This is a genomic window from Thermopolyspora sp. NPDC052614 (genome assembly GCF_040678635.1).
GTDB lineage: Bacteria > Actinomycetota > Actinomycetes > Streptosporangiales > Streptosporangiaceae > Thermopolyspora.
This window is the reverse complement of record NZ_JBFATZ010000005.1, coordinates 1-57,671: the sequence shown is the minus strand read 5'-3', so window position 1 is coordinate 57,671 and position 57,671 is coordinate 1. Positions and strand designations below refer to the sequence as shown.

Here is a 57,671-nt window from a genome sequence, read left to right as displayed (position 1 = left end):
GCGCTGCGGGCCGGCTGGAACTACGGCGAGACCACCGAGACGTTCGCCGTCACCTACCAGGTCAAACCGGCCATGCTGCCGCCGGGGACGTACCGCAACATCCACGGCAACCTCGCCACCGCGTACGGGCTGCTCGCCGCCTCCCGCCGCGCCGGAACGAACCTTTTCCTCGGCGCGTACCCGATCACCCCGGCGAGCGACGTGATGCACGAGCTGTCGAAGCTGAAGTCGTTCGGCGTGCACTCCTTCCAGGCCGAGGACGAGATCGCCGCCATCGGGGCCGCCCTCGGCGCGTCGTACGCGGGCATGCTCGGCGTCACCGTCACCTCCAGCCCCGGCATGGCGCTGAAGACCGAGACGATCGGCCTGGCGGTGGCGCTCGAACTGCCGCTGGTCATCGTGAACGTGCAGCGCGGCGGCCCGTCCACCGGCCTGCCCACCCGCACCGAGCAGGCCGACCTGTTCCAGGCCATGTACGGCCGCAACGGCGAGGCCCCGGTGCCGGTGCTCGCGCCGCGCTCGCCGTCGGACTGCTTCGACACGGCGATCGAGGCGTGCCGCATCGCGTTCACCCACCGCACCCCGGTCATCCTGCTGTCGGACGCCGCCGTCGCCAACGGCTCCGAGCCGTGGCGGGTGCCCGCCCTGGACGAGCTGCCGGACCTGCGGATCGAGTACGCCACCACCCCCAACGGCCTGGACGCCGACGGCAACGAGGTCTTCCTGCCGTACGCCCGCGACCCGGAGACGCTGGCCCGCCCGCTCGCGCTGCCCGGCACCCCCGGCCTGGCGCACCGCATCGGCGGCCTGGAGAAGGCCGACCTCACCGGCGAGATCAGCTACGACCCCGACAACCACGACCTGATGGTGCGCAACCGCCAGGACAAGATCGACCGGGTGGCGGTGCCGGACCTGGAGGTGCACGACCCGGCCGGGCCGCCCGGCTACGGGGCGCGGGTGCTCGTCATCGGGTGGGGCTCGACGTACGGGCCGATCGGGGCGGCCTGCCGCCGCGTCCGCCGCCGCGGCCTGGCGATCGCCCAGGCGCACCTGCGCCACCTCAACCCGCTCCCGGCGAACCTGCCGGAGGTGCTGTCGGCGTACGACACGGTGCTGGTGCCGGAGATGAACCTCGGCCAGCTCGCCACGCTGCTGCGCGCCACCTGCCTGGTCGACACCGTCGGCTACACCCAGACCCGCGGCATGCCGTTCCAGGTGGCCGAGCTGGAGAACGTGTTCGTCAACGTGATCATGGGAGGCGATCCCCGGTGACCTCGCACGACGCCCCGGCGCTCACCGCCGCCGACTTCAAGTCCGGCCAGGAGGTCCGCTGGTGCCCGGGCTGCGGCGACCACGCCATCCTCGCCGCGGTGCAGGGCTTCTTCCCCACGCTCGGCATCCCGCGCGAGAACGTGGTGCTGGTGTCCGGAATCGGATGCTCCTCCCGGTTCCCGTACTACATGGACACCTACGGCATGCACTCGATCCACGGCCGCGCCCCGGCGATCGCCACCGGGGTCGCGATCAGCCGCCCGGACCTTTCGGTGTGGGTGGTGACCGGGGACGGCGACGCGCTGTCGATCGGCGGCAACCACCTCATCCACGCCCTGCGCCGCAACATCAACATCAAGATCCTGCTGTTCAACAACGGCATCTACGGCCTGACCAAGGGCCAGTGCTCGCCCACGTCCGAGCCCGGCAAGGTCACCAAGTCCACGCCGCACGGCTCGGTCGACACCCCGTTCAACCCGATCTCCCTCGCGCTCGGCGCCGAGGCCGCCTTCGTCGCCCGCACCCTGGACTCCGACCGCAGGCACCTGACCGCGACCCTCGCCGCCGCCGCGGCCCACAAGGGCGCCGCCCTCGTCGAGATCTACCAGAACTGCCCCATCTTCAACGACGCCGCGTACGCCCCCCTGAAGGACCCGGCGAGCCGCGACGACTGGACGATCCGGCTGGAACACGGGCAGCCCATCATCTTCGGCGCGAACCGCGACCAGGCCGTCGTCCGCGACCCCGCGACCGGCGAGCTGCGCATCGGCCCCGCCACCGGCGACGACGTCGTCATCCACGACGCCGCCACCCCCAACCCCGCCTACGCCTTCGCCCTGTCCCGCCTGGCCGGACCCGGCCTGCGCCACACCCCGATCGGCGTCTTCCGGGATGTCCGCCGCCCCACCTACGACGACCTGTTCCGCGAGCAGATCGAGGCCTCGCGATCCGCCGGCCCCGGCCGCCTGCAGGCCCTGCTGCTGGGGCACGACCACTGGACGGTCGGCAACTGACGGGGCGAACCGGCCGGGGCTTGTTCGGGGGACGCACGGCGGGCGGCGGGCGGCCACGGCCGGGGCGTGACCGCCCGCATCCCGTCCGGTACGGCTCAGCGGCGTCGTGGGACGACCTCGAACTCCGCCTCGCTGAAGACGGTCTCGCCCGCCGGAAGGCAGTTGACGACGCGATCGGTGCCGAGGCCGTCACAGTGCTTCGCGCGGAGCCTGTAGTAGACGGTGGAGGTGTGGGTGCCGACGCTCAGCGGCCGGAACGAGGGCGACACGGTGGTGGAGTACGGGAGCCCGTCCTCGGTGAAGAAGCCGGTGCGCAGGACCGCCTTGCGGCCGAAGGTGAACGACCGCTCCCGGGGAGTGCCGATGTCCTGGACATAGCGGACCGCGACCAGCTTGGCGTTGAAGTCGTCGATCGGGTTGGGCTTCTCCGGAACGTACCCCTTGGGATAGACGGCCGTGTCCGCGTCGGCCGCCGTGACCCATTCGGGAGTGACCCGGACCCAGCGTTCCCCGGCCAGCGCGGTACGGCACGCGGGAGGGCCGATGATGCGTTCCTTGACGCGATAGAGCTGGTTGAGGTTGATTCCTTCCGGCGAAAGGCACGCGCGCTCGGGCGCGTTGTCGCCGGGGCACTCGGCGTCCCGCTTGCCATGGGTGCGGATGCACGACGCGGTGTCCGAGCCGGCCTTCCGCTGCTCATGGCCGGCGGTCTCGGCGCCCGCGCCGCCGGACAGGCTGATGACGATGCCGGAGGTGAGCGCGGCGGCAAGTGCCAGGATTCCGGCACGGTTGTAGGGCGTGAGCAAGTTCGTCCCCCTGAAACGAATGAAAGTCCCGACGCGTTGAGATCACCCGCATCGGCCGATATCGCTTTCGGCACCCTGCTGTTGATCGTCCCGCATCGCATGTGGTGTCCCCCGGCGCGGGACGGCAAACGGCGATAATTGACCTTTACCTTCGCGCTTGCCGTTTTATTAGCAAATGCCATGTGCATTGTCCGGCATGCCCGATAAGTGTCGTACGCGATGGAGTGTAATTAGACGTGCGTTTGCGGCGTGCCGTCGATTTCCGTCGTCGCAAAGGTCGCAAAAGACGGGGTGCCGCCGCCGGCGCGTGGAGCCGCGCCACCCGAGCGCGACGGATCCGGCGGGGCCGTGGTCAGCGGTGGTGGCGGGTGAGGGCGAGATAGCCGAGGCCGAGTACCGCCAGCGCCGAACAGGCCGCCAGCGCGACCGGCACGCTGGCGTGCAGCAGGAGCCCGCCGAGCCCGGTGCCCAGCGCGATGCCGAGGTACAGCGCCGAGGAGTTCAGTCCGATCGCCACGGACGCCTCCTGCGGGACCGCGGACATCAGCCGGACCTGCTGAGCGGAGGTCATGGACCAGCCACCCGCCCCCCAGGCCACCATCAGCAGGCCGGTCAACGGCAGCCACCGTACGCCCACACCGGCCACAAACGCGGCCGCCGCCATCGCCACCGCGATCCCGGTGAACGCCGCGGCCAGCACCCGGATCGGGCCATACCGATCAACCGCCGTACCGGAAATCAGATTGCCGAGCACCGCCCCCGTCCCATACAGGGCCAGCAGCCACATCTCGGCGTCGGCGTCGGCGCCGAGCGTATGCATGACCGGGATCGCGTACGCGTACAGCCCGTAGCCGGCGGTCAGGGCGAGCACCGTCAGCGGCAGCACCGCCACCACGCCCGGATGACGCAGCGCCTGCAGTCGCCGACGCAGCGGGACCCGCGGCTGACCGGGAAGCGCCGGCATGACGGCGAACACCCCCGCCGCACACAGCGCGGCCAGCAGCGCGACCAGCCCGACCGCGGCCCGCCAGTCCATGAGCCGGTCGGCGAGGTTGCCCAGCGGCACGCCCAGCGCCGTCGCGACCGTCAGCCCGCCGATCACCACGGCGAACGCGCGCCCCCGCTGAGCGGGCGGAACCAACTCGGCGGCGACGGCGCCGGCGGCCGGGGTAAAGGTGGCGGCCCCGGCGGCGGCCACCACGCGCGCCGCCATCAGCGCCGCATAGCTCGGGGCGAGCGCCGCGGCCGTGTCGGCGAGGGTGAGCAGCAGCAGCGAGCCCACCAGCAGCGCCCGGCGCGGTATCCGCGCGGTGACCGTGGCCAGCACCGGCGCGAACACCGCATAGGAGATCGCGAAGACGGCCGTGACCTGACCGGCGGCGGCTTGTGACACCCGCAGCGTGCTCGCCACCGACGGCAGGAACCCGGCCATGGCGGTGGCGTCGGTGCCGACCGCGAACGTCCCCAGCGCCAGGACGAGGGTGGATCCGAGCCCGCGGGTCGCGGCACCGGTGGCCGCGGCCGTCCGCGACCTGGTGGGGAGCCTGGACAAAGACGCTCTTCCCTTCTCGGGGAGCCGGTGGGGTGCGGGGGCCGCCTGCCTCGGCCTGGCAGGAGGCGGCGCACGGCCGCCCTCCGCCGAAAACCGGAGTGGGCGCTCAATACATGAACGAGATTCTAGATAACCCTCTTGTTTCTCAAATGGTGAGGTCACCCCGTCACGCGCTGAGCCGGGTAGCGCACGGTGGACGGACCGGAGCAGTATCGTCATGATCAGGGATCGATCTTCGGCAACCTCCGCGACACACCCCCTGGGAAGCACGTATGAACATGGCTCAACGGGAACGTCATGCCTTGGTGGGCACGATGGCCGATGTCGGCCCGGACGCGCCGACCCTGTGCGGGGATTGGACGGTGCGCGACCTGGCTGCGCATCTGATCGTCCGCGAACGCAGGCCCGACGCCGCCCTCGGCCTTGTGCTGAAGCCCTTGGCCGCGCGACTGGAGCGAGTGCAGCGCGAGATGGCCCGGCGGCCCTTCCCGGAACTGCTCGCGAAGGTCCGCACTGGCCCGCCCATCCTTCTGCGCCCGGTCGACTCGCCCATGAACGCGGGCGAGATGTTCATCCACCACGAGGACGTACGGCGTTGCACCCCCGGCTGGCGACCCCGCGACCTGCCCCCCGCCGACGAGGAGCGGCTCTGGAAGATCGTCACGTCCTTTGTGGGCCGGAGGGCCTACCGCGCCTCACCGGTCACCGTCGAGCTCGTCACGCCGGAGGGCCGCCGGTACGTCGCGCGCCAGGCCGGCGAGCGGACCGTGGTGCTGACCGGCCCGCCCTCGGAACTGCTGCTGCACGCCTTCGGCCGCGATGAGGTCCGGCTCGACGCCTCCGGCACGCCCGAGGACGTCGAGACCGTGCACGCGCTGGACCGCAGCGTTTGAGCGGGGTCACCGGTACCAGAGAACCTAACCGGCGGATTTCCGGCACGGGACGCTAGCGGGCCACGGCCGCTTCCGGGGATTGGTGGATTTTGCCCGCCAGGCGGAGCTGCCGCAGGGTCCAGCCTCGGCCGTCCGGGTCGAGGGCGCGGGTGGCGGCGGTGAACAACTCGGCGGCCCGGCGGTAGGACAGCCGTCCCCGGCCGGTCACCGGGCAGATGTCCGCGGCCGGGGCCGAGCGCGCGGCACGGCGCTCGGTGGTCAGCAGCGGTCCCGCCGAACGGCCGACCAGGAGCAGGGGGAGCAGCCTGGCCGTACCGGTTCGCCACCGGATCGGCGCGGCGTCCCGCGTGCCGCGGGGCCGTACCCGGCGGCGGGGCAGATCCAGGTCGCCGACGTCGAGCGCGAGGATCCGCTCCACCGGCGCGGCGCTCTCGTAGAGCAGATGCCAGAAGGTCTGTTCGCGCAGGCCGGCACGGAGCGCGAAGACGGCCGCGACCTGCTCCCCGGTCAGAGGCTTCGCGTCGCTGTACGCCGGGGCCGGAGGCCGCAGCCCGCCGACCGGGTCGCCGAGGATCCAGGCACGCGCCCGCCACCAGGTGACCGCGCCGCGCAGGATGGACAACTCCCGCCCCAGCGTGCGGGCGTCCACCCGCGCGGCGCGCTCCCGCAGCGCGGCCTCCAGCCTGGCGGCGGCGTCGTCCGCGTCGAGCACGGCGAGCGGCACGATCGGCGGGGCCGCGCCGCGCCGCTCCCTCCCCGGCGGCGGCGTCCTGCCCACCAGCGACCAGGCCCAGGTCGCGAGCGCGATGCGGTAAACGCGCCGGGACTGCGGGCCGAGCCGCAGCGTGTCCAGGTAGCGATCGACGGCCACGGCGTACTCGACCGGAGGCGGCGTCATACGGCCACTACCGCAGTAAAAAACACGTTCATCTCACCCTTTCCTGCTCCGAATCACCAGGATAGGAGGCATTTTCGTAGCTGCAGTATAGAGACTCAACTTAGCTGAGCCTTTCCATTGCATCCGCTGCCGCCGCCCCTCAATCTGAGGAGTCATGAAGGCACGCGAACGACACCCCTCGGCGGACCGGCCGCGCCACGGCCGGCTGGCCGCACTCGCCGACCGGAACCTCCGGTTGTTCTTCGCCGGGCAACTCACCTCGATGACCGGATCGTCGATGTCGGCGCTCGCGGTCACCTTCGCGGTGCTGGAATCCGGCGGCGACCAGAGCGACCTCGGCTACGTCCTGGCCGTCCGGATCGTGCCGCTCGTCGCCCTCATGCTGGTCGGCGGCGTCGTCGCGGACCGGTTCGGCCCGCGCAGGGTGATGGTCGCCGCCGACCTGCTGCAGTGCCTCGTCCAGGCCCTGTTCGCCGCGGCGCTGCTGCTCGGACGCCCGCCGATCGTGCTGTTCGCCGCGCTGGTCACGCTCTGGGGCGTCGGCGAGGCGTTCGCGCTCCCGGCCAGGGGAGCGCTCATTCCCCGGGTCGCGGCCTGCGGCGAGCAGTACGACGGCAAGCTGCGCGACGCCAACGCCCTGTCCGGCCTGGCCCAGTCCGTCTCCGCCGTGGCCGGGCCCGCGCTGGGCGGCCTCGCCGTCGCCGCCGTCGGCTCGGGCATGGTGCTCCTGCTGGACGCCGCGACCTACCTGGTCAGCGCCGCCGCCCTGCTCCTGCTCCGGCTCCCCGCCGGACCGGCCGCGCGTACGGCCGAGCGGGAGAAGGGCATGATCCGCACCGGCTGGCGGCACTTCGCGTCCCGGACCTGGCTGTGGGTCACCACGCTCCACTACACCCTGTTCAACCTGCTGGTGTGGGCGCCGTTCCTCGTGCTCGGCCCGGTCGTCGCCCACCAGGGGATGGGCGGCGCGCGCGACTGGGGCCTGATCATGGGGTGCTACGGCGCCGGCGCGATCGCGGGCGGCCTGCTGCTGGTGGGCGGCCGCGTCCTGCGGCGTCCCCTCGTCGTCGCCACGGCGGCCACCTTCGGCTACGCCCTCCCGCCGGCCGCCCTCGCGATCGCCGCGCCGCTCGCGGTGACGGCGGCGGCGGCCCTCGCCGCGGGCGCGGGCTCGGCCGTCTCCCAGGCGCTCTACGCGACCGCCAACCAGCAGCACATCCCGGCCGAGGCGCTGGCCAGGGTCACCTCGCTGGCCGCCGTGGGCGCGTTCACGCTCGGGCCGCTCGGCCTGGCCGCCGCGGGCCCGGTCGCCGACGTCGTCGGCATCGCCGCCGTGCTGGGCGTGGGCGCGGCCTGCCAGCTCGCCATGGTGGCGTCGGTGCTCGCCGTGCCCGCCGTACGGGGTCTCAGGTCCCCGTCGCCGCGGACCGCGGACGGGCTCGTGGAAAGCCCGCGCTGAGGCCCGCTACCCCTCGCGCGGACCCGCCCCCGGCCACGGGCCGGGGGTGCCGCCCTCGTCCTCGTCGCCCGGCACATTGATCCTCGTGTCGTAGATCCGGAAACCTCTGGCCTTGTAGTTCGCGAGGGCGGCCGGGCCGTCGAGGGAGCAGGTGTGCAGCCACACGCGCCTGGTCGGCGTCAGGCCGGGCCAGCGCTCGGCGAGATCCCACGCGCGGGCCGCGCCCACGGTGAGCAGGTGCCCGCCGAGGCCCTGCCCGATCGCGTACGGCAGCAGCCCGAAGTAGGCGATCTCCACCTCGCCGGCCGACCCGTCGCCCGGATCGAGTTCGACGTAGCCGGCGGGCGTGCCGCGTACCCACGCCACCCAGGTCTCCACGCCGGGACGGTCGAGCCACTGTTTCCACTGCCGCCACGTCCAGGGCAGCCGGTCGGTCCACTGCCAGTCGCCGCCGACGGCGGTGTAGAGGAAGCGGCTGAACTCCGGGCTGGGGACCTCCGCCCGCACGATCTCCACGGCCCGGGACGTCGGTCGCCCCGCCCGCAACTCGCCGGGGCTCGTCTGCTCGAGATACCACGTGGTCACGTCCATAGCGCGATTCATCCAATCACGCCGTTGAGCGACCCGGGTCAACCCGAGATCAGGCGGCGAAAGACCGGGGCCGGCCGGCCGAGGGCGTAGGCGAGCGTGCGGACCGTATGCAGCGAGCCGTCGCACGGACGCCTTCGGCGAACCAGGAGCAGATCACTCGACTCGCCGGGGACGTTCTCGACCGGATGCCGGACCACTACCGCAAGGCGTCGGCCTGGCTGCGCTCCAGGCTGCTCAGGAAAGTCTCTGCGGCCCTGTCCGCAGCGGCGGCCTGATCGGCGCGTCAGACGCGCGTCACCTGCGATGATCGAGACCTTGTGAGCTCTCTCACACCATTGCTCCGTCAACTGTTGACGCGCTGCATGATGCATTCTATGTTGGTGGCACTTCAGATGGACGTGCAAGATGTCCACCTGAGCACGCGAGGTGACGCGTATGGCGTTCGAAGGTGTGACCACCGCATTCCCGGGATCCGCGACGACCGGTGCCGGGGGGTCTCGGATGAGACGGCGTCCGAGCGAGCGCACCGTTCGACTATGACGCGGAGACACCCGCAGGATATTCATCCGCGCGTCGGCGAGGGTGCCCGCCCCCACGTAACCAACGATTTCTCCTTACCTTCCAGGCTTCTCCTTTTCCCTGACGGTCGGCGTCGGCCGACCTATGCCGGACGTTTCACGATTCCCGCATTCTCGCGATAACGCGGGCGTCGTCGCCTTATTCAAGCAAGCGACCATTCGTCGCCTGTTCGCAGCGCATATCCCATCCGCATCCGCCACTCCACATCGACAGCCACAACCCCAGATGAGCGTGCGGCCAGGGGAAACCCGTCACTCCCGCAAGGCCGCCGGGCGATGACGCACGCCCTCATCCGGACGCCGTCCGACACCACGGCGCCCGCGATGCGCTCCTCCGTTCACCGCGTCAAGCACCACCGGGAGGGCCCATGTCCGTCTCCAGCAACAACCAGCCGTCCGACCCGCGCACCCCGCCCGCCTCCGCCGACGTCGTCGTGGTCGGCGCCGGCTTCTCCGGCATGTACCTGCTGCACCGCCTCCGCGCGATGAACCTGTCGGCCATCGTGTTCGAGGCCGGCACCGACGTGGGCGGCACCTGGTACTGGAACCGCTACCCCGGCGCACGCGTGGACGTGGAGAGCCTGGCGTACTCGTACTCCTTCTCCGAGGAACTGGAGCAGGAGTACGAGTGGGAGGAGCGTTACCCCACCCAGCCGGAGATCCTCCGGTACGCCCAGCACGTCGCCGACCGGTTCGACCTGCGCCGCGACATCTACTTCCGCACCCGCGTGACCGCCGCCGTGTACGACGAGAACCACGCGACGTGGACAATCCGCACCGACCACGGCGACGCCGTCACCGCCCGGTTCTTCGTCATGGCCACCGGCTGCCTGTCGGCGTCGAAGCTGCCGGAGATCCCCGGCCTGAGCCGTTTCCAGGGCGCCACCTACCACACCGCGCACTGGCCGCACGAAGGCGTGGACTTCACCGGCATGCGCGTGGGGATCATCGGCACCGGCTCCTCCGGCGTACAGTCGATCCCCGTCATCGCCGAGCAGGCCGCCGACCTCACCGTCTTCCAGCGCACCCCCGCCTACAGCCTCCCGGCCCGCAATCGCCGCCTGCGCCCGGAGGAGATCGCCGAGATGAAGGCGAACTACCGGGCCTTCCGCCAGGCCCAGCGGGAGTCCGGCTTCGGCCTGCCCACCCCGATCCCCACCCAGTCCGCCCTCGAGGTCTCCGAAGAGGAACGCAACGCCGTCTACGAGAAGGCGTGGGAGGTGGGCAGCCTGGTCGCGATCCTCACCTCGTACACGGACCTCACCACCAGCCAGGAGGCGAACGACACCGCCAAGGCGTTCGTCCACCGCAAGATCCGCGAGATCGTGAAGGACCCGCAGACCGCCGAGGACCTGTGCCCCGACTATCCCCTCGGGACCAAGCGGCCCTGCCTGGACACCAACTATTACGAGACGTACAACCGGGACAACGTGCACTTGGTCAACCTGCGGCGCACGCCCATCGTGAAGATCACCGAGCGGGGCATCCGCTGCTCGGACCGGGAGTACGAGTTCGACGCGATCGTGTACGCCACCGGCTTCGACGCGATGACCGGCGCGCTCACCAACGTCGACATCCGCGGCAGAGACGGCCTCTCGATCAAGGAGGCGTGGCGCGCCGGGCCCCGCACCTACCTGGGCATCGCCTCGGCCGGTTTCCCGAATCTGTTCATGATCACCGGACCGGGCAGCCCCTCGGTGCTCTCCAACATGATCGTCTCGATCGAGCAGCACGTCGACTGGGTGCTCGACGCGATCGGCCACCTGGACCGCAACGGCCTCAAGGCGATCGAACCGACCGTCGAGGCCCAGGACGCCTGGGTCGACCACGTCAACGAGATCGCCTCTTACACCCTCTACCCCAAGGCGAACTCCTGGTACATGGGCGCCAACGTGCCCGGCAAGCCGCGGGTCTTCATGCCGTACGCCGGCGGCGTCGGCGAGTACCGCAAGAAGTGCGACGAGGTCGCCGCACGCGGCTATGAGGGCTTCGTCCTCTCCTGACCCATCCCCACGTACGCGCGCCGGTCGAGCGCCGGCGCGCGCACCCGACTCCATCCCCCTCGGATCCAACACCCAATGGAGGGTTCATGTCTCGTCGTGACCTGATCGACCCGGAAAGCCGCGTCCCGCTGGACGCCCTGCTCGAAGTGATGCCGGGAGGCTTCAACGCCATCCCCGACATCGTGCAGCGCCGGGCCACCGTCACGAACATGCTCGCCGGCATCGAGGTGCCGGAGAATCCCAACGTCGCCAAGGAGGACCGCACCGTCCCCGGCCCCGAGGGCGAACCCGACATCACCGTACGGATCTACCGCCCCGTCAACGCGTCCGGCACGCTGCCCGGCATCTACTTCATCCACGGCGGCGGCATGATCCTCGGCAACGTCGAAGGTGAGGACCCCACCGCGACGATGATCTGCGACCAGGTCGGCGCGGTCGTCGTCTCCGTCGAGTACCGCCTCGCCCCCGAGCACCCCCACCCGGCCCCCGTCGAGGACTGCTACGCGGGCCTGGTGTGGATGGTGAAGAACGCCACCGAACTCGGCTTCGACCCGGCCCGCCTGGCGATCTACGGCGGCAGCGCCGGCGGCGGCCTCACCATCGCCACCGCCCTGCTCGCCCGCGACCGCGGCGGCCCGGCCCTGGCGTTCATGATGCCGATCTACCCGATGATCGACGACCGCAACGAGACGCCGTCCAGCCACGAGATCACCGACGTCGGGATCTGGGACCGCGCGGCCAACATCGAGGCCTGGGCCTGGTACCTGGGCGGCAAGGAGCCCGACCGGTACGCGGCCCCGGCGCGCGCCGAGGACCTGACCGGCCTCCCGCCCGCCTTCATCGACGTCGGCACCGTCGACATGTTCCGCGACGAGGACATCGCGTTCGCGCAGCGGCTCATGCAGGCCGGCGTCCCGACCGAGTTGCACATCCACCCGGGCAGCTACCACGCCTCGGAGACGTTCGCGGCCGAGGCACCGCTGTCCAAGCGCATCTGGGCCTTGCGGATCGACGCCCTCAGGAGGGCACTCACCTGACCGGCCGCGCCCCGGCCCCGCGGGCGGCGGCACTCCCGCCGCCCGCGCCGCCGCCCCACCCACACACCGCTTCCACCGACCAGTTCGAGCACCCCGGGCACCCCCGAGCACCCCGAGCAACCCAGAGCACCCCGGGCACCCAGAGCCGCCGGACCACCGCCCGACGGCCACGCGACGGAGGCCGCCTGGCCGGGGCGGCGGGCCGCACGGCATGATGGGCGTGCCCACGTGACGACCTCCGCGCACGGGTGGAAGACCGAGTATGGCGGTGACGCACTTTTCATGAGCGAAAGCAGGGAGAACTCCTTCGCGCTACCCCCGACACGCAAGGAAGCGGTCCTCCGCCGACTCCGCGACGAAATCATCAGCGGCGAGCTGAAGCCGGGTGCGCTGATCAAGGACGCGGAGATCGCGGCCCGCTTCGGTGTGAGCATCACCCCCGTACGTGAGGCGATCGCTCAACTCGCCGCGGAAGGTCTGATCGACATTTCACCCAACCGGACACGACAGGTCACCCAGGTGACCCAGAAAAGCGCCCTCGAACTCATCGACGTGATGATGGTGCTGGCCACCGCCGGTTTCGAGTGGGGCGTGGACAACCTCACGGACCGGCACCTCGCCGCGCTACGCCAGAAGCTCAACGAGTTCGCCGAGTACCTGCGCCGCGGCGACATCACCGCCGCCGGCGCCGCCGGCGCGGACTTCAGCACGATCGTCATCCTGGCGAGCGGCAACCGCGAACTGCAGACCCACGTCGACCTGGTCGTCACCCGCACCCTGCGCCTGCTCGCCCTCACCGCCGAAAGCGAGGTGTGGAAGGTGTGGCTCGACGGCTACCGGGAAACCCTTGAGCTCCTCGAACAGGGCGACCGCACCGGCGCCGTCGAACGCTACCGGCAGATCTACCGGGACTACCGCTCGCACGTGGAAAACATGCTGTTCCACAACGACTCCTGATCCCCGGCCCAGGCCACCGGGAACACCAGGTCGTACGACATGTGGAGCGCCATCGCCGGCGGCACCCCGCAGGCATACGGCGGCGAGGGGGTGTATCCGTCGCGACCACGACGCCGATCCCGTGCGGCGGCGCCCAGCACGTGCAGGCGGGGGAGGAAATCGGTGTCCGGTTTCCGCAGGACGTGCATCCCCCTCAGGGCGCTCGCCCAGTCCAGGTGCCGCCCGGCCGCGATGACACAGGCGGCACCCGGTCGGCGTGTTCGCCCCCGTGACCCCGGCCGGGACCTGGCTTTCACTCCCTCACGTCGGCGACGATCCGGTCGGTGCCGTGCTTCTTGGCGGTCGTACCCTCCGGCCCGTCATGAGGTGATTCCGTATAGAGGTCGCGCGAGCGCACGATCAAGGCGCCCGCCAGGCTCACCACGGCGAGAGCGGCGATGTACCAGGGGACGAACGTTTGACGACCGGCCGCCGTCAGCGCCTGGACGACCAGCGGAAGAGTGCCACCGGCCAGGATGACCGCGAGCGTCCCGGCGATGCCGACGCCGGTGACCCGGATGGAAACGGGCACCAACTGCGTCACCAGCGTCCCGGTCGGACTGAACCCGATGGCGAAGAACGCCACGAACAGCAGGATGCCCGGCAGGAACGGCAGCCGCCCCGCCACCATCGCCATCGTGATCGGCACGACCGCCACAGCCACGCAGATCGCGCCGAGCCGTGCCATCCAGAGCCCGCCCACGCGATCCGCCACCATGCCCGCCACGATCGTCAAGCCGATGAAGGCGCCGAGGACGACCGGCATCATCGCCGACGAGGTCTCTCTCGGAACCGCTCCCACGTCGTCGAGGTAGACCGGCAGCGACACCGTGAAGAAATAGTTCGCCGCGACGACGCCGGTCGTCATGAGGAATATCGCCACCAGCGGGCGGACATGCGCGCGCAGCAGCGGCCACTGCTTGCGCCCGGCCCCGGATGAGTCGCGCCGGAAGGCGTCGCTCTCCTCGGCCCCGGACCGGATCCACAGGGCGACGAGGCCGAAGAACCCGGCCACGACGAAACCGAGTCGCCAGCCGCCCGCCGTCGTCCCCTCCGAGGTGAAGACGAGGAGCAGGACGGCGAGGGTCGCATAGACGAGGAGGTTGCCCACGAAGAGGCCCGACGCGACGACCGCGCCGGAGAGGTACCGCCTGCGGGGCAGCGCGGTCTCCACCGCATAGGTGATCGCCGCGTTCTGCTCGACGCTGAGGGATATGCCCTGCACGCACCGCAGGACGACCACGAGAAGCGCCGCCCCCCACCCGATGTGCTCGGCGGTGGGAACCGCCGCCATGAGCAGAGAACACGCCGCGATCATTCCGACGCTGAGAATGAGCGCGAACTTGCGCCCGCGCAGGTCGGCCACGCGGCCCATGATGACCACGCCCAGCGGGCGCGCGAGGAATCCGACGGCGAAGACGAGATAGGCGGCCAGCAGTTGGGCGACCTCGTTCCCAACCGGAAATATCGCGGGGGCGAAATAGGGCGCCAGCACGGCGTAGATGGACCAGTCGAAAGCCTCGACGACGGTGCCGACCGACGCCGCGGCCAGCTCGCGGCGCGAGCCGGTGGCGTGCCGTCCCGTCGGCGATGCGCCTGCAGCCGATTCCGTCATTACGCACTCCTGTGAAAAGCGGCCGGTCCAGGCTCGAACTTCGCGGCCACGGCAGGAATTCGGTGAATACGGATGAGCGGGATCCGGCCGTGCCGCAGGTACGAGGCACACCCTAGTTGAGCGATTTCGCTTCAGGCCTGACGGCATTTTCAGATGGTGCGAATGACGGCTGTGGACGGGTGAGTGAAATCGTCGAGTGGCCGTCATCACCGGCGAGTTCTTAAGCGGCTTGTCGAACCGGGTGGGAACGACAGCCGCAGGCGGTACCGGCAGCCCGCCCGCCGGCGGGAACAGCAGCGCACAGACGACGCCCACGAGGGGACGCCCACGAGGGGTGCCCCCGCGAGGAACTGCGGACCGGTCACGGCCAGGCCGCCTGATCGCGAGCCGTCCGCCGGGCGGTCCTGGGCCGCATCATCGCCGCCAGGGGCGGCGGGCCTGCGTCAGTCGGTTCGGTTCGCCCGGTTGTACGCCTCGATGACTTCCTCAGGCAGCCGACCGCGGCTGCGAACCGTCCAGCCGTTCTGGCGTGCCCACTGGCGTATCTCGGCGCTCTGCGAGGCGGCCGCCGCAGGTCGGGCCGGCGTCATGACGGTTCGAGCCGACGCCATGCCGTCGCCCCCCGACCAAGCCGGGGTGCTGTACGGGAAGCGCTCCTCTTCCTCGCTGACGTCATCGTCGATACCGTCCCAATTCTCCTGCGAGGAGAGAGGAACGGCACTCCACATGGTCTCGGTACGGCCCGCCCGTCCGTGAACACCTCGCCGGCCGCCTTGTCCAGGTACGGCTCTGCCGTCCGCTGCGCGGCCGGACGCAACAGGCCCCGCTTGAGCCGGTTCCCTGCGGCCAGGTGATCGCGCAGCGTGCGCGGGATGATCAGGTCGAAACCTTCGTTAGCCTCATCGAGGTCAACGGCCGCCGCCTGGGGCCGACCTTGGTCGGACGGGCTGTCGGGCAAGGAAAATCCAAACCCCGCCGGGGTTTTCGGCACCGAGCACCCGTCTGGGATCCCGCAGCCAGGGAAATTCCCCCTGAAGTTCCTTGTAGTTGTCGTTGGTTACGACGATGGCGTGTTTGCGGGCGGCCAGTTCGACCACCATGCGGTCGGCCTTGCCTATGGTTCCTGCGGGGGTGGCGGAGATCAGTTCGGAGCGGATGTGTTTCTTGAGTTCCGCACGTTCTGACGGGGCGAGTTGGTGGGCGAGTTTCGCGTCCACGATGACATTGACCTCCGCCCCCGGGTGCTGTTGCTTCAGTGCGGCGACGGCATCGAGCAACTGAGCGAGGCTCGGAATATCGCCGGCCTTGACGTCTCGCCCGTTCCAGGCGATGTTCGAGCCGTCTACCACGAAGCATGGGGCGGCGGGAGCGCTCGCTGGTTCCGGGCGGGACGAGAAGGTGACGTTGAAAGGCGTTGTCGGCGGGGGCGGCGCAGAGCGTGGTGGGGCAGATCGCTGACCCTTCGCAGGCGAAGCGGGAGCGGCTTGCGGCAAACCTTCCAACGCTCTCATCTGCCGACGAATCTCGGCGGCGGTGGAAGTACCTCCCTGCGTGAAGTCGCTGATCTCCTGGTCGACCAGGACCTGGCCGTCACGGTCGAGTGTCGCGCGCACATGCAAAAGACCGTCCTCTTGGTAGGTGTACTGGAGGGTGAACGAGGCCTGGTCTCGCAGCAGGGGCTCTGGGTAGACGACGTTCAGGGTGGTCAAGTGAAAGTTTTCCGGGTCGGAGAGTGGCTTCTCCGGGTCTGCCTCCCAGATTTCGATGCTGAGCTTGGACTGATGGTCCTTCTTGGGGGTGTAGTTCTTTTTCTCGCGGGCGGGTAGCGGTGAACGGGGTTTGATGATCTGGCTGAAGACCAGTCGGCTGGCACCCGTGTCGTCGGTAGAACTCACCGTCGTGCCAAGGGCGTACATCGATGACACCTGCAGATAGCTGTCGACCTCGTTGTCGAGGATCGCGGCGGCGATGGCGGCGCCCCGGGCGACTGCCGTGAGTGGATGACAGATCTCGGCGGGCACGGTTTCGGTGTCCATCAAACGTTCCACGGCCTGGCGGACACACGGCATCTGGCTCGTTCCGCCGATGAGCAGCACATCGGATATGGCGTCAGGGGTGAGGCCGAGATCGTTGAGGCAGGCGCGGGCGGGCTGTAGGGCCTCTTCGACGAGGTCGCCGATGACGGACTCCAGCTCCTGCCGCGAGATCTCGATCAGGCGGCTCACGCCTGGAACCCGGGTCAGCACGGTCTCCTCGGCGGAAAGACGGATCTTTGTCCGTTCCACGGCCAGGGCGAACTGCCGCTCCTCGTCGGCGGACAGCTCGGGTTGGCGGCCGATCTTCCGGATCAGAAGCTCGCGCAGCCTCTTGTCGATCTCCAGGCCGCCGAGCTGAGTGATTCCGCGCGAGGCCCGCTCCTCGAAAAGGCCGTCCCTGTGCTCCAGAATGGTCACGTCGATGGTGCCGCCGCCCCAGTCGAACACCATGATCGTGCCGTCGTCCTGGATGTCATGCATATAGGAGAGGGCTGCAGCGGTCGGCTCGTTCAGCAATGCCTTGACCTGCAAGCCGACAGCGCGGGCGGCGGCCCGCGTACGGTAACGGGCGCTTCCCTTGGCGTTCGCCGGGACGGTGACGACCGCGCTGTCAATCGTGGTCAGGTTCTTCTCGGCACCTTCGCGCATCGCCTTGAAGACGCCGGCAGCGGCGGCCGTGGCGGAGATCCGGCCGTCACGCAACGCGATGGGGCTGTCGTCGCGCAGCATGCGCTTACATGCTTCGACCACCTTGTTCGACCGTAGCTTCGCTTCCCAGCCGAACAATGTGCCCAGCCGATGGGTGCTTTCGCCGATGACGGTGGGGAACAAACATTCGAATGAGGGGTAGAACCATTCGTCTTCGAGATGCTCGCCGTCGAGGGCAAGCACCTCGACGTCCTCACCGTTCCACTGGGCGATCACAGAATTGGTGGTGCCAAAGTCAATGCCGGTCGTCATCGTCATTCACTCGTTCGAGAGGTCGTCTGCGATCTCTGGCTCGTCAGCGTGCCGGAGGCGGCCGGCGCGGATCACCTGCCCGGTCGCCTCATCGATGTAGGCAGGCTCTATAACCTGCAGATAGATGCCTTCCTCCGGCCCGTTCACCACAGTGAAGTATTCCGGGTGGCCGACGGCGTCACGGGATTGGGTGAGGCCCGCACGTGTGAACCATTCGCGCAACAGGAGCGGAAGATCGTTGAGTTCGCCGCTCGCGATCAGACGGTCGATCTCGGCAAGTTGCGCCAGATGCATGCGCCTGCTGCGCAGCGCATCCAGGACACCTTGCTTGATCGTGACGGCGATCTGCTGGCTTGTGGGCACCTGTGCCTTACCGGCGACCTCGCGGTGCAGGAGTTCGATGGTTCGATCGGAGAACGCGGTCGCGAGTCTCGTCGGGTCGAGCCGCGTCCGCTCCCTTCTCACTTCGTCGAGGCGCTTCTCGTACTCCGCGCGAAGTTCCGCTTTGATCTCATGCCGGACTTGATCCTCGATCTCGCGTCGGACCTCCTGCCGCAGACAGCCGCGAACCCGGGCCTCGACCTCGTCGCCGATCTCCTTTCGTAGCCGTTCGGGTAGCTCCTCAGTGAGTGCCGCGAGTTGCGCGTCCGTCTCCTCGCCGCGCCGATGCGAGGGGTAAGCCGATCCGGCACGCCGGTCCTCTTCCGGACGACGTGACGTCTTCCAGGGCTGAGCCCCGTTGGAGGACCCTCGAGCCGGTTCTTGCCGTGGTCCGTTCCCTTTATTGCGTTTCACTTTGGCCGTCTCGTTTCGCGGGGGTGAGATCGTCGAGCACGGAGAGAATGGCACGGTCTCGCAGTGTGCGCACGTCGGAGGGCGTGCTCGGGGACGTTCGGCGATCGAGCGGGCGGATCTCGGGAAGTAGTGCGGCGGACCGATTCCTGGGAAGGACGATGGAGTTCGGATCAAGGGGGAGCTGGAAGAACGATGTTCCGTGCAGCTCCGCCCGCTCGATACGGGCCTTGGCCCCGTTGATGAGGACCCGCCGATCGGTGTCTGCGTTGTGCTCCTTGCGTAGGTTGCGCCACTGCTCCTTCCAGTTGGGGTCGCCGTGCGGCACACCCAGCATGAGATAGGGATTCTCCCAATGGTCGCGGTCGTTGACCACAGTGGCCTGGCGCTCCCTGAGTATCCGCAGGTTCTCGGCGACCGCCGGATGCGCTTCGCGCACCGCCTTAAGCAGCCGAATGCCACGACCGAGATCATTCGTGCCCTGGGCGAGGTAGGCGGCCATATTGTGGATCTCCGCGCGGAGCATCTCCGGGAGCAGGTGATCACCGTCAGGGCCTGGCCCCCTGGCGGCAACCAGCAGCAGGTCCAATTGCGGCCGGATCTTGTCCGGCTCGCCGAACAAGATCATGCGATAACAGCGGAACAGCGCCAGATGGCTGTGAAACTCGCTGATCTTCGCATTGATCGGCTTGCTCGGCCTCCAGTTGGCGGCCAGCAGTGCCCACAGTCCCTTGTCGGAAACGATGTGATCGGGCCAGCGGCCTGTTTGCACGCCGAACAAGAGCTCGTCGAACAGCGGCCGCTTGTTCGCGGGCAGCGCGGATCGCAGCCCGATGTCGTGCTCGCCGCGCCACCATGCGGCAAGAAGCGCGTAGAGATCGTCTCCCACGAGGTCGTCGCCTTGGAGGAAGGCATAGCGGCGCTCCAGCTCCGTCCATCCCAGTGCCTCGGCCTCGGTCGCCTCAATGGACTGAGGATGGAGCCGAGCCGCCAGGTAGAGGCGCTCCTGCGCGTCCGGCCGAAGCCGCCATGGCCGATCGTGCCTTCCCAGAAGGCCGAAATCAATCAAGTCGTCGATGACCGGGAGGGGAACCTCGGGGATCACCTCCAGGAGTTCCTCGGGCCGGACCCTGGCGGGATGCCCGAGGGCCGCCAGATAGAGCCGCCACTCAGCGGTACCGTCCAGCACGTCGTCGCCGGGGAGGCGAACCTCCCCCGCACGTGGATGCTCGAATGCGAGAAACTGGACCCGACGTGCGCCGATCTCGCTGATCCACGGCATACCAGCCTGGAGCAAGCTGTGGAGATGCCTGATGGTCTGTTCCGGAGGGATACGGGCAAGGGCGGTCGTGACGGCGTCGGGAACCGACGGCTCGGGCGGCCCTTCGATGGCCACCTGAATCACCTGCGCGTCCTCACCTCGCTCGTCGAGATCGTCCAGCAGCGCCCGCAGCGCCTCGCGAAGCCGGCTGATCGAGTCCTGGCCGTAGATTCCCAGCTCTGCCCACGCTTCGGCGACACGATCCGTCTCCTCTGAGCCGCCTCGGCGTGCCGCGAGTCTCGCCTCCCGCTTCCGACGCCAGGCCGCGACCATCTCGGCTCGGGAAGTCGACGCGTTCAGGGCAATACCTCACTCGAAATGACGCCAATATCAGCTCGAAATGGTGGGAGAGTATCACGACCATATGATCATAAGACGAGCGCACGTGCTGATCAGGGACGATGCAGGTGGCACAGGACCGGGTCGTCCTCGCCGATCACCCGGACGCGCCCCGGCCCGGTATCGGGTCGCGGGTACGGGAAGCCACGCTCATATGGAGATCCTCCTTGACGGGGGTAAGGGGGCGAGGCCGGACGGCAACCTCTTACGACGCGATCGCGGACATGCGCCGCCGCGGGAGGCAGCGTATGGCACGGTCCACATGCCATATCACGATTCAAGGTTGAATGGCTGCTTATGTAGATCTGTTCGTTATTGCCCAGTGACTGTCGGCTTCCGTTGATTGCCGACCTGGGGGTGGGATGACATCTCCCTTGCCGCCTACGGCAGGGTCGGGTCGGCGGTCCGCAGCGGGAACGGACCACAGCAAGTATGACATACTGTGAACTCGGGACACAACTTCACCAGGCCGACCTGTGGCCCGACCTGGACGATCCGCCCACGTCCCGCAGAATCGTCGAAGGGGTGCCCAGTCTCCTGCTGCCGCGAAGTCATCCTCGCGTCTGTCGAGGAGCGCTGCACGCGAACGAGTCGACCGTGTCTCGCCGACGAAACGCGGGTAGTCTTTTCGTGGCACCCCGTGGACATGCCCCTCCAAGAACAACCGCAGTCGTGACAGAGACCCTAATAAGGCTTGGGGTCCGGACATATTGTCGCTCGAGCATCGGGCGACTTCGCCTGGCTTCTCCTTGACTGCGAGAGGGCGCTACAAGTGATCGATCCCTTTTCTCTGCTGCCGGAACACGCAAGGGTGAGGATCACGGATTCCGCCCTCGAGATGATGGCGCGAGGCGCTGAAAAGCTGAGGGGCGGCAAGGCGGCCAGGAGAATCCGCAGGCTGAAGAGCGACGGCCGATTCCGGGCGAGCTTCGAAAACGCGGTGCGCGCCGGAATCGCGAGATTCCAACGTGAATATGCGCACATCGATGCGGAGATTACGGAGAGGTTGTCGCTGGAAGACGGCGTATGGTCCCACGAGACGGTCCTGGCGTCGCTGCAGGCCATCGTCAATCGAGTGGGGGACATGGCGGCCGGAGGCGAGCACCTGTGGTTCCGTGAGCACTTCCTTGCGATGATCGGCGACGGCGTTCCCCGGAACCGAGCGGAGGACGCGTTCGCGCATTTCCTGCGCTGTATCGCCGACGAGGTCTGGAGCCTCCCCGAGTTTCGAGACGTGTACCTAGGGCATCTGCAGCGGATCACCGCCGAGAGCGCCGCCGCCATGGTGGCCGAGCTCCGTGAGCTACGCCACGACGTCGTACGGAAGGCCAGGGCGTCGCTGCCGGCGGCCGAACGAGGGTCCCGGCCCCCATCCGATCACGTGGTCGCGGCGATCGGCGGCGGTGCCGCCTCCTCGTCCGCCACGCCGGGTCCGGCCGCGAACAGCCTGCCCCGTGACGTCGCCATCGTGGGCCGGCGGCAAGAGGTCAGCGAGATCCTCGCCCAGGGCAGAGGTCCGGGGCGGCAGGACATTCTGGTCATCAACGCCGTCAACGGGATGGCGGGCATCGGGAAGACGGCCTTGGCCGTACATGTGGCGCACAGGATCAAGGCGGATTATCCGGATGGCTGCCTTTTCATCGACCTCCACGGCTACACCGCCGGGCAGCCACCCCTGGAACCGGGTGAGGCATTGGGCACGCTGCTGCGCCTGGCGGAGGTTCCGGACCAGGCCATCCCGCAGGATGTGGACGGACGCGTCGCGCTCTGGCGGTCGGTGATGTCCACCAGACGCGCGCTGATCGTGCTGGACAACGCCTCTGGCCACGAGCAGGTGCATCCCCTCCTCCCCGGCTCGGCCACGTGCCGGGTGCTCATCACCAGCCGCAAGCAGCTGACCGGCCTGGGACACGCCAGGTCCCTGTCGCTTCCGTGCCTGAGCATGGACGACGCCGTGGCGCTTCTCGCCGACATCATCGGCGGGGACCGTGCCCGGCGGGAGCCCGACGCGATGCGGTGGGTCGCCGACCTGTGCGGCCGGCTGCCGCTCGCGATCCAGTTGGCGGGAAACCGGCTCCGGCACCGACCCGGATGGACGGTCGCCTCCTTCGCCAGGAAGCTGAGCACGGCGAGATCGCGATCCGCCCTGCTGCGCAACGAGGACATCGCGCTGGACGCGGCCTTCGAACTGTCCTACCGGGGGCTCACCGCCCGGCAGCGGTCGATGTTCGCCATGCTGGGCCTGCACGAGGGGCCGTCGTTCTCGGCGGACGCGGCGGCGGCCCTGCTGGACGTCGATCGCGACCTCGCGGAGGAGGTGCTGGAACTCCTCCACGACCACAACCTCCTGGAGCAACCCAGTCCCGAACGCCACCAATTCCATGACCTGCTGAAGGATTTCGCCCGGAGCATCGCGGCCGAATCCGACCCGGCGGCCTGCCGGGCCGCGACGAGCAGACTGATCTCCTACTACCTCGGCGGGACGTGTGCGGCCGACGCCCACATCGGCGAGCGGCTTTCCCGCATTCCTGACGGCGTCGTACCGCCGTCCGCGATGACCTTCGAGAGCAGAGAGTCCGCGCTGAAATGGCTGGAGACCGAGCGCCTCAACATCTTCGCGGCCGCGCGCCAGGCCGAAGAGGTGATCCCGCCGGCCGTCTGCCAGATCGCCACCGCGATCGCGGGATTCCTGATCCTCAGGGGCTATATCAAGGAGGCCGCCGACCTGCACATGAGGGCGCTGCGGATCGCGCACGACGCGGGCGACCCCGCGACGCGGGCGGTCGTCGGCGAGCACCTCGGCGAGGCGAAATGGCACTTGGGCTCCTTCGCGGAGGCGCTCGAGGACTTCGAGGGGGCGCTGCGACTGTACAGATCCATCGAGGACGCCTCCGGGGAGGCCCGAGCACTCGACTGGATCGGTTTCACCTATGAACGCACCGGCGAGTACGCCAAGTCGCTACAGGTGCTTCAGGACGCGCTGGACATCCGGCACGAGCTCGGTGACCTCGCGGGACAGGCGAAGACCCTCCACAGCCTGGGCGCCGTGTACTGGCGTAAGGCCGACTACAAGGAGGCGCTGCGGTGTTTCGGGCCCGCGCTCCGCATCCGCACCGACCTGATGGACCTGCACGGTCAGGCCAGGACCATGAACAACATCGGCTTCACCTTCGAAAGAATGAACGTGCTCGATGAGGCCGAGGCCTATCTGACGCACGCCCTCCAGCTTGCGATCAGAGTGGGGGACAGGCAGCTCGAAAACATCGTCTACAACAATTTCGGCTATCTCTACGTCAGGATGGGCAGGCACGAAAGCGCCGAGAAGCACTCGACTCGCGGGCGTATTCTGGCGCGACAGACGGGGTCCGTCTATGAGGAGGCCCGGGCCCTTGACGGGCTCGGTCGGGCGCACCTGGGGAGGGGAAGAACGGGTGGAGGCCCGGGAGACCCTCGCCCAGGCCCTCAAACTATTTCAGCGCCTCGGGGTGCCCGAGGCGCTGGAGGTACGTCAGATACTTTCCGGTATCGGCACGGGATAGACCGGCCGACGTCTTTCGACCATCGGTGACGAGTGGTGAGCCGTGTCGGCCGCCTGTGGCCGTCCCAGTCCCACGAGAACCGCGGCGCCGGTCATGTCGAGAAGGGCATTCGCGGGAAGTTTCAGCTTTGACCGCAGCCGTCCACTGCCGATGATGAGGTCGGGCAGATCACTGAGTGAGGCGTCGACCAGCACCGGCCATTCCGACGGCAACCCGATCACGGTGATGCTGCCATACTCCATCCCGCTGTCCGTGATGGCCCGTTCTCGGTCGAGCATTGTCACCTGACGGGCGTTCAGATGCCTGCGTACCAGTCCATTCAGGTCGGCCTTGGTGCCCGGTGGGACGAGGCACGCGGCCGGTCGCGATTGCTTTCCGCGCCGGGCCTCGACTATCAGGCAATTTCCTCCGGATGCGGGGTCGAGACCGTACCGCCTGCACAGGTCCAAGCCGCTCGCCGCCGCGGGATCTATCTCCGCCACCTGGACCCGGTCGAACCAGGAAGCGCCGCTCCAGCGCTCAAGGGCGAGTCGTACGGGGGTGGCGAGCAGGTCAGGCCGGCTGAGGGCCTGAACGAAGCTAAGTGACTCGTTCATGACGGGATGCTATACCGCGCCCCATGGGCGAACGAGTAACTGCCTGAATGGTCCTGGAAGCGATCGACTTATCGCCTAAGACCACAAGATCAACTCCTTGTCCGTTAAACCGATAAAGGTGGAGAAACATATCCGGCGTCCTCCGAGTCCGGGTTGGACCGTATGATAGTTTTTAGAGTTGAAGACGATGGCGTCACCGACCGAAGCGTTTATGCTGCACTTATCCGTGACGGTGATGACCTCCGGCCGGTATCCGAAACTCAACCGGTGGCGCTCGTCGGATGGAGTCCATTTCTGCGGCCAGACGATCGCCTCGCCGTCGATCGCCGGAACCGAGAGGAACACGTTCAACGCCAACTGGTAGCGGGGTGCGGGCTCCACGCCGGAACCTCCCAGCTCCCTGGTGACGTCGTCCCAATGGATCAAGGTCCCCTTGCTGATCTCCCGAATGATTCCCCAGAATAGATTTCTGCCGGAGCACGAGGCCGGAATCACGGGCCCGTCCCACGCCTCCGCCAAACCCTTGTGACATTCGGTACGCATATCCGCTAGATAAGGCTCGGCGTCCCACAGGCGTCTGGCGCGCTCGGCCTCCGTCCAGTACCGGTCCGCGATGCCGCCGCCGGGCGCGCGGTACTCGTTGAGTGCGGGACCGACTTTGTAGGCGAAGACGGGATAATTCTTGGGGTCGTACCGGGTGAGGTGCCGCTGGGCGACCGTCAGGGACCGCATGCAGAACTCGTCGCCGAAGAAGTTCGGGACGCGAAGGGCTCCGACCTCGTCATGGGCGAGGGCGACGAGACCATCGCGGCTCAGCCGGTCCAACGTGTCAATATTCATCGACCGAAAACGCGTCATCGTTCTCCTATCGACTGAAGGAGGGGCGACGGCCGACCTGAGTTTAAGTGAATGTCGTATGATAATCCAGAGTCGTTCCGGTCCCCTTTTATGCTGATAACTGATCGCCTATATCGGTGGCTCCGCAGGTGTCCAATGGACTCCGGGAGCACTTCGCGGGGTGTTGGCGATTTGTTGCAATATGAGAGCTTTGTGCCGCTTGTGGTCAGGGTCGCCGGGCAGAGTCGCGGGATGTCTTACGGTCTGCCCAATGTCGCAGTAGCCTTGCCACATGGGCCGCCGTGCCGACCACACTCATCCGAGCGGCGCCATTGTCGATGTGGAAAGATCGCCACATGATGATTTCACTGGCAGACGTTCTATCCGCGGCGGAGCGCATCCACGGCCGAGTCCGAAAGACGCCGGTCATCGAACTGGGACGCGAAAAACCGACGTCGCGGGGATCGGTGTGGCTGAAGCTTGAGCAGATGCAGCACACGGGCTCGTTCAAACCACGCGGCGCCTTCAACAGAATCCTGAAGGCGATGGAGGAGAACCGGCTGCCCGAGACGGGGGTCATCGCCGCCTCCGGAGGAAACGCGGGTCTCGGAGTGGCCTATGCGGCGGCGCGAATCGGAGTCCAGGCCCGGGTCTTCGTTCCCGAGACCGCCCCGCCGGTGAAGGTCGCGAAACTGCGTAAACTCGGCGCAGATGTCGTGCAGGTCGGGCGCATTTACGACGACGCGTACCGGGCGGCGGCCCGCGAATGCGAGAAGACCGGGGCGCTCTTCTGCCACGCCTACGACCAGCCCGAAATTTGCGCCGGACAGGGCACGCTGGGACTCGAACTCCTGGAACAGATCGAGGGCGTCGAAACGATTCTTCTCGCCGTGGGCGGCGGCGGCCTGTTCGCGGGCGTCGCGACCGCCGTGCAGGGCCACGCCCGCGTCGTCGCCGTCGAACCGGAGTGCGCTCCGACGCTCAACACCGCCCTCGCCAAGGGAGGCCCCGTGGACGTCGCGGTATCCGGCGTGGCCGCCGACTCACTGGGCGCCACCCTGATCGGCGACCTCGGCTACCAGGTCGCCGTCGAAACCCGCTCGGAGTCGCTCCTCGTCAGCGAGGACGCGATCCGCGAAGCCCGCAGATTCCTGTGGGACGACTGCCGGATCGCCGTGGAGCACGGCGCCGCGTCGGCCATGGCGGCCCTGCTCAGCGGCGCGTACAAGCCGGAGCGGGACGAACGCGTCGCCGTCGTCATCTGCGGCGCCAACACCGACCCCTCCGACCTGGCCGGTTGAGCGACCGGCACACGCGACCGCCGCGTACCGCTCGCGGACACATGAGCGCCCCGCGCGGTCAGTCCTCCTCTTCGGGCGGTGTTGCGAGGCCGGGCGCGGCGGACATGTCCGGGTCGACGTCGGCGGCATCGTCGACGTCATCGGGGAACGCCGGGTAACGGTCCTCGCCGTCAACGTCCGCCTCGGCCTCGTCCCTGGGGATCGGCAGGACGTACTCCTGGCACAGGCCGGCCAGGTGGAGCGGGAGGGGAAGGCTGAGCGCCTCGGCATAGTCGGGCGGCTGGCGGAACTGGTGGACGGCCATCGCCAGGGACTCGGGGTCGTCGCCGGTGTCCCCTTCGCGGTGGCATCCGAGCACGGCGATCTCGACGAGCCCCGGATTCCAGCCCGGCTTGTCGATGTCGATCGTCGGCTCGCCTTCGCGGTCGCCCTTCTTCCGCGGGCGAGGGGCCAGCTTGTCGGCCTCCACGGCGGAGGACTTGAACAGCGCGGGCTTGGGCGTGGTGCTGTAGAAGACGCGGGCGTCGGTACGGCCTTCGGCGACCCACAGATGAGCCGCGAGCCCATTCGTGCCGTCCTTCGGGTGGAGTCCCCACCACTGGGCGGTCTCCCGGCCGCGCTGGGTGCGGACGCGGATCAGCCGGAGGGTGGCGTCGAGCCTGCGGGCCGGTGCCTGGCCGTCGCGGATGCGGTCGGCCTCGACGCGGCCGTCCTGCAGCCAGGTCCAGTGGGAACGGGCGTTCTGCGCGTGGGCGAGGAGCAGCGTGGGGGCGTCGCGCAGCGAGCGGCGGATCTTCTGCACCCACTCCTCGGTGGCGCGCCGCTGCTCCTCCATGTCCCGCTGCCAGCTCACCCTCCTTGTCGCGGGGGCGTCCGCGGCCGCGGACGCGGGAGGTCCGGCCGGAACCTCCGCGAGGCGGGTCAGGCGCAGGAGCAGGGCCGGGTACGGAATCCACGCTCCCGCGCCGCCGTCCGCCTCGGGGTCCCAGCCCTGGACGCGGGCGAGACCGCCGCCGCCGCTCTCCGGGGTGACCAGCACGGCGACCGGAACATGGGCGGCCCAGCGGTTGCGTGCCGTACGGCTCTTGCGGATCAGCCACACGGCGGCGTACCTGAGCCCCGCGGGCAGCCGGTCGCCCAGGCCGTGCTCGGGATGCACCCGCGCCCCGAGCTGGCGCAGGCCGTCGTCCCACGCCTTGGACGCCCGGTGGGGCATGTTCTTCACCGAGTCGTAGCGCCCCACGTGCTTGGGCACGGTGATGAACTGGGTGACCAGCCCGGCGTCCGCGAAGCCCAGCCGGAGGGCGAACTTGGGGTCGTGGTCGCCGCTCGCGAAATCGGCCCGCCTGTCGATCTCCACCAGCGTGAGGCCGGGGACGTTGTCGGTGACGTCGTCGGCGATCCACGATCGCACCTCGGCCCGGCGGGCGCGGACCGCGTCGGTCACGCACGACCGGGTGCGCCGGCCGTCCCCGAGCGGCAGGCCGTCGGCGAGGCCGCCGGTCAGCTTGAGACAGCGCACCCGCACGGTGAGCTCGGCGGCCTGCCATTCCAGCACGACGGGCGCGCCGGGCCGGGCGGCCTCGTACCGCCGCTCGGTGAAGGAGCCGCCGTCGCCCTTCAGACCCAGGTGCTCGACCAGTGCCGCCACCGCGGCGTCGCGCATCCCGGCGGTCTGCCACAGCAACCGGACCTCCAGCACGGGCAGCGTTCCGGGCGCCGATGCGGGCCGCAGGCAGGAGACCGCGAAGGCGACGCCGCGCCGGCGTTCCGCCGCCCGGCGCAGCTTCTCCTGCGGCTTGTTCCCCTTCGGGACGCTGGACGGAGGGGCGTTGAGCGGCTTGGAGGCCGCCCTGCGGCTGCGCACGAGCACGGGGGCGGGCCGCAACTCCGGCGGCATGGCCTGCTCGGCCCATTCGGTCAGCTGTGAACGCTGGTGGGACATGAGGCCGGCCTTGACCTCGTGAGAACCCATGGCGGTGCTGAACACGACGCCCGCCCGGAACTCGCCGTCCAGCCAGGCCGAGGGGTCCGCGAGGATCTCGTCGGCCTCGGGGAAACGCTCGGCCAGGGAGATCCCTCGCAGGATGCGCGCCGGGCCGCCGGCGACCCAGTCCGCCGTCGCCGTCCGCTCGTCCGGATCCCAGCGGCGCTCGACGCGGGCCAGGGCGTACCGCTCGCTGCGCGGAGCGCCGGGAAGGTACGGCACGCGAGGCCGGAGCAGCACCGTGGATCTGCGGCCGCGGGGAAGATACAGCCGTCCGGTTTTCGCGCTCACCCTGGTGGCCCAGCGGCGGATGCCGAAGTGGAGGTGGAAGCGGGGGAGGGGATCGAACGGAACGGTGTGCAGGGTGATGTTGAGCACCACCGAGTACCACCAGGTCTCTTTCGCCGTATGGTGCGGCAGCGGCTGAGAGATCAGCTCGGCGCCCTGGTCGCGCCGCCCGCGGGGAACGGCCCGGAAACGCAGCCGGCCACCGGCGTACTCGTACGGGTCGAGGGCGAGGACGCGCCTGGCCAGCCAGTCGGTGCTCAGCGTGAACTGGCGCCCGAGCGGCGCGGCGGTGCCGCCGGGCGTGCACGGGCAGGTGAGCAGCTCCGCCTCCACCGGCTCCCAGCCGAGCGGAGCCGCCGCGAGCTGCGCCCGGACGTCCCTGAGCAGGCTCCGATGCTCCGGCTCGGGCCGCAGGTCCCCCAGCCACCGGTCGACCAGGGGGCGGAACACCGCAGGAGGCAGCGGATCCGGGACGTCCTCCGGCACGTACAGCCAGTGGGCCGGGCCGCCGTCGTACTGCCTGGGCGGGCGGGGCATGACCAGGACGTCGGGCGCGAAGGCCTGCAGGACCTGCTCGAAGCGATGGGTGGGCACCGTGCGGTACGGCTCGGCCCCTTCGGCCCGGCCCGCGTTGCACAAGGTGAGGATCGCCTCGCGCCACTCCTCGGGGAAGGGCAGAGCCCGGTAGCGGGCGGCGTGACCGGCCTCGGGGGAGACGGGCAGCCAGGACGCGGTACGGATCTTGGTGTAGACGGCCACGATTGTCCTTATCGATGTTCCAGCGTTGCCATGGCGTTGTAGAAGGGCTCGTACAGCAGCCGGGCGAGGGCCGGATCCGCCGGATCGGGAAAGCGGACCGGGTCGACCGTCTCGGCGAAGTAGGGCATGAGGATGGAGCGCAGCGCGAGCAGCAGCCCGTCCGTTTCCGGCGCCGGCCCGGTGTGACCGGGTGCGAGGGCCCGCGCCAGGCGCGGGGAGAACGCGGCGTCGACAAAGACGACGCGTGCCGGCACCCCGCCGCGGACAAGCCGGCCGATGACCTGCCACATGGTGACCAACTGGTCCCAGGCGAAGGCCCGCTTCTCCCACCGGGTCAGCCGCGAGTAGACGTAACGTCGGGACAGCAGACGCCGCCACTCCTGCCGGGCCTCGTGGCGGAAGTCGAGCCCGGCCCGGTCGAGCCCGCCGGCTTCGGCGACCAGTCGCCCGAAGGTGGCGGGCCCCCGCCGGTCGTCGGCGCGCCGCTGATCCGGGACGAAGCGGCAGGCCCAGTCGTTGATCGCGAATATCGCCAGGGCCAGGTCGTCGGGACGGGGGTGGGGCCGGGCGAGGAACAGGGCGGTGCCGAAGGCGGCGTTCCGTTCCGCGTTGAGGATGTTGTGCCCGCGTTCGACGGCCATCAGCGGGGCGACCAGCACCGAGGCCGCCCAGTCCTCGGCGAACATGGACAGGTCGCCGCGGCGCAGCGCGGTGGCGTGGTCGCCGCCGGGGGGATCGCCGCCGCGTACCGCCCGGTCGAGGTCGGCGTCGTCGGAGGCCAGTACGCGTACCCGCCCCCGCCAGCGGTCCAGCCCGTGCAGGGCGTCCGCGACGATGTTCGCCTCGCGGTAACTGCCGACGAGCAGGATCGCGCGGCGGCGCCCGTCGTCCTCGACGAGGGCGAGTTCCTGTTCGAGCGGGCTGGAGGCGCCGCCGCGCTCGGGGCTGCCGAGGCGGATCGCGAGGGCCCGCGCCGCCGCGGGCCGTACCTTGGGGTCGAGCCCGGACAGGCTCATGGGCCGCCGCTCCTCGTCGTACAGGAAACGGGTGGCGAACCTGGACCGCTTCACCGCCTGCACGGAACGCGGGGAGGGTTTGAGCACGGCGGCGACCGGCGCCATCACATGAGCGCGCGTTGACTCGCCCGCCCAACTGGTTCCGGACATCAGCACCACGTGCGGGCCGGGTCGGCCGGCGGCGGCGTCCGCGCCGATCTCGTGCAGGGAGAGCAGCAGCTCCCGGCCCACTCCGGCGCAGCGGAAGAAGCGCAGGGTGCCGCTGTTGCGCCCGTCCTCGTCGCGTTCGCGCTCGTCGGGCAGGTACTGGAAACCGAGCACGTTGCCCATCGGCGCCTCGGGGATGAGCGGCGCGTAGTCCAGCGGGGGCCTGCGGGCCAGCTCGTTGCCGGTGGCGTCGAGCCGCAGTGCGGCCTCCACCTGCGGCCACAGGAACGTCAGGCGCTCCAGCCGGTGGTGCAGCACCGACAGCAGCAGCAGGAACTCCAGCCGACGGCAGGCGACGTCGCGGCGTTCGTCGTCCCATTCCTGCGCGGGGGTGCCGTCGAGCAGGAGCTTCAGCAGGTCGGCGACGCGTGCGCGGGTGCGCGGCGGGGACAGGGTGTGCAGCAGGTCGCGGGTGGTGTGGATCAGTTCGTCGGTGAGCGTGTTGTAGGGGGCGTCGCCGCCGAGCGGGTCGTCGCGGAAGGCGTCCAGGACCTTGGTGAGGCCGGCGCGCAGGGTGTCGAGGTGCGCGGGGGTGTCCGGCTCCGGGACATCGTCCTCGTACGCCTCGTACAGGTGCCGCTCGTCCTGCACCCCGTCGACGGGTCCGGGGGAGAGGCGGGACCATTCGTCGAACCATTCGGCGAGCAGCTTCTCCTGCAGGGTCCACGGGCTGAAGTACTCGATGTCCGCCCACTCCCGCAGGCCCTCGTCGGAGATGAGCAGCCGGTACAGCCGGTCGGTCGCCGCGGACACCACGTTCAGGGCCGAGTTCCACCGCTCGATCTCCCGGTCGGTGAGCGGCAGCCTTCCCTGCCGGGACAACTCTTCGATCTTGTGGGTGTGGAGCTGGTCGAGCCACGACTCCGGCCCGGGTCTGACGAGCGTCGCGGAGGGGGCGAAGACGTCGTCCAGCTTCATCTGCACCGAGTCGGCCTCGTCCACGAAGACGATGTCGCTGAGCAGGCAGGCGAGTTCCAGGTAACGCAGCCGCTCCTCGTTGAGGTGCCGCGGAACCGCGGTCTGCACCAGACTGGCCGGGTTGGCGACCCAGATCAGGGCGTTCACGAGGTTGCGGGCCGCGCGGTGCCGGGGGCATTTGGCCCAGATCGGGCAGCCGTGCTCGGCGCCCCGCAGCTCGTCCTGATCGAACGTGCGCTTGTCGTCCTCCCCGCCCGGCCGGTAACGCTCGGGCAGGGCGACGTCCGTCTTGGTACGTTCCCGTTCGGCACGCTCCCGCTCCCTGCCTTTCTCCGGGTACAGCCGGTCGCAGGGCGCGTCGGCGTAGCGCAGCGGCCGGCTCGCCTCGGTCCCGCGCAGGGCGTCCACCACGCAGGCCGTGCTGAGGTCGTCGAAGCCGGGCGCGTCCTGGTCGAGGATGTTGTCCACACCGCGTGCGGCGAGGCGCCGGTGCAGGCGCTGGACGTGGGTCTCCCGGGTGGTGGGCCCGAGGATCGGCACCGCGGGCAGGCCCAGATCGCCCAGCAGCGCGCACAGCCGGAGCTGCTCGGCCACGTCGCCCACGACCAGGGTGGTGCGCAGGCGACGGCGGGCCGCCCACACGGCCACCAGCGTCATCAGCGTGCTCTTGCCCGCGCCGACCATGCCCACCAGATGCAGCAGGCCGTTCAGCCGCAGCGTGTCGCTCTCGCGGAAGTCCCGGCCGGTGGCGTCGCGCGGGGCGAAGCGGAGTTCCCTGAGCCGTGCCTCCCAGCCGCCGGGCCGTTCGACGCCGGCCTCGCGCTCCTTCTGGTCCATCCACCGCGCGGTGCGTGCCAGTTCCTCACGATGCAGGATGATCGGCTCGCCGGTGCCGGGGCGACCGTGGGCGAGGTCGTGGCCGGGGGCCCGGTCGAAGATCAGTTCCGGCGGGATGGTCACGGACGTCGCCCGGCGGCTCTCGGCGAAGCCGCTGCGGCCGGCGGGGGCGAGCGGCAGCGGCTTGCGCAGATGGCCGGGGAGGCGGGACAGCGCCGCGTCGTAGACCGCGAGGCGGTCGACGGCGATCGTCGGTTCGATCCGGCGGAACGGGGACTGGTCCACCGGCACGTCGTACGCCCGCAGCCGCGCCGGCACCAGGCGATACGAGTCAAGGAACTGCTGCCAGGCGCGCCGCCGTCGCAGCGTCCAGAGCAGGTGCCGAGCGGCGATGATCATGGTTTCCCGCTCGCCGCCGCTGACCAGCCCGGCGGCGCGGGCGAAGGGATAGCCGCCGAGCAGGGTGTAGGCGCCCTGGGCGGGTTCGTCCGCGGACAGCCGCTCCAGCAGCCGCAGGGCGAGCTCGACCTGGCAGAGGTGCGACGGTTTGAAGCCCGACAGCTCCTGCGGCAGGCCCCTCCAGGCCTGGGCGAGCGCCCGGCTGACCTGCCGGTGCCAGCTCTCGTGTTCACGCATGGCGTGCTCCCTGAGCAGAGCGGAGCCGGGCCTTCGCCCGGCGGACGAGTTCGGCGTCGGTGAGCAGCGGAAGGTCGCCCGCCTGCGCCGGGCGGCTGCGCTCGTACGCCGAGATGTAACCGGGCCGGGCCTCGACCCGGTGCGCGGGCACCACCCAGAACGCCTCGTCGTACGGCGGCTCGGCGGGCACGGGACGGGCGGAGCGGCCAAGCAGCACGGGACTCGCCCAGTCCTTCACGTCGACGGCCCAGCGCCGGCCGTCGGGAAAGGTGACCAGCAGATCGTAGGCGTCGTACCCGGGCCACATCCGCACGTCGAGCCCCAGCTCCGACAGCGCCTGCTCCAGGTCGGCCTCGGCCCGCCCCGGCCCGGTGACGAACTGGCGCAGCGGACGCTCCACCTGAACGACCTCGCCGACCTCCTCGCGCCGCAGGCGGCGGCCCGGAGGCGGCGGCCCCTGGCGGCGGCAGCGATCACGTTCGCACCACCATTCGCCATCCCGCATGGGGGTGAGCAGGGTCAGGCAGCGCCCGCAGCAGACGTACTCGCCGTCACGCAGGTAGCTGTCGGGCACCTCCAGGTAGACGCGGCGGATCAGCTCGTGCACCGGCTCGAGGACCGTGTCGTTGAGCACCTGGAAGCTCTCCTCCGCGGTGAGGACGGGCTGGTGGACCAGCAGCCGCCGGAAGGCGGTGTAGGCCACGTCGTCGGCGTGCTCCCGGCAGAGCCGCAGCGCGGTGTGGATGATCTGCCGGTCGCGGAAGCCGGCGGCCGAGTCGGAGGTGCGTTCCGCCCATTCGTGGCACAGCTCGGTGGGCCGCCAGGACTCCGGGTCCAGCAGCCGATCCTCGTGGTCGGCCGCGTCGGGGGGCAGGTCGATCGGCCAGTCCGTCAGCGGCCAGTCCCGGCACCAGGTGATGAGCTCGATGAGGCTCGCCGGCGGCGTCGCGCCCTTGAGCAGGCAGGCGAGGACGGTGCGGTCCAGCGCGCGTTGCGCCTCCGGCGGGTAGGGCAGCGTGAAGGAGTCGAGATCGCGTTCGGCCTCCAGCTTGAGCAGCGCGGTGGCCAGGGTGCGGATCAGCGGCACCCCGGCGTGCGCGGCCCACTCGCCGCTCGACGGGGGCAGCGTGTCGTCGGCGGTGGTCATCGTGTGGCCTCCCCTCCGGCCGTCGTGTCCGGACCCGACGGGCACCAGCGACGCGCCTCGCAGTCGGCGCAGTGCCTGCCGGGAACCGGGTCGTACGTCTCGTCGGCGGCCCAGCCCGCGGCGAGGGCGGAGACGACGCGGCGGGCCTCGGCGATGAGCGCGGGATCGGACGGGTCGAACTCTTCGAGCGCCGAGCCGTCCTCCCGGAGCAGTTCCAGCTCGATCCGGGAGCGACCCGGGTCGCCGCCGGGCACGCCGGAGGCCATCAGCAGCACGGCCAGCGCGATCTGCGGATGGCTGCTCAGCAGCGACTCGCCCTCCCAGGTGCGTTTCCCGGCGGTTTTCGTCTCGCGCCAGACCCAGCCGCCCCGATCGGTGTAGAGCAGGTCGGGGTCCGCGATGACGACGACGTCGGCGATCGGGTCGTACGCGGCCAGGCGCCGCTGCGGCTGGACGAGCTCGGCGGACCCGAGCCCGTCCAGGGGGCACAGCGGCCGGTGCCACCCGAGCATCCGGATGGCCGCCTCCTGCTCGGCCGCGGGGAGCCCGGGGATCGCGTCGGGCAGCGGCAGGCGGCGGCAGGGGACGCGGTCCGCCCCGTTGTGCCGATCGTTGAGGCAGGCGTCGACGGCCCGGCCCCGCCGGATGGCCGCGGACTCCTCCCCGCGGTCGGTGATGTTCAGGGTTCGGGTCATGTGGAACCGCGCGGGACACTTCTGATAGGTGCGCAGGTCGCTCACCGAGACACTGCGCCGTTTGCGGGGGCGGCGCGGGGCGGGGACGCCGAGCAGGCCCGGGATCTCGCGTACGGCGGTGCAGTCGGCCAGCCCCACGCAGCCGACGCAGTCGGAGCCCGGGTTGGCGCCGGTGCCGTCGGTGATCTCCGCGTACCGCCGTCTGGCCTGCCGCCGGAAACGGTCCAGCGCCTCGTCGGCCGTCCAGTCGGCCAGGACGGACACGCCGCCGTCGCCGAGGCCGACTCCGATGACGCGCACCCGCCGGGGGAGGACCACGTCCTTCTCGATCGCGTTGTACGGCCCGCGGAACTCGGCGCGGGCCGCGGGAACGCCGCGCGCCGCGATCGCGGCGGCGGCGGAGATCTCCGAGTCCGCGCGATCCTTGACCGTGCTGATGAACGGAATCCAGATTTCCCGGACGGAGCCGTCATCGGTGGCATACCGTCGGCCCCAGACGGTTCGTTCGTACTGCATGACGCCCCGCGCGTCCGGGTGCCGCAGCTGATCGATCACCACCCATTCCTCCGCCTTCGGGACCGTGGCCGCGTGCCCCGCCGCGACGCGCTCCGCCTCGTGCCGTCGGCGGGCGGCCAGGTAGACGGCCGCGGCCTCGGCCGCCCAGGCGCGGTGCATGGGGTGGCAGCGGTCGGCGTGCCGGGGGCCGGCGAGGGCGCTGTCCAGACGCGCGCCGTTGTGCTCCACCGCGTCGAGGAGTTCCGCCACCGGCGCGAAGAAGAAATCCTCGATCGGGCGATGACGGAATCGGTCCGGCCGCCGCACGAGCAGCGGGCGCGCACGCAGCGCCCGCCCGTCCGGGCAGGCGTCCCGATCCTCCCGGAGCAGCCCCACGCCGATCCGCACCAGCCGGGGGTCGCCCGTCACTCCGGGCGGCAGCCGGCGAACGCTCATGGGTGACCCCCTGCGGTGGTGTCGTGGTCCTGTGCTACGACACCAGGGAAGCGGAGGTTGTTAACTAAGTCAAGCGATATAACCAAGCTTCTTGGTGCATCATAGAGTGTGTACAGTTCCACGATGTGAGCGGGCGGGAGCGGAAGTGGAGCCAGGGGATGTGCTCTCCGGCAGATTCCGGATCACGGGGTTCCTCAAGGGCGGCGGCATGGCCCGGGTGTGGGCCGCCAGGGACCTGCGTACGGAAGAGCCGGTGGTGGTGAAGGTCCTGGGCAGGGACCTGTGGGACGGGGCCATGCCGCACACCGACGACGGGCTCCGCCTGCGGTCGGAGCTGCTCCAGCGGTTCGAGCGCGAGCGGCGGCTCCTGCACACCCTGCGCGGGCCCGGCATACCCACATTGATTCACTACGACTTCGGCGTCGGCGAGCCGTACCTGGTGATGGAGCACATCGCCGGGAAGAACCTGCGCGAGTTCCTCAACAGGAATCGCCCTCCGCTGTGCGCGACCGCCGCGATCGCGGTGCGGATGGCCGAGACGCTGCAGCGTGTGCACACCGCCGGCGTCATCCACCGCGACCTCAAACCGGGGAACGTCCTCCTCACGGACGACGGCCACGTGTACCTGATCGACTTCGGCATCGCGCTGCCCACGGACCCGGAGGCCACCCGCTACACCGAGTACGGGCAGACGCCCGGCAGCGTCGGCTACAAGGCGCCGGAGGTCATCAGAGGGGTCAAGGACCTCACGCTCGCCGCCGACACCTACAGCCTCGGCTGCATCCTGTTCGAGTGCATCGCCGCATGCCGGGTGTTCGAGGAACTTCCGGATCGCGGCATCGAGGACCAGCATCGCAACGATCCCCCGCCGCGCCTGGACCCGGAGTGGTACGGGATTCCCGCCGCGTTGTCCGACCTGATCCGGCGCATGCTCGACAAGGATCCGGGCAACCGGCCTTCCGTGGCCGAGACCCGCGACGGCTTCGCCCCGCTGCTGCCGCGGCCCGGCGACCGGCCCCCGACCCCCACGCTGAACCCCGACCCGACCTTGCCGTACCGGACGGGACGCACCCCCGAGACCGCGCTCGCCACGCCCATGCGGACGTCCCGCCCGCGTTCCGTCTCCCGCCGCCCGCCCCGCCCCGTCCGCCAGGAATTCACGACCGCGCTGGAACGCGCCGAGCGGGAACTGGCCGAGGAGGGCCCGGGACCCGCGAGCGAGCGTCTGGCCCGGGAACTGGACTCGGCGCTGCGGGCATGGGGCCCGCGCGAGCCGCTCGTGGCCCGGGCGCGACTGCTGTGCGCCGACCGCGCCCGCGTCGAGGGAGACTGGCCCGGCGCGGGCGCGCTCTACCGTGACGTGGAGCGCGCCCTGCGGGACCGCGCCGAGACGGAACTACGCGACCTTTGGCTGGAGGCCCGCATCGGCGTCGCCGAGTGCCTCGTCCCGGCGCAGGGCCACACCGGCGACGCCTTCCTCCGCTGGAAGGCCGTCGTCCTCGACCTGCGCGGCCTGCCCCGGCCGCCGGCGAAGGTCGTGCGGCGCTGCCGGGAATTCGGCGAGGAACTCGGCGAGCGGGGCCACCTCGAGGAGGTCGAGGCCCTGCTCGACGGCCTGCCCCCCGCCTGATCGCCGTCGGACTCTCACGCCAGCCGCCCCGTGGCGAGCAGCTCCACCAGCGTCCGGCGCAGCGCCGTGCCCTCCTCCCGCACGTCCGCGATGGCCCTCTCGAACTCCACGAGCCGCCGATGCGCCTCGCCGTACCGCCGCTGCTCCTCCAGCGGAAGACGCAACACCTGCAAACGGCGGACGTCGACGCGGGACGCGGAGGTGGCATGGGTGCCCGCCTGACGGGCGTTGGACGGCGCGCGCAGGCATGCCGCCAGAAACCACGGATCGAGACGCTCCAGGTCGGGCCTGACCCGGTGAATCTGCGGGCCGAGCACGACCGGACCCGCCACGTCGACCCAGGCGTCGAACTCCGCCGACAACCCGACGACGATCACGTCGTTGGACGAGGTCACGGTGACGGACCTGTCCGCCTCCAGCTTCTCCACGTCCTCGGGCGTCAGCCAGAACCGCGGCTGCCGCGGGCTGCGCAGGTCCGCCACGGTGAGAACGGGAACCCCGTCGCCGGGACGGTCGCCGCGGCGGAGAAACGCCTCCGGCGGCGACTGCCCGGTGGCGATCGTGAGGGCCTCCGCCCCTTCCAGCTCGGCCACCGAGACGAAGGAGGCCGCGGTCCCCGGCACCACGGTGAGCCGCCGGAGATCCGCGCCCAGGTCCTGCGCCGACCGCAGCCCCCGGTCGAAGCGCGTCCACGCCTGGCGCAGGTTGATCGCCGACGCCGCCGCGCCGGACGGCACGTGCCTGGCCGGGGTGAGGTCGGTGTCCTCGCCCAGCAGGTCCATCAGCGGCACCTCGACGCTGCCCGTCGGCGCCTCCCCTCGGATGGCGTCGAGGACACGACCGCGTACGGCCTCCCAGTCCACGCCCTGCCCCGGCCCCGACGAGGGCGCGGTCGCCCTGCAGTCGCCCGCGTCCACGAGCAGCACCGACGCCTCGGCGCCCGGCTGCGACGAGCGGCGCAGCACCCACAGGTGCAGACCGATCCCGTACGGCGGCGCCGCACCCGGCGGCAGGGCGACCACCATGCGAACGGCCCCGGCGCGCAGCAGCGCGGCCCGGATACGACGCCCCGCCCTGCGGGCGGCCACCGCCGGCGGCAGCAGGACGACGGCCACCCCGTCCTCGGCCAGCGCGGCGATGACGTGCTGCACCCAGGCGAGCTCCGATTCGGTGCGCGGCGGCAGGCCGAACAGCCAGCGGGCGTCCGTGGCGAGCTCCGCGTGCCCCCAGTCGCGCTCGTTCGTCGGCGGGTTGCACAAAATCACGTCCGCCGTGCCGCCGGAATGCAGGTCGGCCCGCAACGTGTCCGACGCCCTCACGTCGATCTCCGCGACATCCGCGCGCAACGCCAACCGCGAACACGCGATGTCGGCGAGCACGGAATCGTGATCCTGGCCGAGCAGCCTCAGTAGGCCGCCGCGGGACCAGCGTTCCGCGGCGGCGAGCAGGAGGGTTCCGGTGCCGCAGGCGGGATCGAGCACGGTCGTGACGCGACCGGGCCGCACCTGTCGCGCGATCTCCGCCATGAGGGCGGCGAGCGGACCGGGCGTGGTCGTGATCTGACGGATGTGCGTCCCGAGCCAGCGACTCAGCAGGAACTGAAAGATCTGCTCGCCGCCTTCGCCGCGGGCCAGCTCGACCGTCTCGTCCAGCAGCGCTCGCTCCTCCGCCTCCAGGACGGGCGGTTCGACCGGACGGTGCACCGTCCGCGGACCGGAGCTCGCATCCCGGACACGGGCCCCCAGCTCCGCGATGAGCCGTCCCATGCGATCGCGGTCCCCCAGCGCCTCATACCGAAGCCACAGCCGGTGCCGGGTGCCCACGGGCGATTGGGCCTTGCGATTCTCGCGCAGCCACGCCTCCACCTCGCGCAGCGAGAACTGGGGGCTCGCGTCCGTGCCACCCACCGGCGACGGAAAGTCGGCATGCCGCCGCCGCCAGTTGCTGACGGCGGCCCGTCCCACACCGGCGAGCCGGGCTATCTCCGCCAGTGTCACCGCGATGGGCTCTTCGCTCATGCGTACCGTGCCCTCCCGAAGATCGAGCCGCAGGCGGAGCCGTGACTCACCATCGTGCCTCCACCCCAGATCCACAGCAGGGCTGTTGACTCAGTTTTCGTTCCATCCTGGCCTCAGCCTATACTCCCGCGGTCGTCATGGGAACGGGAGTTCGATCACCTGCGACGGTACGTCGGCGGACGATTTCGTCGGTCTTGCCGGTCCCCGCGCCCCCTGCCCGACGCCGCCGTCGTCCCGGGCCGATCGGCGATGACCTCGGCGGACGGCATCGTCGGGCACACCCTGGGCGTCGGAGTCCCGCGCCGGCGGCGTCGCATCATACAAGACTTCAATCGGCTTGCGGAGTGGCGAAAATGGCTGCTTAACGGCACCTTAGCGGCTATTTCCCAATGTTCATTGGAACGGTATAAGCAAGATATCGGGGGTTCATGGACGGCGACGACTCCAGGGTGGTTGGTGCCTCATGCCCGAAATGCACCTTCCTTTCTCCTTGCAGGACAAGGCGGTTGAAGCCGTTGCCCGCTTTGGCCGATCCGTCGCCGCGAAACTGAGCGGGGGCGGGCAGTCGGAGGACCAACTTCGTGCGCCATTGGAGAGGCTGCTCGGCGATATGGCAAAGGCCCTCGGCGTGTCGCTGGTGATGATCGGGGAGACCTCGCTCGCCTCGCTCCGCATACGTCCCGACTACGCCGTTCGGGTCGCCGGGGCGCACGCCGGGTACGTCGAGATCAAAGCCCCTGAGCGTGGCGTGCCAACCGCATGGGCTCCGAACAGGCGGGAGAAGGCGCAGTGGGAGAAGTTACGGCTACTTCCTAATGTTTTGTACACTAATGGTGCCTTGTGGGCGTTGTTCCGCAATGGTGATCTTGTTGGGCAGATCGCCCGGCTGGACGGTGATATCCGGAAGGCCGGCGGCAAACTCGCTCCCGCGGACGGGGAATTCGTCCGGGTTATCGCCGAATTTCTGCTTTGGCAGCCGAGCCCGCCGACCAATATCCGGCAACTAGTACGAGCGGTGGCAGGGCTGTGCAAACTGCTGCGCGACGAGGTGATCGAGGCCATCGCCCGGGAACGCCGGGGCGAGGAGATACGGCGGATCTTCACCGAGTTGAGCGCGGACTGGCGCAGGCTGCTGTTCCCCGGTCTGACGCATGAGGAGTTCGCCGACGCGTTCGCCCAGACCGTGACCTTCGCGCTGCTCCTCGCCCGCGTGGACGGGACCTCCTTTGAAGGCCGTTCCTTGGGGGAGATCGCCGCGCAGCTCGGCAAGAACCATTCCCTCATGGGAAAAGCGCTCGCCGTGCTGACACATGAGGGTGTCGAGGGCCGCATCGTCGTCGTGGAGACGCTCAAACGCGTTATCGGCGCGGTGGACTGGAACCGGATCAGCGACGGCTCGGGCGACTCCTACCTTCATCTGTACGAGCACTTCCTCGACGTATACGACTCCGAACTCCGCAAGGCGAGCGGCTCGTACTACACGCCCAGTCCGGTCGTCTCGTTCCTCGTCCGCTTCGTCGACGACATTTTGCGGGCGCGGTTCGGGCGTGAGGGCGGGTTCGCGTCGGACGATGTGATGGTCGTCGATCCGGCCATGGGCACGGGCACCTTCCTGCTCAACATCGTCGACACGGTCGCCCGGACCGTGGCGGAGGAGGAAGGCGAGGGAGCCGTCCCCGGCCGCCTCAAGAAGCTCTTCGGCCGCCTCGTTGGAATGGAACGGCAGGCCGGGCCGTACGCGGTCGCCGAACTCAGGCTCAACCAGGCGCTCAAATCCGAGTACGGCGCCGAGGTCTCCGAAAAAGATCAGAAGCTCTATGTCATCGACACCTTGGACAGCCCGTTTGAGGAGACCGGGCTTCCGATCGGTTCGATATACGAGCCGATCGTCCGTGCGCGGCGAGAGGCGAACCGCATCAAACGGGAGACGCCGGTCCAAGTGGTGATCGGCAACCCGCCGTACCGGGAACGTGCCAAAGGCATGGGAGGCTGGATCGAGCAGGGTGCGGAGAACTCCGGGTACGGCATCCCGCTGAACGCCTTCAAAGCACCTGGGCTCGGCAGATACGAGTATGTCCTTTCCAACCTGTACGTGTACTTCTGGAGATGGGCGACGTGGAAGGTGTTCGATGCCCACCCCGAGCACCCGGCCGGCATCGTCGCCTTCATCTCCACCTCGGGATACACAACCGGCCCCGGCTTCGCCGGCATGCGGGAATACCTGCGTCGGACGGCCGATGAGGGATGGATCATCGACCTCTCCCCGGAGGGGCATCAGCCCGATGTTCCCACTCGGATTTTCGCCGGCGTCCAGCAGCCGCTGTGCATCGGAGTCTTCGCCCGGTACGGCGCCGGCCATCGGAACACGCCCGCGGTGATTCATCACATCAGCGTGTCCGGGCGCCGGACGGAGAAGTTCGCCCGTCTGGCGGAGTTGTACCTCGACGATCCCGAGTGGCGCGACTGTGGGACAGGCTGGCATGACCGGTTCCACCCCGCCGGCGCGGACGTCTGGCTGAGCCACCCGGCACTCGGTGACCTGATGCCCTGGCACGCCCCCGGGGTCAAGCCGAACCGAACATGGGTCTACGATCCGAACCCGGAAACCCTGCGGAGGCGCTGGGCGCGCCTGATCAATGCCCCCGCCGCGGAAAAGGCCGGGCTTTTCAAGGAGACCCGAGACCGGACAGTCGAATCCGTCGCCACGGAGGCCGGCTCCGACGGGGTGTCGGTAACGCCCACCATCGCTGAGGAGACCTCCCTAGAACCTCGAATCGAGACGGTTGCGTTTCGCAGCTTCGACCGGCAGAAGATCATCTACGACCTTCGAGCCATCGACTTTCCTCGCCCGGCGCTGTGGCAGGTGCGCGGGCAGCGGCAAATATTCGTGTCCGAGCAGCACGCCGAACCATTGGGAACGGGCCCCGGCCTGGTGTTCAGCGCCTACGTTCCCGATATGCACCACGTCAACGGCCGCGGTGGCCGGGTGCTCCCGCTCTTCCGGGATAACGCCGCCAGATCGGCCAACTTCGCTCCCGGACTGATCCGCCTGCTGTCCCAGCGACTCGATCTGCCCGTGACGGCACCGGATCTGCTGGCCTACATCGCGGCGGTGACCGCACACAGCGGCTACACCGCCCGCTTCTTCGAGCACCTGCGCACCCCCGGCATCCGGGTGCCCCTAACGGCGGACCCGGATTTGTGGAGACGGGCCGTACCGCTCGGCCGACGCGTGATCTGGCTGCATACCTATGGCGAGCGCTTCGTCGATCCCGGCGAGGGGCGCCCAGCCGGTCCCCCCAAACCGGACGCCGGTATTCGGGCCATGGCACGAGTGCGAATTCCGGGGAATATCGAGGAGATGCCGGACGACATTGTCTACGACGCCCAGACCGGGACTCTGCAGGTCGGTGGAGGTCGCATATCACCGGTGCTCCCAGAGGTCTGGGCGTACGAGGTCTCCGGGAGGAGGATCATCAAAAAATGGTTTGACTACCGGAAGAAGAATCCGGGAGGCCGAAAGTCCTCGCCGCTCGACCATATCCGCACCGAAGAGTGGCCTGCAGAGTTCACCACCGAACTCCTCCGTCTCCTACATGTGCTGACGCTCTGCGTGAAACTCGAGCCCGAACAATCCGATCTACTGGAGCAGATCTGCGCTGGCCCGCTCGTCACCGTAGCCGACCTGAAAGAATCACAGGTCCTTCCACCCCCGCCCGCCGCCCGCAAGGCGCCCGCCACCGAATCACCAGAGGCTCTCACTCTGTTGTGAATCAGCTTGCGGCGGACGGATGCCCAGATTCCTTTCCGCCGGGAAGGCTGCGAGAAGCGGTCGGGGTGCCGTACGGCCGCGGCGGCTGCCGGGTCCTCCCTGGAGGCATGGAGAGCGATGTGCGCGGTGAGGCAGGCTGCCGGCCGATCCTGATCCAGGGGCGTGGTCGCTTGGTGGCCTGGGCCGGATGCCCGGACTGCCGTCCGGTTTCCGGCTAGATGTTGACCATTGACGGCTTGCGTCGCTAATGTGCCGCCCTGGGTCATGAGTTCCAGTGTCAAGCCCCGGCTCGCTGGACGGCATCCCGCCCGCTGCGGGTGCCCCGGGTGACGACCCGCTCCGCGTGAGACGCGCGGAGAACGGCGGATCACCGGGGCCGGTCGGGCTACCGGGGTCCCAGGCCCCGGAGGTGCGTCATGCCCGTCCCGAACGATCTCCATGCCCTGCTTCTCACCCGCTGCCCGGGCTGCGGCGTGTTCTTCAACGTCATGAACCTGGGGCCGCGCGAGCCCGTCATCGAGGCGTTCCCCGGCGTTTACTACGCCCGGTGCCCGCACTGCAAGGTCCGGTGGCATGTGCACCCGCTCGGCACCGCGGAGCGCGACCTGGCCGACCCGTTCGTCGCCGAACGCCCGGCCGTGCAGCTCGACCTGGCCGCCGCCTGGACCGGCGCCGTGCTCCGGCTCACGCTGGACGACCACATCCTGCGGGTGGGCCCCGCGGCCGGCGGGCCGGACGCCGACGAGATTCCGCATCCCCTGGACGAGGTGGCCCACGTGCTGACGGGCTGGAACCCGGGTGGTCTGCCGGGACGCCTGGCCCACAACCTGGACGCGCACCAGCGGCTGCTCGACGAGCTGCGTGAGCGCGGCCTGCGTCTGTGGACCGATGCCGCCTGCCACCATCCCGAGTTCGCCTGGGCCGAGCGGTCGGTGGTCGTGGTGGGAGCCGAGGAGAGCCTCGTCCTGGAGGTCGCCCGCCGGTTCGGCCAGCCGGCCGTCCTGCGCTGGACGGTGGGGCTGCTGACCCCGATCGGCACTCGCACCTGGGAACCCCTCGCCGACGGCGACCCGGTCGTCGTCACCCGGCTGCCGCAGCGGCCCTGCGTGATGACCGGCGAGGCCCGGGACGAGGTCTGCCGCAACCCCGGAGGGCCGTGGATCAGCCGGTCGATACACTTCGGCGCGGAGTGGAACGACCGGCGCGCCTGCCTCTACGCGGCTCTCGGCTGCGACACCTGCCATGGCGGGCGGGCCGGCGGGGTCGTCGGCATGGCCGTCGGCGATGTGTCCATCGAGCGCAGCGTTCCCAGCCGGTACGGCCTGGCACGCCGGGCAGCCGTGGCCGGAATGTGACCCAAAAAGGCTGTGCACTTCGTTCACGGTAGCCGTATAAGTGGGATACCTGCCTCTTGCGCATCAGTTGTCCTCCTTTGTCCCGAAAGACCAATAGATGGAACTCCTCGACGCCTGCGCCCGGCTCGGCGCTCTCGCCCCCCACCCGCTCGACGACGAAGTGCGCCGGTCGATCGGGACGCTGCCGCCTCCGCGGCCTCCCGCAGGCGAGGGGTGCCGGTCAGGGAACCGGCCAGGTCGGCGAGGGCCTCCGCCAGTTCGACGCCCGGCTCCTCGCGGGCCTCGAACACCTCGACCCGGATCGCGTTCGCGTACGCCGCCTCGAGCGCGGGGCATCCCTCCTCGCCGAAATGCCCGAGGTACCGGGACTGCACGCCTTCTGCCTGGACCGGCTCGCCTGGTGCCGCGCCCAACTCGGCCATCCCGACGAGGCCGTATGGCTGGCCCGCCGCGGCGTCGCCCTGCTCGAACCGACCGCCGGAGACGACCACGACCCCCACCTCCCCGAACTGGGCGTGCTGCTGTGCGACCTCGCCGGCTACCTGCTCGCCTGCGAGCGGCCCATCGAGGCCCTCGACGCCGCCACCCGGGCGGTGGCCGTACGCGAACGCCTGCACGCACGCGACCCCAAGCGGTTCGGGGGCGCCCTGGCCGAGGCGCTGCGGCGGCTCGGCGACGCGTTGACCGCGCTCGGCCGCGGGCAGGCCGCCGAAGAGGCCCGGCTGCGCGCCGCCGACCTGACCGGACCCGTACGCGACGACGCCCCCGCCGAGAAGCAGGACGAGGGATGCACGACGGCCGACCTGGCCAGGGAGTACGACCGGCTGGAGGGCATGGCCGAGCACCGGCCCGCAATCTCCGCGGCGCTGCACGCGCTCGCCGCGACCACTGCGGGCCTGCCCATCGTCCCCGCCGACGGACCCGACCGGCTGGCGCACTCGCTGAGCAATCTCGCCGCAACGCTGTGCCTGCTGGACCGGCCCGAGGACGAGGTCGAGGCGCTGCGGGTCGTCCTGGCGCTGCGGGAGGCCGCAGAGCCCATGACCGAGGAGGACGCCGGGGAACTCGCGCTCGCCGTCGGCAGGCTCGGCTCGGCACGCAACCGCGCCGGTCGGCCCGCCGAGGCGGCGCCCGCGAGCCTGCGCGCCGCGACGATGCTGGAGGACCTCGTCGCAGCGGGCCATCCCGGGCTCCGTTACTTCCTTGGGCAGGCGTACGAGGACGCCGGGCACGCGCTGTCCCGCCTGGACGAGTCGGAGGACGCGTCCGCGCGCATGCGCCAGGCGGTCGAGACGTACGACGATCTCGCGGCGGACGATCCCGAGTACCGGGACGTCCTGGCCCGCGCCTCGGCGGCCCTCGGCGACCTGCTCGCCGGCCTCGGTGACCTGTCCGGCGCGGCCGAGGCGTACGAACGGGCCGCGAACCTCTACCGCGCCCTCCTCGCCGAGGGCCGCACCGCCGTACGCGCGGACCTCCGCAGGACCCTGACCTCGGCGGCGATGACCTGCGGCCGGGCCGGGGACTCGGCCGCATCACTGACCTTCACCCGGGAGGCGATCGGGCTTCTCGAACAGGCCGCCCTGGTCGACGCGGACGCCAGGCCCGCTCTCCGCCAGGCCCTGCACACGACGGCCGTGATGTCCTATGGCGACGAGGCGTACGCCGCCGCCGAGCGGGCCGTCGCCTGCTACCGGCGACTCGACCGGGAGACGCCGGGGACATGGCGGCGCGCTCTCGTGTTGACCCTGGTCGTGCTCGCGCGCCGCGCCGCGGAGACGGAGCGCTGGCGGGTTGTCGCGGACGCTGCGGAGGAGGCGATCCCCGACCTGCTGGAGAACGCACCCGATGACGAGCGCTCTCGCGAGGTGCTGCCGGCGCTTCTCGACGAATACCGCATGGCGGTCGTCCGCCTGAACATCCCGGACACGCGTCTGGCGTACGCGGAGGCGGCGCTGCGCCGCCTCACCGAGACATCGGTCACGTCCGCAGGCTGACGGCCCTTTCGCCCGAGCCCACGACGGAACTCGCCTCCTCTGACCACTCTCGGCGTCCGCGCGGTTGCGGCTTCGTCAGGCTGGAATGTTCTTGATGCCGGTGAGGAAAGAACGCCACTCTCTTACGCTGAACGTGAGGGTGGCGCCATCAGGGTTCTTGCTGTCACGGAGGGCCACGATGCCAGGGAAGTTGGTGGCAACCTCGACGCACTCGCCCATGTTGCCGCCGCTGTGAGTGCTCTTGCGCCATTCGGCCTTGGTCAGGTCCATTGCTCACACGCCTTTCTGACCTCGCCACTCAGACTTGAGGTAGATCACATCCGGCTTTCCTCTGAGGCTGGTAACAACTATAGGTCCCGTCTCCACTTGGTCCGGCTGGCGTGGGATTTGCGAGAGCTTGGTCGTGCCACACTCGTCGCGCTTTCGCGTCAGGCGGAACCGGTCATGCCCCTCCGGGGCGCGAACGACGTGGGGAGGACCAAGAGTCGCTGGGGGTGTGCTTGATGGATCACCAAGGCCCCTTCGCGGTGAAAGGTGGTCGATCTCCGGTCACCGCGACGTGCCGAGGCGTCGTTCCCCGTGATTGCCACAGCAGACCCTGTTGATCATCTCGATTTGATCCCTCCGATAAGGAGGCGAACGGGCTCCGACAGTACGGACTTGGCTGATGGGAAGTCCGCCAGGCGGGCCGCGAGCGTGTCGACGGCCAGTTCGCGCGGCAGCAGCGTGCTGAATTTGAGTCCGTTCAGGGCGCGTTCGTCGATTTCGGGTCGGCAGAGTTTGTCGGCGAGGTCGTGGCGCCATCCGGTGCCGGTCAAGTCGTTGCGGAGCCGGATGTGCAGGTCGTCGACGCGCTGGGTCGGATCGGCGAGTGGGCCGAGGGTGGCGACGAGGGTGGCGTTGGCACGGTATCCGGCCCAGGTCCACCACAGCAGGTCGTCGTCGTCGCGCACGATCACGGTGCCGTCGGCGGTGGCGAGGCCGGCGTTGTCCTCACGGATGCGGGTGATGGCGCTGACGGCGCGGCGGGTGAGTTTCACCGGGGGGTCGGCGCCGAGGATGACGTCTCGCATGGCGCGGGCCAGTTCGAAGGATGTGCCGCCGGACAGCACCGACGCCCAGCGGGCCTTACCGCCGCTGCCTTCCACGGGTTGTACGAAGCACCGCCGTCGTTTCCAGTCGGTCCAGTCCACCTTCCACGTACGGCCCGCGAGCAACAAGAGGCGTGGGCCGGAGACCGCGCACGTCAGGAGGCTGGGGTCGGTCCGGCCGACCTCCTCCTTCCCATGCATGACGGTGATCTCCGGCGGAGCCGTGAACACCGCCATGAGGTCCATGAAGTTGCGGCGTCCGAAACGTTGCTCGGCCTGCGGGCCGACGAAGAGCGCGCCTGCGTCCCGTTCGAGGAAGCCTTCCGCGATGAGGTGGTCCAGCAGCGGCTGCGCGTTCTCCGCGGCGAAGGGGGCGAGGCCGGGCCACCAGTCCGGCCAGAGGGCGTCTCCCATCCGGCCCTCCTGCAGGGTGAGCGCGAGAAGTTGCTGGGCGACGATGTGCCGAGGGTCGGGAGGCGGACGCAGGGGCTCGACGTATCCGGTGCCCCACAGCAGCAGGAGCGCCGCCGAGGCGAGAACGTCATCGAGGGTCAGGGCGAGAATGAGGCAGTTGCGCCTGGTGCCGGAGCGTCTCCCCGTACGGCCCAGCCGCTGCAGAAACGACGCGACCGACCAGGGCGCGTTGATCTGGATGACCCGGTCCAGATCGCCGACGTCGATGCCCAGTTCGAGGGTGGACGTGGAGACGATGACGCAGTCGCGCGACTGGGCGAACGCCTCCTCCGCGCGCCGACGCTCATCGGCGGAGAGAGAGGAGTGCGAAAGGAACGTGGTGACCTCGAGGTCGCGCAGCGCCTGGCCCAGTTCCTCGACCATCTTCCGGGAGTCGCAGAAGACGAGCCGCTTCTCGCCGCGATGCAGCAGGGCGATGACCCGGGCGGCGTTGGCGATGGTGCCGACGTGGTCCAACTCCACATCGACGGCCCCGGCGTCCGCCCCGGTCTCCGGGGAGATCACCTCGGCGGGCCGGCTCCCGGTGCCGGACCCCTGCAGCCAGGAGAGCAGCTCATCGGGGTTGCCCACGGTGGCCGACAGGCCGATCCGCTGAAGCGTCCGCCCGGCGAGCCGCGTGAGACGCTCCAGGACCGCGAGCAGATGCCAGCCCCGGTCGTCACGGGCGAAGGCGTGGACCTCGTCGACCACCACCGCCCGCAGGTCCCGCATCAGCCGCCGGTGGTCGACGCCGGTGCCGATGAGCATGGACTCCAGCGACTCGGGGGTGGTGAGCAGCACGTCGGGCGGCTCCCGCAGGATGGACTGCCGCCGCGACCCGGAGACGTCCCCGTGCCAGAGCTCGACCCGCCTGCCCAGCCACCTCGCGTAGGCCTGCAGACGCGGAAGCAGGTTGTTCAGCAGCGCCCGCAACGGACAGACATACAGCACCGAGAGCCCGGTCCATCGCTGCCGCTCCATCATGCCCAGAATCGGGAAGATGGCCGCCTCGGTCTTGCCGCCGGCGGTGGGTGCGATCAGTACGGCGTCCATGCCGTCGGCGAGCGGTCCGAGGGCCGCCTGTTGCAGCGGCCGGAGCCGCGGCCATCCGAGCGTGTTCGTGACGTGATAGGCGAGGGTCGGATGGAGGGCGGTCACGGCAGGTCGAGTTCCACATCATCGGCGGACGCATGATGCCGGAAGGCGTTGCGCTCATCCTCGTTCAGGTCGGACTCGGAGACGTTGACCTTCCGGTAGTGCAGGCGCGGGTCGAAGTCGGGGTGCTCCGACACCCGATACATCACGTCGCTGACGAGTTTGCGCAGGAAGACGCGTGGCGCCGCGCCGACGCCCAACTGCCCCGCCACCGCCGTCGCCAGGCTTTTGACATAGGCGTCGTCCACCAGCGACATGATGCGGGCCTCTTCCGGATCCCCCTGTGCGTATAGATCGCGTACGGCACAGCCGAGCTGGACCAGCTTGTCCCGATCGAAGCCGGTGAGTCGGATCTGCACCGCCCGGACGGTGTCGAAGCGCGGATCCGTGTCGAAGTCCACCGCCAGCCGCTGGGCGAGCGGCGTGAGCCGCTGCACACCCTGCTGGCCTTCGAAGAACGCGGGCGTTCCCGTGATCACCAGGTAGAGGCCGGGCAGGCTGCCCTTGTCGATCTCGTCGATCAGTTGCCGGAGGGTGTTCAGACTCCGGTCCCGCATGTCACTGCGCATGCGCTGCAGCGTCTCGATCTCGTCGAGGACGACGAGCAGCCCGGGATGCCCGCAGTCCCTCAGCACCGTCAGCAGCCCCCGCAGGAAGCCGAGGGCGCTGCCGGAATCGATGTCGCCCTTGAGGCCCGCGTAGCGCCGGACGACAGCGGCCACGTTGGGCTCGCCGCCGACCCAGGCGAGCAGCCCGTCGGCGATCGCCTGCTCGCCGGCGAGCCGCGCCTTGCGGTAGAAGCGCAGGGCGGTCGCGAAGGCGGGGGCGTTCCTGGCCGCGTCCTTGAGCCGCGACTCGATGAGTTCGTCCACCACGACCGCCATGGACCGGCGGTCCTCCTTGGGGACGCCCTTGATGGATTCGGCGTCGTCCTCCAACGTCAGGAGCCAGGTGTCCACGATGTCCCGTAGCGCACCCGACGAGGACGAGCTCGTGCTCAACCCGCCGACCAGCGCTCGATAGACCGTCTCCAGCCTGTGCAGCGGCGTGATTCTGTCCGATATCTGGACCTCGCTGGCGGCCATCTTCATCCGCTTGGCCTTCTCGGCGAGCCAGCGCGCGAAAAAGGTCTTGCCGGATCCGTACTCACCGCGCACCGCCTTGAAGCCGCTGGCACCCGCGGCGACCGCCGCCAGCTCCTCGTCGAGAACCTTTTCGAACCGCTCCATGCCGACGGCGAAGAGGTCCAAGTCGCTCTGCGGCACCGTGCCCCGCCCCAGCGCGTCGATGATGCGCCGCCGCCGGGCCCGGCTGACCTTGCGTGTCACGGCTAGTCCTCCTCTAGGAACAGTTCTTTCAGCAGCCGTACGTTCAGCTGGATGCTCCTGTCGCCGTCTTGCAGGGTGATCACCTCGAAGTCGTCGATGTTGAACAGCGGTCTGATCGCCCCCATCAGCAGTGACGCCCAGTCTGCGGGCTGGCCGAGCAGCCTCGTCACCTCCGCGAGGGGGGCGCGACCGTTCCGGGTCACCAGGTGGTCGATGAAGCGTGCGATGTCCTCATCGGAGAGGACGCTTCGGGCTGGTCGTTCCTCGGCGAACCTGTCGGAGTCGACCACTCGCTGCCCCAATGTGGGTACGGCGGGCGTGGTCGGCGAGGGCGGGGGAGCGGTCGCCCCGGCCACGGGCGGTACCGCCACGGATGGCCTGCCCTCGGGCGGCTCGCTCACCGTACGGACCGGAATCCGGCTCCGAGGCGGTGACGACGGCGGCGCGGAGACGGAGACGGAGGCGGGTGCGGGTGCCGGGCGCGGGGGCCTGCGGACGGGAATGCTGCCCCGCGCCGCCCCCGGGGCGAGAAGCGGAACGGAGGGGCGGGCGGGGGCTGACGGCCGGCGGACGGCGGGCCGCGTGACGGCGATCCACTTGCGGCCGAGCAACGCCTGCACCCACTCGCTCGCGGCAGGTCGCGTGCCGTGAGGGCCCTTCGCCCGGGCGAAGAGTTCCCTGACCGCGTTGACGGTGGGCTGCTCCAGGCCGGGCAGCAGGGTCAGTTCCTGGCCCGGCCGGACGCTCGCCGTCCGCGACAGCACCCGTGCCACGAGCAGGGCCAGCTTGTACCGGTCGCTGTCCAGGTCGGGGCCGGTGGCGGGCTGGTGCGGATCGTCCCAGTCCGGGGTGTGCGCCTGCCGCAGCACCGCCTCGTCTCCATGCCGCCGCAGGCCATCACAGTCGATCATGAAGATCCGGTACGGCGCGATTGGCCGCCACAGCAGGTTACGGAAGGAGATGTCGCCGATCACCCACCCGTGGTGATGCAGCCGGTCGATGAGCCTCGCGGCGGCGAGGGCGATCTCGACCCGCCCCTGGATGTCCGGCAGCGGCATGCCCTGCCAGGCCCAGTTGGGCTTGTAGAGCAGATACTGCAGCTCAACGGGCTTGCGATTGCGTCCGATGACCCAGTAGAAGTCGTCGGGAAGCAGCGGCATGAGAAACCCGGTGACACGGTCACCGTCCACCACGCGGGCGACGGGCCAGGCACACTGCTCCATCAGGACGCGGCGCTCCTGCGGCGCGAGTCCGTGAACGAACTCGATGAGCTGGGCGAGGGCCGTGCCGTTCACGGTTCCCGCGTGGGGCATGTACTCCTTGTAGACAAGCGGCTCCGCCCCGGTCAGGCGTGTCACCACGCCCTGACCGCCGTCGCCGAGCGACTGGGACTCGAGGCTCAGCGTCCGGCGCTGCCGGTCAAGGGGATGAGGGGTGAGGGCCACCTACGTCCTCCACAGGCATATCGCGGTGCGGTCGTCGTCATGCGTCTTCACCCGGAAACTGAGCTGCCAGAGGAACTCGGGCAGCGATGGCGGAGCAGGGGCGCTCCACCATTCCGCCAGCTGTGCGCGGACCTGCTCGCCACGCATCGGCCTGCTCAGCCCGTCGGTGCACAGCAGCAGCATCTCGCCCGGGTTCAGGATCGTCGCGGCCACGTCGACGGGCCCGACGTCCCGGGGAAGAGCGCGCGTGATCGACGTCGCCAGTTGCTCCGGGTCGTCCTCGTCCTCCGGAAAGCACGACATCCACACGCCTTGGCGCAGGTGGAAGGCGCTGCAGTCACCGACCCGCAGCAGCGTGACGCGATGCGTGTCCGCGTTCCCCTCGACGACGGCCGCCAGGAGGGTCGTCGACAACTCGCCGGGCTCAAGCCCGCGCGCGTGCGCCTCCCTCCGGATGTCGTTGCCGATGTTGTCGAACAGGTGGTCCGCCGCGACCTTGAGATCCTCGCCCTCCAGGAAGTCGGCGAAATTCTCGTACGCCGCCTTGCACGCGGTGACGGCTCCCACATGGGACAGCTCTTTGCTGCCGACGCCGTCCGCGACGCACGCCAGGAGCCGGTCGTCCCCCACCTGCCAGAGCCCCATCGCGTCCTGCCGTACGGTGCCGTAGTAGCGATGGGCGTCCCCCCGGATGGAGACAGACCGCACCGTGAGCCCGGGTAGGTCCGCGCCGTCCAACTCGGTGTCGGGCCGCCGATCGGCGACCTTCGGCAGCGTGCCGGGCTCCGAGCGCAGCATGGGCCGGCGTCCGATGACCAGCGGCTCGGGTATGCCCGGCGTGGTGTCGGCGGTGCCCGATTCCTCGGCGTGGCTTATGTGGCCGTCCTGTTCCATGTCGGATTCGGTGCCCGATCAGACGGGGGCGGCGGGCAACACGGTGAAGCCCGCGGCCTGCTCGGGAAGGAGCATGGTCGCGCCCCCCGACGGGTTGCTGGATGACGCCACCGCCGACCGCACCACCGAGTTGAGCAGCTGCTTGGCGAACTCGCGGAGCGCCTCGCTGGGCTTGGCCTCCCCGTCCGCGACGAAGGCGCGGAAGGTGGCGATGTGCTGCAGCGTGGTCGGCTCCACCTCGCCGAACCCGAAGGCGAGGATCGTCGGGTGGGGGCCGAAGGAGGGGCTGACGAGATTCTGGTGTTCCAGCTGCCAGTCGTCGGTCGGCTGCCCGTCGGTGAGGAAGAACACGGTGGGCCGGTACGGCGTGTGCCCCGCCTGCTTGAGGCCCTTGATGTCCTGCTCGATCGTCTGGCGCAGGAGGGCGAACGCGGCGCCGTAGTTGGTCATGCCGCGGGGCGTGAGCTGAGGAATGGACTGCACCTCGTTGAGATCGGCGAGCGGCAGCAGCACCTCGGCGGTGGTGCTGAAGCCGATGATGCCGAGCCGCGCCCGGTCCGCCACCACCGGGTTGCTCGCGATCTCCTGGTAAATGGTGGGGAGTTCCTGGTTGATGGCGTCCAGGGCCTCGCCCTGCATGGAGTACGACTCGTCGCAGACCAGGTAGAACGGCAATACCTGCTCACTCATGGGAATGTCCTCAGCTTTTGGGGGTCTCTTGACAGCCGCTGGTCACGAAGTAGATCTCCATGGAGATCGACCCGGGCGGCGCGGCGAGGTCATGGAAATTGCGGGTGGCGGCCCGGCCGAAGATCCTCGGGTAGGCCTTGCCGATGGTGTCGTTGACCCGGGTGGCGAGACGAACGCCGGCCCCGGTGCCGCCGTCGGCGCCGAAGGTGAGCACCATGCCGGCGTGCCGACCGGCGAGCTGTTTGCGATGCTTGCGTAGTTCCTTCTTCACCTGCCGCATCAGGGCCGCGTCGGTCGCCCCCGGGCTCACCGAAAACCTGATCTTCGCTGCCTTCGCCCCCACTCCGGCTATCCGGGTGGCGCAGGCGGAGGGGGTCGGCGACGGGCTGGGCGACGCGCCGGCCATCCCCTTCGCACTGGCGGTGGGCCTGGGCGGGGGCGCCTGGGCGCCCAGCATGATGATGGTCAAACCCAGGAGCAGGTCGGCGAAAAGCCAGCCGGCGAGAAGCAACGGAGCGGTGATGCCGGGAGATGAGGCCTTCATGCGGCCCCGTTCGTGATCGCGGCATCGTCCGTGACCGGCTCCTCCGGACGCGACGCCCTCACCTGTGACCGCAGCACGACGTGCAACTCCTTGATCGTCGTGTTGAGCCGGTCCACGGCGCCGCCGACCCGCGCGAGATCGTCACCGATGCCCTGCCGGACGGCCACCGGGACATCCTGAAGCGTCTTCGACAACTCCTGGGGAAGCCGGTCCAGCACCTCGCGCGTCTCCTCCAGAACGCGAACGGTCCGCCCCGAGGTATCGGACACCATCTCGATCCGCGACGCGTGCGCGTCCACGGTGTCCGCCCAGTCGCCCAAGGCCACGCGCACGTCGCCGCCGCTCTGCTCGACCGCGGCGGCGAGGACGGCGCGGGTCTCCGTCAGGCCGTCATCGATCCGTCCACCGAGCCGGTTCACCGCGTCGCCCACGGCACCGACCGCGGTCCTGATCTCCGAGGTGGTGTCGGCCAGTTCCGCCACACGGGCGTCGAGGCGCTGGGCGCTGTCGCGTACCGCCTGGCCGGTCGTGGTGGTGACCACTTCGAGCGCCGCTCGAACATCCCTCGTCGTCTCCACGACCACCTGCTCCATCTGGGCACGAACGAAGTCGATCGTGGTCTGGACCTCGGAGGCGGTACGGACCAGGTCCACCACCTGGGCTTTGAGGTGCTTGGCCGTGTCGCGTACCGCGTCGCCGGTCGTGGTGGTGATCTCGCCGAGCGTCGCTCGTACCTCCTGCGTCGTGTCCACGATCACCTTCTCCAGTTGATCGCCGACGCGGCCCACCGCCTCGTCGGTCTTCTCGCCGACGGAGTCGATCGCGTATTGAGTGCGCTCCACCGCCTGGATAAGGCTCTCGGTCGACGTCGTCATCGCCGTGAGCTGCTGCTCCATGTCCTTAAGTGATCCCCGTCCTTAAGTGATCCCCGCACGCCCGTGACTCCGCCGGTGAGTGCCCCGGCCGTCTCGCGGCTGGCCTCAAGAGTCTTCTCCAGAGCCTTCACGACCTCGGACTGCAGCCGGTGGATGGTGTCGACGAGCCGGTTCAAATCGCTCACGCTCTTGCTGAGCTCCGCCCGGAATCGGGCGGGCGAGGAGAGCCGTACCTGACCGAACACCAGGCTCGCCCTGGTGAGCAGGGACAGGAGCCGGGAGCGCAACGCGTGTGCCTGCGCCTCCGCCCGGGCCTCCACCCGGCGGTGCGCATAACGCTCAAGCAGAGTGACGACGATCAGTACGCCGATGCAGCCGAGCGTCATCATCGCCACGTTGTCGAACTGCCACAGATCGGCCAGCCTGCCATCGAAACCCATCTGCCACAGTTCGAGAAAGGGCCGCCGTGCGGCGTCGGTGTCGCCCTGCGCCAGGGTCTGGCCGTAGGCGGTGGTCGCCTGTTTCAGCCCGAACCACGTGATCGCGATGGGGAGAAAGACCAGAACGGCCTGGATGTAGTAGACGAATCTGGAGATGCGCTGCCAGCCCGGGGACGGCTTCGTCGGCCCGATGGTCGCCTCGGGAGGGAAGACGGCGAACAGGTCCACCTGACTCCACGCATCGGCCTGAAGCGTAACGCTCCATGCACCGGCCTTATCGAGGAGGGGCAGCGCGTCGGCCAGCGTAGTGAGTTCTGCGGCGCGGGCGGCGAACTCCGGCTCCTTGGCGAGATTTCGGATATCTCTGGCGAGCAGTGGGTCCTTCACGGACGACCGACGTCCTCTCAATCGGTTCGGTGCTGAGCGCTGATTCCGGGTGGAACGATCCACCCTGAGGAAACGTTGCGATGCCTTCTGCCACTTGGATCAGACGCACGGTCACGCGGAGCGGTGGTCATCCGGCAGGTGTCGCCGTGGGGTCGGTCGCCGTTTCGAAGAGGCGGTGGCTGCTCGCATGGGTGCCTTCTGTGGTTGCCGATGTACGGCGTTGCAAGTGTCTGAGCGGACGAGAGCATACTGTGAAATCAACGCACAGGGCATCTCGCAGTTGCGAAGATGCAACATACGGGTTATCGCTTCGATGAAGTACGCGATGGCTGAAGTACGGAGGCTGTGATGCGTCTCCACTACGGACAGTCGCGCTCTGGGGTCTCCAAGCGTCCATAAAGCCATAAAACGATCCAGGGAGAGGACCGCCGAGGAGACCTCCGGCGAATGACTTGGGTGCGTCGCCCCAAGATCGCACTGTCCGCGCCGGCGGCTTTGGGGGTAACTCCCTATGGATCGCCGACACACCGTGCGTGCATGCTGAGCGCGACGCCACCGGTACGTCTCGTCATCTGGAGACGATGTGATGAAGCGCCGTCATTTACGCCTCGCGGCCGCCTTGGCAATCGTGTCGCTGCTGGCCGGCTGCAGCGGGCCGTGGTGGGTCTCGGTCAGGCCGTTGAATCTGCCCATCGAGTTCACGCTGAACAGCGAGGGGGAATTCGAGGTGAGCTTCAGCATCTCGACTCCGCCCAATCCCCTCGGCCAGATAGAGATCGGAGGGGAGGAGACGCTCGCCGAGGTCGGGGACGACGAGACGCTCATCGTCATCGAGCATCAGGTCGGGAATCGCAGGGTCGAGGACCGGTTCACCGCCGACGGACGAGGATCCCGGCAGGACGACGGGGCAGGTCAGGGGCCCCGTCGGGTACTGTCTGGCCGGTACCTTCTACCTCGGCCAGGACGCCGAAGGCGTCATCCGCATCGTCGCCCTGAACTCGGCGAGCCGGGTCAAGCTCGTGTCGGCGGCGGCGGGCGCGAGCGCGTGCGGTACCTCCGGACCGACCCCATCCTCGCGCGTCACGCCCGCTATCGAATCTTCCGATCCGCCGCAGGGCAACACGAATGTCGGCACGCTGCCGACGAGGCGGATCCAGCTTCTGGGCAGATCGTTCGTCGTGGCTCTGGCCGTCACCGACGAGGCCAGGTCCACCGGGATGAGTGGGTGGGACCTCGGAGACCTGCGCGGTATCGACGGGATGCTTTACGTTTTCGACACCCCTCGCGAACCAGGGGAGAGCTATTTCTCCACCAGCGGCTACCGGTTCCCCGTGGACATCCTGTTCTTCGACTCGGACGGTGTCTTCCTTCGCGGATACAGCGTGCAACCCTGCCCGCAGGGCGCCAACTGCCGGCAGTATTACCCGGACCAACCTTTCCAGTACGTCATCGAGACGCCCTCAGGCCACCTGCCCATCTTGGCCCCTGGCGCCCAGCTCCTCGTCCAGTCCTGAACGAAGCTCCTGCCGCAGTCGTCATCAGCCGCAGCACCGTGACCCTCAAGGGCATCGACCGCGCCAGGCGCGGGGCCCGGCCGATTGACCTGACCTCGCCGAGATCACATCAGTGAGGCCTTTTCATCCTGAGTGGCGGTCTTCCTGGATGGTCTGTAGGACGAAGATGGCCTGAACCAGCGCGGTGGCGCGATGAGGGCAACAGCGC

41 protein-coding genes, 1 pseudogene and 1 riboswitch (1 of these 43 running past the window's edge) are annotated in these 57,671 nt (G+C 69.5%); of the genes and pseudogenes, 15 read left to right on the top strand and 27 right to left on the bottom strand.

Features of this window, described 5'->3' with window-relative positions; genetic code table 11:
* Together AB0K60_RS12380 and AB0K60_RS12375 are read left to right on the top strand one after the other, a co-directional pair.
* On the top strand, positions 1–1,272 hold the 3' portion of the coding sequence (locus AB0K60_RS12380; RefSeq protein WP_364052243.1) for a 2-oxoacid:acceptor oxidoreductase subunit alpha. It extends 633 nt beyond the left edge of the window; only the last 1,272 of its 1,905 coding nucleotides appear in the window; its start codon lies off the left edge, out of view; its stop codon occupies positions 1,270–1,272.
* Positions 1,269–2,285: a 2-oxoacid:ferredoxin oxidoreductase subunit beta gene (locus AB0K60_RS12375; protein WP_364052240.1), complete on the top strand. Its 1,017-nt coding sequence runs from the start codon at positions 1,269–1,271 to the stop codon at positions 2,283–2,285. Before AB0K60_RS12380 ends, AB0K60_RS12375 begins: the two co-directional genes overlap by 4 nt.
* A gap of 95 nt (positions 2,286–2,380) precedes the next feature.
* Here the strand turns inward: AB0K60_RS12375 and AB0K60_RS12370 are convergent, their stop codons facing one another.
* On the bottom strand, positions 2,381–3,091 hold the full coding sequence (locus AB0K60_RS12370) for a hypothetical protein (RefSeq protein ID WP_364052237.1): 711 nt from the start codon (positions 3,089–3,091) through the stop codon (positions 2,381–2,383).
* 352 nt (positions 3,092–3,443) lie between these two features.
* Complete coding sequence (locus AB0K60_RS12365; RefSeq protein WP_364052234.1) at positions 3,444–4,643, bottom strand: MFS transporter; 1,200 nt, start codon at positions 4,641–4,643, stop codon at positions 3,444–3,446.
* A gap of 272 nt (positions 4,644–4,915) precedes the next feature.
* On the opposite strand from AB0K60_RS12365, the gene AB0K60_RS12360 reads away from it, so the two are divergent.
* Positions 4,916–5,536 carry a TIGR03085 family metal-binding protein gene (locus AB0K60_RS12360; RefSeq protein ID WP_364052231.1) on the top strand — a complete coding sequence of 207 codons (621 nt, stop codon included), beginning with the start codon at positions 4,916–4,918 and terminating at the stop codon, positions 5,534–5,536.
* A gap of 52 nt (positions 5,537–5,588) precedes the next feature.
* Here the strand turns inward: AB0K60_RS12360 and AB0K60_RS12355 are convergent, their stop codons facing one another.
* Positions 5,589–6,434: a site-specific recombinase gene (locus AB0K60_RS12355; RefSeq protein WP_364052228.1), complete on the bottom strand. Its 846-nt coding sequence runs from the start codon at positions 6,432–6,434 to the stop codon at positions 5,589–5,591.
* A 154-nt stretch (positions 6,435–6,588) separates the two neighbouring features.
* Here AB0K60_RS12355 and AB0K60_RS12350 point away from each other — a divergent pair, with 154 nt between their 5' ends.
* The gene (locus tag AB0K60_RS12350; protein WP_364052225.1) at positions 6,589–7,893 is read left to right on the top strand and encodes an MFS transporter; all 1,305 of its coding nucleotides are present in this window, start codon (positions 6,589–6,591) and stop codon (positions 7,891–7,893) included.
* A gap of 6 nt (positions 7,894–7,899) precedes the next feature.
* Here the strand turns inward: AB0K60_RS12350 and AB0K60_RS12345 are convergent, their stop codons facing one another.
* Positions 7,900–8,484 (bottom strand): GNAT family N-acetyltransferase, encoded by a 585-nt coding sequence (locus tag AB0K60_RS12345; RefSeq protein WP_364052222.1) that lies wholly within the window; start codon positions 8,482–8,484, stop codon positions 7,900–7,902.
* A 107-nt stretch (positions 8,485–8,591) separates the two neighbouring features.
* On the opposite strand from AB0K60_RS12345, the gene AB0K60_RS12340 reads away from it, so the two are divergent.
* The 4 genes from AB0K60_RS12340 to AB0K60_RS12325 all read left to right on the top strand — a co-directional run bounded on the left by AB0K60_RS12340 (position 8,592) and on the right by AB0K60_RS12325 (position 13,059).
* A complete protein-coding gene (locus tag AB0K60_RS12340) occupies positions 8,592–8,759 on the top strand; it encodes a hypothetical protein (protein ID WP_364052219.1) in 168 nt (55 codons plus the stop codon).
* A gap of 671 nt (positions 8,760–9,430) precedes the next feature.
* Entirely contained in the window at positions 9,431–11,065 is a 1,635-nt protein-coding gene (locus tag AB0K60_RS12335; protein WP_364052216.1) for an NAD(P)/FAD-dependent oxidoreductase, read from the top strand.
* 86 nt (positions 11,066–11,151) lie between these two features.
* Complete coding sequence (locus tag AB0K60_RS12330) at positions 11,152–12,102, top strand: alpha/beta hydrolase (protein ID WP_364052214.1); 951 nt, start codon at positions 11,152–11,154, stop codon at positions 12,100–12,102.
* 282 nt (positions 12,103–12,384) lie between these two features.
* Positions 12,385–13,059, top strand: coding sequence for a GntR family transcriptional regulator (locus tag AB0K60_RS12325; protein ID WP_364052211.1), 675 nt, complete (start codon positions 12,385–12,387; stop codon positions 13,057–13,059).
* Between the two features lie 292 nt (positions 13,060–13,351).
* Here the strand turns inward: AB0K60_RS12325 and AB0K60_RS12320 are convergent, their stop codons facing one another.
* The 5 genes from AB0K60_RS12320 to AB0K60_RS12300 all read right to left on the bottom strand — a co-directional run bounded on the left by AB0K60_RS12320 (position 13,352) and on the right by AB0K60_RS12300 (position 20,095).
* Positions 13,352–15,028: an MFS transporter gene (locus AB0K60_RS12320; RefSeq protein WP_364052208.1), complete on the bottom strand. Its 1,677-nt coding sequence runs from the start codon at positions 15,026–15,028 to the stop codon at positions 13,352–13,354.
* A 128-nt stretch (positions 15,029–15,156) separates the two neighbouring features.
* Positions 15,157–15,441, bottom strand: a complete 285-nt coding sequence (locus AB0K60_RS12315; protein WP_364052205.1) for a histone-like nucleoid-structuring protein Lsr2 — start codon at positions 15,439–15,441, stop codon at positions 15,157–15,159.
* Positions 15,442–15,621: 180 nt separating this feature from the next.
* Positions 15,622–17,715, bottom strand: a complete 2,094-nt coding sequence (locus tag AB0K60_RS12310) for an Hsp70 family protein (RefSeq protein ID WP_364052202.1) — start codon at positions 17,713–17,715, stop codon at positions 15,622–15,624.
* On the bottom strand, positions 17,716–18,504 hold the full coding sequence (locus AB0K60_RS12305) for a hypothetical protein (protein WP_364052199.1): 789 nt from the start codon (positions 18,502–18,504) through the stop codon (positions 17,716–17,718).
* Positions 18,491–20,095, bottom strand: a complete 1,605-nt coding sequence (locus AB0K60_RS12300) for a hypothetical protein (RefSeq protein WP_364052196.1) — start codon at positions 20,093–20,095, stop codon at positions 18,491–18,493. The genes AB0K60_RS12305 and AB0K60_RS12300 overlap by 14 nt, the downstream gene beginning before the upstream one ends.
* 1,072 nt (positions 20,096–21,167) lie before the next feature.
* Between AB0K60_RS12300 and AB0K60_RS12295 the strand changes: the two genes are divergently transcribed.
* Complete coding sequence (locus AB0K60_RS12295) at positions 21,168–23,729, top strand: tetratricopeptide repeat protein (protein WP_364052193.1); 2,562 nt, start codon at positions 21,168–21,170, stop codon at positions 23,727–23,729.
* Here the strand turns inward: AB0K60_RS12295 and AB0K60_RS12290 are convergent.
* Both AB0K60_RS12290 and AB0K60_RS12285 read right to left on the bottom strand, forming a co-directional pair.
* Positions 23,670–24,296 (bottom strand): YbaK/EbsC family protein, encoded by a 627-nt coding sequence (locus AB0K60_RS12290; RefSeq protein ID WP_364052190.1) that lies wholly within the window; start codon positions 24,294–24,296, stop codon positions 23,670–23,672. The two genes, AB0K60_RS12295 and AB0K60_RS12290, sit on opposite strands and share 60 nt — an antisense overlap.
* 75 nt (positions 24,297–24,371) lie before the next feature.
* Complete coding sequence (locus tag AB0K60_RS12285) at positions 24,372–25,154, bottom strand: hypothetical protein (RefSeq protein ID WP_364052187.1); 783 nt, start codon at positions 25,152–25,154, stop codon at positions 24,372–24,374.
* 317 nt (positions 25,155–25,471) lie between these two features.
* Here AB0K60_RS12285 and AB0K60_RS12280 point away from each other — a divergent pair, with 317 nt between their 5' ends.
* Positions 25,472–26,434 carry a threonine/serine dehydratase gene (locus AB0K60_RS12280; RefSeq protein ID WP_364052184.1) on the top strand — a complete coding sequence of 321 codons (963 nt, stop codon included), beginning with the start codon at positions 25,472–25,474 and terminating at the stop codon, positions 26,432–26,434.
* A 58-nt stretch (positions 26,435–26,492) separates the two neighbouring features.
* On the opposite strand, the gene AB0K60_RS12275 is transcribed toward AB0K60_RS12280, so the two are convergent.
* Genes AB0K60_RS12275 through AB0K60_RS12260 form a run of 4 tightly spaced genes read right to left on the bottom strand, consistent with a single transcriptional unit; the run spans position 26,493 to position 35,875 of the window.
* The gene (locus tag AB0K60_RS12275) at positions 26,493–29,468 is read right to left on the bottom strand and encodes a DUF3962 domain-containing protein (protein WP_364052181.1); all 2,976 of its coding nucleotides are present in this window, start codon (positions 29,466–29,468) and stop codon (positions 26,493–26,495) included.
* An 8-nt stretch (positions 29,469–29,476) separates the two neighbouring features.
* Positions 29,477–33,082 (bottom strand): hypothetical protein, encoded by a 3,606-nt coding sequence (locus AB0K60_RS12270; RefSeq protein WP_364052178.1) that lies wholly within the window; start codon positions 33,080–33,082, stop codon positions 29,477–29,479.
* Positions 33,075–34,229, bottom strand: a complete 1,155-nt coding sequence (locus AB0K60_RS12265) for a hypothetical protein (RefSeq protein ID WP_364052175.1) — start codon at positions 34,227–34,229, stop codon at positions 33,075–33,077. Before AB0K60_RS12265 ends, AB0K60_RS12270 begins: the two co-directional genes overlap by 8 nt.
* Positions 34,226–35,875 carry a PD-(D/E)XK nuclease family protein gene (locus AB0K60_RS12260; RefSeq protein ID WP_364052172.1) on the bottom strand — a complete coding sequence of 550 codons (1,650 nt, stop codon included), beginning with the start codon at positions 35,873–35,875 and terminating at the stop codon, positions 34,226–34,228. The genes AB0K60_RS12265 and AB0K60_RS12260 overlap by 4 nt, the downstream gene beginning before the upstream one ends.
* A gap of 145 nt (positions 35,876–36,020) precedes the next feature.
* On the opposite strand from AB0K60_RS12260, the gene AB0K60_RS12255 reads away from it, so the two are divergent.
* Entirely contained in the window at positions 36,021–37,505 is a 1,485-nt protein-coding gene (locus AB0K60_RS12255; protein WP_364052169.1) for a serine/threonine-protein kinase, read from the top strand.
* A 14-nt stretch (positions 37,506–37,519) separates the two neighbouring features.
* Here the strand turns inward: AB0K60_RS12255 and AB0K60_RS12250 are convergent, their stop codons facing one another.
* On the bottom strand, positions 37,520–39,523 hold the full coding sequence (locus AB0K60_RS12250; protein ID WP_364052166.1) for an N-6 DNA methylase: 2,004 nt from the start codon (positions 39,521–39,523) through the stop codon (positions 37,520–37,522).
* 463 nt (positions 39,524–39,986) lie between these two features.
* Here AB0K60_RS12250 and AB0K60_RS12245 point away from each other — a divergent pair, with 463 nt between their 5' ends.
* From AB0K60_RS12245 to AB0K60_RS12235, 3 genes are all read left to right on the top strand, one after another.
* Complete coding sequence (locus AB0K60_RS12245; protein WP_364052163.1) at positions 39,987–43,295, top strand: type ISP restriction/modification enzyme; 3,309 nt, start codon at positions 39,987–39,989, stop codon at positions 43,293–43,295.
* A gap of 260 nt (positions 43,296–43,555) precedes the next feature.
* Positions 43,556–43,664, top strand: a riboswitch (SAM riboswitch).
* A gap of 47 nt (positions 43,665–43,711) precedes the next feature.
* Positions 43,712–44,650 carry a DUF3293 domain-containing protein gene (locus AB0K60_RS12240; protein WP_364052160.1) on the top strand — a complete coding sequence of 313 codons (939 nt, stop codon included), beginning with the start codon at positions 43,712–43,714 and terminating at the stop codon, positions 44,648–44,650.
* A gap of 350 nt (positions 44,651–45,000) precedes the next feature.
* A complete protein-coding gene (locus AB0K60_RS12235; RefSeq protein ID WP_364052157.1) occupies positions 45,001–46,647 on the top strand; it encodes a hypothetical protein in 1,647 nt (548 codons plus the stop codon).
* A gap of 75 nt (positions 46,648–46,722) precedes the next feature.
* Here AB0K60_RS12235 and AB0K60_RS12230 read toward each other — a convergent pair whose 3' ends face one another.
* The 10 genes from AB0K60_RS12230 to AB0K60_RS12185 all read right to left on the bottom strand — a co-directional run bounded on the left by AB0K60_RS12230 (position 46,723) and on the right by AB0K60_RS12185 (position 56,690).
* Positions 46,723–46,917 carry a DUF397 domain-containing protein gene (locus AB0K60_RS12230; RefSeq protein ID WP_364052154.1) on the bottom strand — a complete coding sequence of 65 codons (195 nt, stop codon included), beginning with the start codon at positions 46,915–46,917 and terminating at the stop codon, positions 46,723–46,725.
* 335 nt (positions 46,918–47,252) lie between these two features.
* A complete protein-coding gene (locus tag AB0K60_RS12225; RefSeq protein WP_364052151.1) occupies positions 47,253–49,349 on the bottom strand; it encodes a DEAD/DEAH box helicase in 2,097 nt (698 codons plus the stop codon).
* Positions 49,346–50,674 carry a BREX system ATP-binding protein BrxD gene (gene brxD / locus AB0K60_RS12220; RefSeq protein ID WP_364052149.1) on the bottom strand — a complete coding sequence of 443 codons (1,329 nt, stop codon included), beginning with the start codon at positions 50,672–50,674 and terminating at the stop codon, positions 49,346–49,348. The genes AB0K60_RS12225 and brxD overlap by 4 nt, the downstream gene beginning before the upstream one ends.
* Positions 50,675–50,676: 2 nt before the next feature.
* A complete protein-coding gene (locus tag AB0K60_RS12215; RefSeq protein ID WP_364052146.1) occupies positions 50,677–52,119 on the bottom strand; it encodes a hypothetical protein in 1,443 nt (480 codons plus the stop codon).
* Entirely contained in the window at positions 52,120–53,013 is an 894-nt protein-coding gene (locus tag AB0K60_RS12210) for a PP2C family serine/threonine-protein phosphatase (RefSeq protein WP_364052143.1), read from the bottom strand.
* A gap of 18 nt (positions 53,014–53,031) precedes the next feature.
* On the bottom strand, positions 53,032–53,703 hold the full coding sequence (locus AB0K60_RS12205) for a VWA domain-containing protein (RefSeq protein WP_364052140.1): 672 nt from the start codon (positions 53,701–53,703) through the stop codon (positions 53,032–53,034).
* A gap of 10 nt (positions 53,704–53,713) precedes the next feature.
* The gene (locus AB0K60_RS12200; RefSeq protein WP_364052137.1) at positions 53,714–54,214 is read right to left on the bottom strand and encodes a hypothetical protein; all 501 of its coding nucleotides are present in this window, start codon (positions 54,212–54,214) and stop codon (positions 53,714–53,716) included.
* A 29-nt stretch (positions 54,215–54,243) separates the two neighbouring features.
* Positions 54,244–55,143, bottom strand: a complete 900-nt coding sequence (locus tag AB0K60_RS12195; RefSeq protein ID WP_364052134.1) for a hypothetical protein — start codon at positions 55,141–55,143, stop codon at positions 54,244–54,246.
* Positions 55,119–55,949 carry a hypothetical protein gene (locus AB0K60_RS12190; protein WP_364052131.1) on the bottom strand — a complete coding sequence of 277 codons (831 nt, stop codon included), beginning with the start codon at positions 55,947–55,949 and terminating at the stop codon, positions 55,119–55,121. The genes AB0K60_RS12195 and AB0K60_RS12190 overlap by 25 nt, the downstream gene beginning before the upstream one ends.
* A 597-nt stretch (positions 55,950–56,546) precedes the next feature.
* Positions 56,547–56,690, bottom strand: a complete 144-nt coding sequence (locus AB0K60_RS12185; RefSeq protein ID WP_364052128.1) for a hypothetical protein — start codon at positions 56,688–56,690, stop codon at positions 56,547–56,549.
* Positions 56,691–56,968: 278 nt separating this feature from the next.
* On the opposite strand from AB0K60_RS12185, the gene AB0K60_RS12180 reads away from it, so the two are divergent.
* The gene (locus AB0K60_RS12180) at positions 56,969–57,463 is read left to right on the top strand and encodes a DUF192 domain-containing protein (RefSeq protein WP_364052125.1); all 495 of its coding nucleotides are present in this window, start codon (positions 56,969–56,971) and stop codon (positions 57,461–57,463) included.
* Between the two features lie 123 nt (positions 57,464–57,586).
* Here the strand turns inward: AB0K60_RS12180 and AB0K60_RS12175 are convergent.
* Positions 57,587–57,671, bottom strand: a pseudogene (locus AB0K60_RS12175) (IS5/IS1182 family transposase); the annotation flags it as partial.

Bases quoted from the DNA above. Each gene is read 5' to 3' on its own strand.
- AB0K60_RS12250 (WP_364052166.1), bottom strand. From the start codon at position 39,523: ATGAGCGAAGAGCCCATCGCGGTGACACTGGCGGAGATAGCCCGGCTC.
- AB0K60_RS12260 (WP_364052172.1), bottom strand. From the start codon at position 35,875: ATGAGCGTTCGCCGGCTGCCGCCCGGAGTGACGGGCGACCCCCGGCTG.
- AB0K60_RS12350 (WP_364052225.1), top strand. From the start codon at position 6,589: ATGAAGGCACGCGAACGACACCCCTCGGCGGACCGGCCGCGCCACGGC.
- AB0K60_RS12270 (WP_364052178.1), bottom strand. From the start codon at position 33,082: ATGCGTGAACACGAGAGCTGGCACCGGCAGGTCAGCCGGGCGCTCGCC.
- AB0K60_RS12315 (WP_364052205.1), bottom strand. From the start codon at position 15,441: ATGTGGAGTGCCGTTCCTCTCTCCTCGCAGGAGAATTGGGACGGTATC.
- AB0K60_RS12345 (WP_364052222.1), bottom strand. From the start codon at position 8,484: ATGGACGTGACCACGTGGTATCTCGAGCAGACGAGCCCCGGCGAGTTG.
- AB0K60_RS12310 (WP_364052202.1), bottom strand. From the start codon at position 17,715: ATGACGATGACGACCGGCATTGACTTTGGCACCACCAATTCTGTGATC.
- AB0K60_RS12300 (WP_364052196.1), bottom strand. From the start codon at position 20,095: ATGGTCGCGGCCTGGCGTCGGAAGCGGGAGGCGAGACTCGCGGCACGC.
- AB0K60_RS12205 (WP_364052140.1), bottom strand. From the start codon at position 53,703: ATGAGTGAGCAGGTATTGCCGTTCTACCTGGTCTGCGACGAGTCGTAC.
- AB0K60_RS12240 (WP_364052160.1), top strand. From the start codon at position 43,712: ATGCCCGTCCCGAACGATCTCCATGCCCTGCTTCTCACCCGCTGCCCG.
- AB0K60_RS12325 (WP_364052211.1), top strand. From the start codon at position 12,385: ATGAGCGAAAGCAGGGAGAACTCCTTCGCGCTACCCCCGACACGCAAG.
- AB0K60_RS12195 (WP_364052134.1), bottom strand. From the start codon at position 55,143: ATGGAGCAGCAGCTCACGGCGATGACGACGTCGACCGAGAGCCTTATC.
- AB0K60_RS12185 (WP_364052128.1), bottom strand. From the start codon at position 56,690: ATGCTGAAGCTCACCTCGAATTCCCCCTCGCTGTTCAGCGTGAACTCG.
- AB0K60_RS12335 (WP_364052216.1), top strand. From the start codon at position 9,431: ATGTCCGTCTCCAGCAACAACCAGCCGTCCGACCCGCGCACCCCGCCC.
- AB0K60_RS12285 (WP_364052187.1), bottom strand. From the start codon at position 25,154: ATGACGCGTTTTCGGTCGATGAATATTGACACGTTGGACCGGCTGAGC.
- AB0K60_RS12210 (WP_364052143.1), bottom strand. From the start codon at position 53,013: ATGGAACAGGACGGCCACATAAGCCACGCCGAGGAATCGGGCACCGCC.
- AB0K60_RS12265 (WP_364052175.1), bottom strand. From the start codon at position 34,229: ATGACCACCGCCGACGACACGCTGCCCCCGTCGAGCGGCGAGTGGGCC.
- AB0K60_RS12360 (WP_364052231.1), top strand. From the start codon at position 4,916: ATGAACATGGCTCAACGGGAACGTCATGCCTTGGTGGGCACGATGGCC.
- AB0K60_RS12355 (WP_364052228.1), bottom strand. From the start codon at position 6,434: ATGACGCCGCCTCCGGTCGAGTACGCCGTGGCCGTCGATCGCTACCTG.
- AB0K60_RS12280 (WP_364052184.1), top strand. From the start codon at position 25,472: ATGTGGAAAGATCGCCACATGATGATTTCACTGGCAGACGTTCTATCC.
- AB0K60_RS12340 (WP_364052219.1), top strand. From the start codon at position 8,592: ATGCAGCGAGCCGTCGCACGGACGCCTTCGGCGAACCAGGAGCAGATC.
- AB0K60_RS12230 (WP_364052154.1), bottom strand. From the start codon at position 46,917: ATGGACCTGACCAAGGCCGAATGGCGCAAGAGCACTCACAGCGGCGGC.
- AB0K60_RS12330 (WP_364052214.1), top strand. From the start codon at position 11,152: ATGTCTCGTCGTGACCTGATCGACCCGGAAAGCCGCGTCCCGCTGGAC.
- AB0K60_RS12290 (WP_364052190.1), bottom strand. From the start codon at position 24,296: ATGAACGAGTCACTTAGCTTCGTTCAGGCCCTCAGCCGGCCTGACCTG.
- AB0K60_RS12245 (WP_364052163.1), top strand. From the start codon at position 39,987: ATGCCCGAAATGCACCTTCCTTTCTCCTTGCAGGACAAGGCGGTTGAA.
- AB0K60_RS12235 (WP_364052157.1), top strand. From the start codon at position 45,001: ATGCCCGAGGTACCGGGACTGCACGCCTTCTGCCTGGACCGGCTCGCC.